Here is a 55,099-nt window from a genome sequence, read left to right on the forward strand (position 1 = left end):
CTCCCCCTGCTATGGCGGCTCCCCCCCACCCCCCCCCCCCACCCCCCCCCCCCCCCCCCCCCCCCCCCTCCTCCCCTCCCCCCCCCCCCCCCCCCCCCCCCCCCCCCCCCCCCCCCCCGGGGTCAGGAGGTCTCGGTGACGGGGGCGCCGACGGGAGCCGCCGCGGCCCCCTCCTCGCGGGCCTGCGCGGTCCGCAGCGTGGCCTGCGGCTTCTTGACGGCGAGGTAGAGCAGGCCGGCGGTGATCACCGCGCCGGTGCCCAGCAGGCCGGCCCAGATCTGGTACCAGGGGGCGCCCGGCGGGGCCATGATCGCGCGCGGCCAGCAGACGTTGGCCACCTCGAAGGCGGTCCAGAGGACGGCCAGCACGTTGAGGAAGGTGCCCTTGCGGCCGAGCCGGATGTGCCCGGAGGGGACCCACGTACCGCGCAGCCGGGCGATCAGCGCGGCCAGGGACACCAGGAAGAACGGGAGGAAGGTGGCCGCGGTGCCGAAGGCGATCAGGCTGCCGATGGCGGTGGCGTCCAGGCCGAGCAGCAGGCCGGTACAGGAGACCAGGGTGGCGGTGACCAGGCCGCCGATGGGGGCCTGGCGGCGGTTGACCCGGCGGACCTGGCGGGAGAGGGGGAACACCCCGTCCCGGGCCAGCGAGTAGACCCCGCGGGCGGCGCCGCCCTGGGAGGCCATGGCGCAGGCGAGGAAGCCGATCAGGACCACCGCGACGAAGGGCTTGTCGGACCAGGAGCCGAAGGCCGTGACCACGGCGGTGGTCACCGGGTCGAGGTCCTCGCCGGCGACGACGGCCTTCGGGTCCGGGTGGGCCAGGGCGACCGCCATCGCGTTGAGGATGACGACCAGTCCGACGCTGAGCAGGGACCACCACATGGCGCGCGGCACCTGGCGCCCGGCGTCCTTGGTCTCCTCGGCGGTCGAGACGCAGGCGTCGAACCCGATGAAGCCCCAGCCGGCGACGGCGAGGACGGCCAGGAAGGCCATCGCGGTCGACCCGCCGGACAGTTCCTCGGCGCCGAGCGTGTCCGTGAACATCGAGAAGCCGTGCTCGCGGAAGAACAGCAGCAGGGTGAAGCCGACCAGCACGGAGGCGACGGCCTCGGCGGCGATGCCCAGCGAGACGAACCAGCTCAGGATCCGGATCCCGTAGGCGTTGACCAGCAGGCAGACCACCAGGATCCCGGCGGCGACCGCGACCAGGGCGCCCGGCGAGGGGACCACCCCGATCAGGGCGAAGACCCACGGGGACGCCAGGTACGCCACGGTGGTGTTGCCGAACATCACCGCGAACTGCCAGACCCAGCCGCTCATCCAGCCGAACGACGGGCCCAGCAGCCGTCTTCCCCACTGGTAGGGGCCGCCGGCCAGCGGCCACTGCGAGGCCAGCTCGGAGTAGACGTTGACCACCAGGCACTGCCCGAGCAGCACGATCGGCAGTGCCCACACCCAGGCGGGCCCGGCGATCATCGTGCCGACCATCGAGACGGCGTAGAGGGCGACCACGGGGGAGACCACGGCGAAGCCCATGGCGACGTTCCCGAGGACGCCGAGGCTGCGGCTCAGCTCCTGCTCGTAGCCCAGGGCGCTCAGGCGGGCGGCGTCGGTGTCCCGCGGGACGTCGGGGCCGGGGCCGGGGCCGGGGGCGAGGGGGGAAAGGTCTGGCATGCGCACCTCTGGGGGAGGGGGAGCGCCGGAGCCCGCACCCGGGCGGGTCCGGAGCGCTCCGGAACGTAAATCTAACGTTGTTAGGTATCGGGAATGCGGGGACCTTAACCCGGCCCGGACCTCTTGGGAACCCCTCCCTCCCGGTAACCTGGCGGCGGAGAACGAGGGGGATCACCGTGGGCCGACCCAACCAGCCGCTGCTCAACCGCGGGAACATCGCGCGCGCGGCCCTGGACCTCCTCGACGAGGAAGGCCCCCAGGCACTGAAGATGCGCACCCTGGCCGACCGCCTCGACGTGCGCGGGGCCTCGCTCTACCACCACGTCGCCTCCAAGGACGACGTGCTCGACGCGGTCTCGGAGCTCATCAACGAAGAGATCGACCTGAGCCCGCTCGACGATCCGCACTGGCGCGAGGGGATCGCCGCGTACGCCCGCGGCTACCGGCAGGTCTACCTCCGCCACCCCAACGCGATCGCCCCGGCGGCCCGGCGCCAGGTCGCGGCCGACAAGGCGCTGCGCGGCTACGACGCGCTGCTCGCGGCCCTGGTGCGGGCCGGCTGCACCCCGGCCCGGGCGGCCGAGGCCGCCGCCGCGGTCGACTACCTGGTGCTCGGCTCGGCGCTGGAGACCTTCACGGCGGGATTCGGCCGGGCCCCCGCCGACTACCGCCCCGACTACCCGGCCCTGGCCGACGCGCTCACCGGCGCCGCCGCCACGGGTTCCGGCCTGGCCGCGCTCGACGACCGCGGCTTCGAGCTCGGCCTCGGCCTGCTCCTGGACGGCCTCGCCGCCCAGCTGTCACCCGCCTGAACCGGCGGGCCGGCGCGTTACGCGAACCGGGCCAGCAGGGCCGGGAGGGCGGTGCCGATCGGCTCGCGGACCAGTTCGTCCGCCAGCGGGTCGTACGGGGTCTCCTCCGCGTTGACGATGATCAGCCGTGCTCCCGCCTCGGCCGCCATCCCGGCGAGCGAGGCCGCCGGCTGGACCTGGAGGGTCGACCCGACGGCGATGAAGACGTCGCAGCCCTTGGCCACGGCCACCGCCCGCGCGAGCACCTCGGTGTCCAGGTGCTCGCCGAACATCACCGTCGCCGTCTTCAGGATCCCGCCGCACGCCAGGCAGGCGGGATCCGGTTCCCCGGCCGCCACCCGGGCCAGCGCCTGCTCCGTCCCCGAACGGGCGCCGCAGCCGGTGCAGAGCACCTCCCGGGCCGTCCCGTGCAGCTCGAACACCTTCCGCGCGGGCGTCCCGGCCAGCTGGTGCAGGCCGTCCACGTTCTGCGTGATCACCCGCACCGGGGTGCCGGAGCGCTCCAGTCCGGCCACCGCCAGGTGTGCCGCGTTCGGCCGGGGAGCGAGGGACCAGAGCTCGGAGCGCATCAGCCAGGACCGGCGGCGGATCTCCGGGTCGGCCATGTAGTACTCGTACGTCACGAGCTTCTCGGCATCCGGATCGGCGCGCCACAGCCCCTGCGGTCCCCGGTAGTCCGGGATCCCGGAATCGGTGGACATCCCGGCCCCACTGAACACTGCGACGAGCGGCTTCCCCATGCGCCGACCCTACGCAGAACCGCCCGGCCGCGGCGAACGGATTACCGTCCCGGCCGGGCCCCGGGGCGCACGGGGCCGGTCGGCGCAGGGGGAGGGCCGTTTCTGCGGTGAATCTCCAGGCCCACCGGAGTGAGCCCGCGCCGCGCCCCTGACAGCCGGTGGTAGCGGGCGGCTACAAACCGGACATGACGCTCATCCCCTCCCGCCCGGGCACCCTGCTGCTCGCACTGTCCGCCGCGCTGTTCCCCCTGTTCGCATCGTCGGTCCCGGCAGCAGCCCTCGCCGACCCGGTGCCGCGATGGTCCCTCCACCACCACGGCCACCACCACCACACCGCCGAGGAGATCACCACCTTCCTCACCGCCTTCTACGGCGACCACGGCCCCTCCGCGCGCGACCGCGGCCAGCGGATCTCGCAACAGCTGAAGGAGAAACAGGCACACAGCCCCGACGCGGACGTCGTGCTCTGCGCCCAGGGCGTCCCGCGGGACATCGCCGTCGGCCCGGCCACGGTGGCCCAGGCGGCCGGCGTCGGCTGGGCCACGGTCACCACCACCTGGGACTCCGGCGCCACCGACACCTTCACCGCGTACGTCCGCCTCGACTCCCGGCCGATCGCGCTGGACGACGTGATCTGCGCGGGCTGATCATTATCGTGGGGGAGTGAACACGACCACCACCGTCCTCTACTGCCACGACCCGCTGCACGAACGCCGGGCCGACGCCCACTTCGCGGCCGAGGCCCGGCAGTTGCGCGCGGCGGGCGGGACCGTCGCGCTCGTCGACCACGACGCTCTGCTCGCCGGGGACGCCGAGCGGGCGGTGGCCCGGGTACCCGCCGGGGCCGGAGCCGTCTGGTACCGCGGCTGGATGGTCCCCGCAGAGCGGTACGCCGACCTCGACGCGGCCCTGCGCGGGCGCGGCGCCGGGCTCGCCGTCACCCCCGAGGCCTACCGGCGGGCCCATGAACTCCCCGGCTGGTACGAGACGTTCGCCGCGCTCACCCCCGCCAGCGGCTGGCTGCCCGCCGCGCCGGGGGAGGCCCCCGACGGGGAGCGGCTCGCGGCCCTCGCCGCAGCCCTCCCGGCCGGGGCGGGCATCGTCAAGGACTATGTGAAGTCCCGCAAGCACGAGTGGCACGAGGCCTGCCACCTCCCCGACCTCGCCGACGGCCCCGCCGTGCACCGCGTGGTGAGCCGGTTCGTCGAACTCCAGGACGAGTTCCTCGCGGGCGGGATCGTCCTGCGCGCCTTCGAGCGCTTCACCGGTCCCGAGGTCCGCGTCTGGTGGCGCGACGGGGAACCCCGCCTGGTCACACCCCACCCCGACCACCCCGGGCCCGTCGCCGCACTCCCCGGCACCGCCCTCGAACCGGTCCGGTCCGCTGTCGGAGCGCTCGGCTGCCGCTTCGTCACCACCGACCTGGCGCTGCGCGAGGACGGGGTCTGGCGGGTCGTCGAGGTGGGCGACGGTCAGGTCAGCGACCTGCACCCGGCGGTCGACCCGGCCGCCCTCGCCGAGCTGCTGACGGCCGGTTAGCGCTCCTGCGCACGCCCCGGGCGTTCTGGTACAACACCGCCCATGACGGGATTCGAGATCACCGGCGCGAGCGCCGCCGACATGGAACTGCTGCGCACCTGGGCCGATGCGGAGGAATGGAACCCGGGGGACAGCGACCGCTTCGCCTTCGCGGTCGCCGACCCCGAGGGCTTCCTCGTGGGGCGGCTCGACGGGGAGCCGGTGGCCTGCATCTCCGCCGTGCGCTACGGCACCGGCTTCGGCTTCATCGGCTTCTACATCGCCCGGCCCGAGGTACGCGGCCAGGGCTACGGCATCCGGCTGTGGCAGGCCGGGATGGACCGCCTCAAGGGGCGGCTCGTCGGGCTCGACGGGGTGGTCGAACAGCAGGACAACTACCGCAAGTCCGGCTTCCGTTCCGCCTGGACCAACATGCGCTACGTGGGCGTGCCCCGGCCGGCCGGGACGGGCGCGGGGGGTGCGGACGGCGCGGACGGCGGCGTGGAGATCGTGGACGCGGCCTCGCTGCCCTTCGCGCGGCTCGCCGCCTACGACCGCCGGTTCTTCCCGGAGCCGCGGGACGCCTTCCTCGCCGCCTGGACCTCGCTGCCCGGCAGGACCGCGCTCGCTGCCGTCCGGGACGGCCGGATCGAGGGGCTCGGCGTGGTCCGCCCCTGCAGCGGGGCCTCACGGATCGGCCCCCTCTACGCCGCCGCCCCGGAGGTGGCCGCCGCCCTCCTGCGGCGGCTCGCCGGGCACGCCCCCGGCGGGGAGGTGGCCGTGGACGTGCCCGACGCGAACCCGGCGGCGGCAGCGGTGGCCGCCGGTCTGGGCCTGACCCCGTCCTTCGAGACGGCCCGCATGTACACCGGCCCGGCGCCGGACGTCGAGCTGGCCGGGGTGTACGGGGTCACCAGCCTCGAACTGGGCTGAGCGGCCGGAGTCGGGGCCGGGGCCGGGGCCGGGGCCGGAGCCGGACGGCGGTCGCACGGCGCCGCCCGGCCGGGCCCGGGCCCGGGGTGCCTCAGATGCCGAAGAGCACCCCTGTGGTGCTGCGCAGCCCGCAGGGGTTGCCGAAGGTGTACGTGTAACTCAGCCGGCGGCCCTGCCACACGCCCTCGGCGGTGACGGTCACCGGGTTCCACTCCCTGGTACAGGCCGTGTCGGGCCGGGGAGCGGCGAGGGCGTCCAGCGAGGCCCCGGCGGCCCGCAGTTCGGCGCAGGCCGCCGCCGGGGCCGGGTGCGTGCCGCCCGGCCGCGGCGCGCACACCAGCGTCGCCGCGCGCAGCACCGTCCCGTTGACGGTGTCCTCCCCGGCCGTCACGCTGACCACGAGCGCGGACGGCGAGTAGAGGCTCTGCGTTCCGGTCGGCGCCGCGTCGGCGGCTCCGGTCCCGGCCAGCGCGGTGAGGGCGGTGAGGGCCATTGCTCCGGAAGCCAGTCCCAGACTCCTGGTGATGGACCGCATTTCGAACACTCCTCGGGTCGGCGTTTCGGATAACGGACGGGAGTCTTGCCGATCCGGAGCGTGAACGCCCGTTCGTACGGCCGTTTCTCGTCACCGATCGTGAGCGCATGACCGCAGACCGCAGCGACCCTCCTCCGCGCGGCGCCGCCGTGACCTGTGGGGGAGGGATTCCGGGAAACGGCCGAACACCCCTCCCCGAAAGGTTTGGAGCGCCCTCAGCGGGCCGCCCCCGAACGCGGGGAGTAGAGGTCGAGGAGCCGGGTGCGGGTCTGCTGGAGCCGGACGGCGAGGATCCGCCCGACCCAGTGCCCGATCGCGGAGCCGAAGGCGGGATCGGCGTCCATCAGCATGCGAACGGTCGCCCCGTCGAACTCGTAGGCGCGCACCGGGGTCATGGCCTCGGCGCTCAGCTGCCACACGTACGGCGGGAACAGCCACGACCAGCCCACGAGCTCCCCGGGACCGAGGCTCTCCACGGGCGCGGGGGTGCGGCGGCCGGGCAGCGGGATCTCCAGGGTCACCGTGCCGGAACGCACGATCCAGAACGTCTGGGCCGGCCCGCCCTCGTCGAAGAGCCGCGCGCCCTCGGGGAAGTTGACCTCACGGGCGTGGGCCATCAGCCGGCCGCGGTGCTCGGCCGACAGGACGGCGGCGATCCGGATGGCGGAAGGTGTGCTCACGACGGCCTCCGATCACGACCCCCCACGAGCCTCTGGTCCCCCCAGTGTCGCCGACCCGGGCCCGGATCAGGGCCTCCCGCGGCACGGAACCGTCGGTCGTCCGCCGTCCACCGAGAGTGGCGGACGACGGGCCGGGTCGCCCCGGAGCGTCGCCCGTACCCCGGCGGAAGAAACCCTTCCGGTGGCTGCCGGGGGCTACTCCTCGGCATTGGCCTCCAGGCAGGCCAGCTCCATCGCGTCGAGCACCGCCTCGTGGCTGCGCCCGCTCAGCTCCGCCACGTTCTCGATCTGCGCCGTCGCCCAGGCGGCCAGCGTCATCACCAGTACCCGCAGCCCGTCCGTACCGTGGTCGTCGAGGATCGCGTCGGCGACCGTCATGGCGTCCTCCGGTACCTGCTCCGGCGGCTCCAGTCCGGCGAGACCGCGCAGCATCGCCAGGGTGCGGCGGGAGATCTCCGGCGTGATCCTCGCCAGCCGCATGTCCTCGTCGTCGTCCATCAGCCCCACCCTCCCGTTGCCGGCTGCCCCTCAGGGCACGGTAGAGGCGTACCGGCCCGGGCGGGGCGGTTTTGGCCGGGTGGCCGGGTGTGCAGGGATGGCACCCGCTTGCCGGAATTGACGCCTCCGCGGCCGGGCGGGTGCACCGGGGCGCTCCCGAGCCTTCCGCCCGGCGCGACCGGCCGGTAACTTGTCGGCCGCAGCCGCCCGGAGCGGGCGGCCGGAGCGGGCGGGAGCGAGATGAAGAGCCTCGTACGGGTGCTGCTGAGCGTGCTGTTCCTGGCGGCCGGAGCGCTGCCGGCCGCCGCTGCGGCGCCCCCGCCCGCCGTGGACGTCCTGGCCGCCCCGGCCGCCCCGGCCGGCCCGGCCGCTTATGCGGCCGACACCGCCTGGACGCCCCCGCTCTCCACCCGGGGCCGCTACGTCGTGGACGCGCGGGGCGAGCGGTTCCGGCTCCGCTCGGGCAACTGGGACGGCGCCCAGGGCTCCTGGAACGGCTCCGGCGACCGGACCGACCCCGCCTCCCACCACAGCGGCCAGGACTCCCACGGCATCCCGCTCGGCCTCGACCGGGTCCCGGTACCCGCGCTGCTCGCGGACTTCCGCGCCCTCGGCCTCAACAGCATCCGGCTGCCCTTCTCCAACGAGATGCTCCACACCACCACCCCCGTCCCGGACGCGGCCGTGGCCGCCAACCCGGCCCTGCGCGGCCGGACCCCGCTCCAGGTCTTCGACGCCGTCGTCGCCGCCCTGACCGACGCGGGCTTCGCCGTCATCCTCAACAACCACACCGGAACCACCCGCTGGTGCTGCGGCCTCGACGGCAACGAACGCTGGAACAGCGGCCGTTCCACCGCCCAGTGGGCCGACGACTGGGTGTCGATCGCCCGCCGCTACCGCGACAACCCGCGCGTGGTCGGAGCCGACCTCTACAACGAGGTCCGCCGGGACACCTGGGACGACCCCAACTGGGGCCTCGGCGACGGCCACGACTGGCAGGCCGCCTCCCAGGAGGCCGCCGACCGGATCCTCACCGAGGCCAACCCGGACCTGCTGATCGTCGTCGAGGGCATCAACTGGACCGGCATCCCCCTCGACGGATTCCCCCACGAGCGCCCCACCCTCACCCCCGTGCGCACCCTCTCGCACACCCTGGTCGTCTCCGGCAAGCTCGTGTACTCCGCCCACTTCTACGGGTACACCGGCCCCCGCCACAGCGGTGCGACCGGCCTCGGCGAGACCCACGACCCCCGCTACCAGGACATGACCCGGGCCCAGCTCGAACAGACCCTCTACGACCAGGCCTTCTTCGTCTCCGCCGAGACCGGCACCCACTTCACCGCGCCCGTCTGGATCAGCGAGTTCGGCATCGGCGCGGACGAGACGGGCACCGCCCCGCGCGCCTGGTTCCAGAACCTCACCTCCTACCTGGCCGGCTCCGACGCCGACTTCGCGTACTGGCCGCTCGTCGGCTGGAGCACCACCGCCCAGGGCGCCCCGGGCGGCGACAGCTGGGCCCTGCTCCGCTACGACTCCACCGGCCGCCGCACCGGAGTCCTCGACCCCGCCGACTGGCGCACCGCCCCCCTGACCGCCCTGACCACCGCCCCCGGCCGCACCGGACCCGTCCCCGCCACCCCGGCCTGGTACCAGCTCAGCACCGACCACCGGGACCACAACGCCTCCCTGCGCACCCGCGCCGCCGGCGACTGGGACAGCGGCGCCCGCAAGGCCGTCTGCCCGGACGGCGCCCGGCTGACCGGCCTCGGCCACACCGGCGGACGCGGCCTGTGCACCACCTCGGACCTGCGTGCCCCGGCCGGCGGCCACACGGTGGTCCGCGACGAGGCGTACGTCCCGCCCGGCGGCGACTGGGCCACCGGCTACACCAAACTCCAGTGCCCGGCGGGGCAGTTCCTCATCGGGTACAGCCTGCGCGGCGAGCGCGTCTCCGCCGCCCTGTGCGCCCCGGCCCGCACGGCCCTCCCGGCGGCCGCCGGCCGCACCCTCTGGTTCGACCGCGGCGACAACCGCCCGACGGGAGCCGGCGGCGGCGACTTCGCCCGGGGCCACTACAAGGGCCAGTGCGCGCCCACCGAGTACGCGGCGGGCATCGCCTTCACCACCCGCATCGGCTCCCACCCCTCCCCGGCGGCCCTCCTGTGCCGCCCGCTGCCCTAAGGGTTGTCCCGCAACTGCTGGTCGTCTGGCTTTGATTACGAGCACGGACAGCAGACGACATTGCGGCACGGTTGCCGGCGCCGGCCTACCGGCCGGATCCGAGAGAAATCCGTTGTCGTGCCATCGCTGCCAGCGCATGCTTCCGTGCGTGAACACTGAAGACGACTCCACTGAGACTGCCGTCACCTTGCCTGTCAGCGTGCGCGATCTACTGCCCCAGGATCTCCCTGCGTGCACCTGGTCGGGCTCGGACACCCACCTGCGCCACGTGGAACGGGAACTCGCCCGCGCTGCGGCGGGTGAGGTGGACTACCTGGCTGTATGCACTCCTGCGGATCTGCCGGTGGCGAAAGGCGGCATCGACTACCAAGTCTCCGAGGGAGCTGGAACCCTATGGCAGCTCGCCGTGATGCCGGCGCTGCAGTCCTGCGGCTTGGGAACGCTGCTCGTCCGAGCAGCCGAACAACGGATCCGGGACCGCGGGCTGCGCAGGGCAGAACTCGCTGTAGAGGAGGACAATCCCCGGGCGCGCGCCCTGTATGAGCGCCTGGGCTATGTCGCATACGGCCGTGAGCCGGACGCCTGGGACGAGGAAGGGCCCGACGGGTCGGTCCGTCGCCACGAGACGATGTGCGTTCTCATGCGCAAGAGCCTCTGAACCCGCCGCAGCGGCACTTGCTCAACGGGGGCGGCCGGGATGGTCCTCGCGCAGGTCCAGGATGTACCAGTCGAAGCGCGTGGCATCGTTGCTGTGCGGCTGCTCGCTGGGATGGAATCTTGCACGTCGCGCGACCGCGGCGGATGCCGGATTCTCCGGATCGACCTGGATCACCGCCTCTCCAGGACGGATAAAGGCCGTAGGCGACGTTCACCTGACCGGGAGCCAAGCCTTCTCCCGTGAACCGCAGGTCGACCGTCCCCGCGAGCACCTTGTCGGCGCCCGCCCGGATGCCGAAGGCGCGAAGGGGCCCGGCAGTGTCCCACTGTTCCCGGCAGTGCCGGAAGTACGCTTCCACGCCCTCGCGCGTACCGGGCCCTCCGTTTAGCCAGCGAACCAGCAGTTCGTCCTCCCCCGTGAGATGTGCCTCCACATCGTCCACGCGCAGCGGCGACACGAGCTCACTAGCCTCAAGGTCCACGTCCTCCGGGACCTCGGCACGGCGCAGCAGCCTGCGCAGGTCTCCCAGAGACCAGGCCCGCCCGACGACTTCACCCCGCACGCGGACGTCCCTCAGCCCGCGACCGTCCGGAGGCTCCACCACGATCAGAGGTTGGCAGCTCACGGCATCAGCCTGACCCGGGCGGAGGGGAGACCGCATGCCGGCGGGCCCCGGAGGCACGGTGATGCGGCGCCGAGATGTTCAGGTCGCGGCACGAGTCCCGCTCGTGCCGGGCGCTACGCCGTGTGGGCTACGCGCTGCGCGGACACCCCCTAGCCCTGGCGTCCGTGGTGAACGTGCTCCAGTACCTGCCGGAGCAGGGCGGTGACGTGCTCGTCGTGCAGCTCGTAGACCACGCTGCGCCCGTCGCGCCGCCCGGCCACCAGGTCGAGGTGGCGCAGCAGGCGCAGGTGGTTGGAGACGGTGGGCTGGCCGAGGCCGAGCGCCTCGGCCAGTTCGCCGACCGAGCAGGGTGCGTGCAGCAGCCGGGCCAGGATGCGGATCCGGGCGGGTGAGGCGAGGCCCTGCATGACCTCGGCGACCGCTGCCGCGTCGGGCTCGGTGAGCGTGGGTTCCACGGCTGGTTCGGCTGGTTCGGCTGGTTCGGCAGGTTCCATGGGGCCAGCTTAGATCGCCGGATCAAGACGTACACACGTCTGGACGTCTACATGTTCACGTATTTCAATGTACTGATATATTGATTTCATGAACGTCGTGATGCGTGACGCCATGCGTGACGTGGCGAAGAAGACCGGAGAGCGCGCGGAGCTGGTCAGCGCCCTGCTCGCCCTCACCGTCTACCTCACCGGGCTGACCCTCCAGCTGACCGGAAACGGCGGCCCCGCCGCCCAGGCACTCTTCGTGGCCGCCTACGCCTTCGGCGGGTTCTTCACCCTCCGCGAGGCGGTCGCCACCCTCCGCGGGGGCCGCTTCCAGGTCGACTTCCTGATGCTCGTCGCCGCGGCCGGAGCCGCCGCGATCGGCCGCTGGGAGGAGGGCGCCGTCCTCCTCGTCCTGTTCAGCCTCGGCCACGCCCTGGAGGAGTACGCCATGGGCCGCGCCCGGCGCTCCATCGAGGCCCTGGGCGCCCTCGCCCCCCGCACCGCGCTCGTCCGCCGCACCGGCGCCGCGGAGCCCGTCGAGGTGCCCGTGGAGGAGCTGGCCGTCGGGGACGCCGTCCTGGTCCGCCCGCACGCCCGGGTCCCGGCCGACGGGTTCGTCGCCGCGGGCAGCAGCAACGTCGACCAGTCACCGATCACCGGGGAGAGCGTCCCAGCCGACAAGACCCCGGTGGCCGACCGCGCCGCCGCCCTCGCGGACCCCGCCGCCACCGACCCCGGCAGCCGTGTCTACGCCGGCACGGTCAACGGCTCCGGCTCCCTCGACGTCGTCGTCACCCGCCTCGCCGCCGACAACACCCTCGCCCGCGTCGTCCGCATGGTCCAGGACGCCGAGGAGCGCACCTCGCCCACCCAGCGGTTCACCGACCGCTTCCAGAAGGTCTTCGTCCCCGGCGTCCTCGTCCTCGTCGCCGCCCTGCTGGGATTCGGAGCCCTCTCCGGCGAGCCCTTCACCGACACCTTCTACCGCGCCATGGCCGTCCTCGTCGCCGCCAGCCCCTGCGCCCTGGCCATCGCCACCCCGGCCGCCGTCCTCAGCGCCGTCGGCCGTGCCGCCCGCGGGGGAGTGCTGGTCAAGGGCGGGGCGCCGCTGGAGGAGTTCGGCCGCCTGAGCACCCTCGCCTTCGACAAGACCGGCACCCTCACCGAGGGCCGCCCCCGCCTCACCGAGGCCCTGGCCGCCGACGGAGCCGGCCGCGAGGAACTGCTGCGCACGGCCCTCGCCACGCAGCGGCTCAGCGACCACCCCCTCGCCCAGGCCGTCGTACGGGACGCGCCGGCCCTGCTGGCGGCCACCCCGGCCGCGGCCGGCGCCCCCGAGGCCGTCAACCTCCGCGCCGTCATCGGCCGCGGGGTCAGCGCCGAACTCGACGGCGAGGCCGTCCACATCGGCAGCCTCTCCTACGCCGACACCCTCGCCGGCCCTCCCGTACCGCCCGCCCTGCGCGAGCGCACCGAGGAGCTCGCACGGACCGGCCGCACCACGATGCTGGTCCGTCGGGGCGACCGCTGGCTCGGCACCCTCGGCCTGATGGACGCCCCCCGCCCGGAGGCCGCCGAGACCGTCGCCGCCCTGCGCGCGCTCGGGGTCACCCGGACCGTGATGCTCTCCGGCGACGACCAGCGCGTGGCCGACGCGGTGGCCCGCGAGGTCGGCATGGACGAGGCGCTCGGCGGCCTGATGCCGCAGGACAAGGTGGCCGAGGTGGCCCGGCTGCGCCGCACCGGCCGGACGGCCATGATCGGCGACGGGGTCAACGACGCCCCCGCCATGGCCGGCGCCACCGTGGGAGTGGCGATGGGCGCGGCCGGCTCGGCCGTCGCCCTGGAAACGGCCGACATCGCCCTCATGTCCGACGACCTGCGCCGGCTCCCCTTCATCACCGGCCTCAGCCGCCGGGCGAGCCGGATCATCCGGCAGAACCTCTGGCTGAGCCTGGGCATCGTCGCCGTCCTCGTCCCGGCCACCGCACTGGGCCTGGGCATCGGCCCGGCCGTCCTGGTCCACGAGGGCTCCACCCTGGTCGTCGTCGCCAACGCCCTCCGCCTCCTGCGCCACCGGGACGACGGCTGAACCCGGGCGGCACCGCGACGGCCGCCCGGACGGGCCGGGCGGCCCACCCGCAGCGGTGGGCCGCCCGGCTCACCGGCGCCGCTCGACCTCCAGGAAGCGCCGCCCGCGCGGCCCGCGGTAGAGGAGGCACTCCCAGCCGTGGCGTTCGAGTTCGGCCGCGCAGGCGTTCAGGCGTTCCCGCTCCTCCCCGGCGGCGCCGCCGCCCGGCGGGCCGGACCAGGTGACCTGGACCCCGTCCGCGCCGGCCGCCACCCGGTAGCCGGTCCGGGTGCGCCGGCCCCCGGCGTCCACCGCCGACGGCGGGAAACCGGCCGCCTCCAGTACGAGGGCCACCGCTCGCGGCATCAGCCGCAGCTCCCACGGGGCCGGGCCGGAGACGCCCCCGGCCAGCAGCCGGCGGATCGCCAGCAGCCCCTCGTACGCCGTGCGCACCTCGGCCGCCCGGCCCGCGCCCGACGTCTCGGGGCCGTCGCCGGTCGCGGGCTCGAAGCCCCCTCCCAGGGATTCCGCCACCACCGCGCCCTCCACCGTCTGAGTACCCCGCGTACGACGGACTGAGTATCCGCCCCGATTCCCGGCCGGGCCCCCGCTGCTGGAATGACGCCATGGACACCTCGGCACCCGCAGCCCCCCGCCCGCGCCTCGGCCACGTCACCGCCGCCGGCTCCGCGCTCGCGGTCGCGCTGGTCCCGCTCGTCGTCGGCGTGCTGATCGCCAAGGGCGTCGCCGCCGACCCGCACGCCCCCGTCAACGCCCTGATCACCGGCGGCGGCCAGCGCGCCGGGCTGCCCCGCGCCGAGTGGAGCCGGCGCGGGCACGGCGCGGTGCGCCGGCTGCGGACGGCCCGCCGGGGCACCGCCCGGTGCTGCGCGGCCGTCCGCGACCGGGGCAGGGCCCTCAGGAGGCCAGCGGCTCCTGGAGCTCGGTGACCCACCCCTGCGGGTCCTCCGGGCAGGCCAGGGTCAGCTCACGGGCGTAGCCGGCCGAGCGGTGGCCGCTCGCGTCGATCCACCGGGCCAGGGCCTGCGCCGTCGGCAGCACCCCGTCCATCGGGCCCCGGTGCACCACGGTCGCCGCCCGCTCGACCCCGGGCAGCAGGGCGATCCGCACCCCGGCCCCGAGGTCCTCGGCGCGGACCGCCGACGCCACGGGGAGCCCGGCGTGCACCAGGACCGATCCGGGCTCGCCGCCCGGAGCCTCCTCGTAGTAGGCCAGACCCGGACCGGACGGAACCACCCCGGCGGTCTCGATCCTGCGGCACAGCTCCTCGTACAAAGGACCGATGACCGGCCCGATGTCCTGAGGGGCGAAGCTCGCGGCCACCCCGGTCAGTTCGGCCAGCCGCACCGCCGGCAGGCTCTTCACGACGATCTCGTCCACGGACATGGTTCCCTCGCTCTCGATGGTCCGGAGCCTCGCCTCGACCTGGACCAGCCGGGCCGCCGCCTCCGCCGCGGCGGTCTCCAGCTCCGCCCGGCGCAGCCGCAGCATCCCGCGCAGCTCCTCCGCGCCGACCTTCTCGTCGAGCACCGCTCCCACCTGTTCCAGGCTGAAGCCGAGCTCCTTGAGCGCGATGACGCGGTTGAGGCGGGCCAGCTGGGCCGCCTCGTACGAGCGGTAGCCGGTCACGGGGTCGACCCGTGCCGGGCGCAGCAGTCCGAGCGCGTCGTAGTGGCGCAGCATGCGGACCGACACCCGGCCGTGCTTGGCGAAGTCTCCGATGGTGAACATGACGCCCTCCAGTGCACGGCCTGACACGGTGTGAGGGTCAAGTCTGCCCGGCGGGGAGATCCGGTCCGGTCAGCGGCCGTACTGGCGGACGCACAGGTCCACGATCGACGGCGGGACCGTGCCCTCCGCCGCCTCGCACAGCTCCTCGCCGCGCGGCGGAGCCGGCACCCGCGGCGCCGGCGGCTCGGGGGGCCGGGCGCGGCGGGGTGCGGCGGGCTTCGCCGGCCGCTGCGCGGGCGGCCGGATCCGGCGGGCGGGCGGCGGCACCCGCGGAGCCGGTTCCGGTGCGGCCTCGGGCTCCGGGAGCTCGCCCAGCGGCAGGGGCGGCTCCGGCGGCGGACCGTGGGCGTGGCGCGCGCCGTGGGCGTCCGGGGCGCCGGGGGAGTCGGCCGCGTCCACCGGCGGTACGGAGCCCCGCGCCGCGCCCGGGCCGCCGGACTCGGGGCCCACGGACACGCAGCCGGCGCTCGCGAGGAGCGCGAGGAGGGAGAGGGGCAGGGCGGCCCGGCGTAACTGCATCCGACCACCATGCCGTAGTCCGGGGCCGCTCGGATCCGGGCCCTCACGCGTCCGGGTGACGGGGCGGACCGGGCCGGGCGTTGCCGAATCGATCCTTCGGAGGCGGCCTGAAACGCCCAGGCGGTCGCAGAATGAGCGGAACGCGATCGGCACGGCACGGCAGTGCGGGCGGCGGGGGAGGCGCGACCCCCGGGGCCTGGTGCCGCCGTGCCCCGCACCGTCCGCCCGCCTGCCGTACGGAGTGCCGAGCATGACCGAACCAGCCGCGTCCAGCGTTCCCGGACCCACCCCGCCCCCCGGCCCGTCCCCCACCCCGCCCCCCGGGCCGTCCCCGTCGGCGCACGGCCCCCTCAAGGCATGGGCGGCCGTGACGGCCGTCTCCCTGGGGATCTTCTGCCTGATCACCTCCGAGCTGCTGCCCGTCGGCCTGCTCACCCCCGTCGGCGCCGACCTCGGGGTCTCCGACGGCACCGCCGGGCTGATGGTCACCGTCCCCGGTCTCGTCGCGGGCTTCTGCGCACCCCTCGTCACCGTCGGCGCCGCCCGGCTGGACCGGCGGCACGTGCTCTGCGCCCTGATCGCCCTGATGGCCGCCGCCAACCTCGCCGCCGCGTTCGCCCCGGACTTCACGGTGCTGCTGGCCGCCCGGCTGCTCGTCGGCGTCAGCGTCGGCGGATTCTGGGCCGTCGCGGGCGGGCTCGCCGTCCGGCTGGTCCCCGGCCACCACGCCGGCCGGGCCACGGCCCTGATCTTCGGCGGGGTCCCGACCGCCTCCGTCCTCGGCGTCCCCGCCGGGACCCTCCTCGGCGAACTGGGCGGCTGGCGCACCGCCTTCGGCGCCGTCGGCGTCCTCGGCGCCCTCACCACCGCCGCCCTGCTCCTGCTGCTCCCCGCACTGCCCCCGTCCGGGCCCGTCACCTTCCGCGAACTGCCCGTCCTGCTGCGCCGCAACCGCGCGGTCCGGGCCGGAGTCGTCGTCACCTTCCTGGTGGTGACCGGCCAGTTCGCCGCCTACACCTTCGTGCGGCCCATCCTGCGGGACGTCTCCGGCGTCGACTCCGGCCTGGTCAGCACCCTGCTCCTGGGCTACGGCCTCGCCGGGGTCGCGGGCAACTTCCTGGCCGGGCCGCGCGACGCACGCCGTACGCTGCTCACCGTCAGCGCCACCCTCACCGCCGTACTGGCGCTGATCGCCGTCGTGCCGGGGGCCGCCGCCGGGACCGCGCTGCTGCTGGTCTGGGGCCTGGTCTACGGCGGGGTCTCCGTCAGCCTGCAGCGCTGGATGCTCCAGGCCGCGCCGCGGGCCGCCGAGGCGGCCTCCTCCCTGATGGTGGCCATGTTCAACTTCGCCATCGCGGCGGGCGCCCTCGCCGGCGGGCTCGCGGTGGACGGCGTCTCCGTCCCGGCGGCCCCGCTCACGGGTGCGGCGCTGATGCTGGCGGCCGCCGTGACGGTGGTGGTCACCTCCCGCTCCGCCGCCGGAGCAGAACGGATGGATGGGGCGGAACGGACACCCGGCTTGACGAAGCGGTCGCGGACGGAAAGAGTCCGCTCAAGAGCCACCGAATGAGCCGCACTTCGGAGAAGTCCCACATGCCGATATCCGCCCGTGCCCCGCTGACCGTGCCGGCCCCGGGGGCGGGCACGGCCCTCGCCGCCCGGCGGCGCAGGGCCTGACCGGCTGGACGGGGGCCGGTTCCGCACCGCCGCACCGGCCCCCTGTCCGCGCCCGGAGACAACCGTGTCCCCACACCCTGATGAGAACGGGCCCGAGCCCGACGACCGCCACCTCGTACGGCCCTACGTCGCCGTGACCGAGGACCCCCACGGCCCGGCGTACCCCGACTGGCCGTCGCTGCCGGAGTCCCTGGAGGAGACGACGCAGCCGCTGCCGCGCGTCCCGTCCGCGCCCCCGGCCGACCCCGCGGCCGCGGATCCCCGGCACGCGCCCGCGCGGCGCCGGAGCCCGCTCGCGCCGGCCGCCCTCGCGCTGGTGGCGCTGGCCGGGGCGGGCGCTCTGGTGTTCCTGCTGAGCGGGCCCGAACCGGAGTCCCCGTCCGCCTCGGCCCGCCCCGACCTGAACCTGCCCGCGCTGCCGGCCCGCAGCCCGGGTGCCGGTGACGCCGAGATCCGCAACCAGGCGGCCACCGCGAAGCCGTCTGGCTCCGCCACCCGGTCCCCCTCCGCGCCCCCGTCCTCGGCGAAGCCGGCGACAGGCTCCCCGACGGCCTCGGGCAAGGGCGGGAAGCAGCCGGACTCCTCCGGGACGCTGCGCCCGGGGGACAAGGGGCCCGAGGTCAGGGCCCTCCAGGAGCGGCTGTACGGGCAGGGGTTCACGTACGTCAAGGTGACCGGGGTCTACGACGGGCAGACCAAGCGCGGCGTCGCGCAGCTCCAGCGGGACCGGGACATCAAGGGCGACCCGAGCGGCGTCTACGGCCCGGCCACCCAGGCCGCCTTCGGCTGAGCCCGCAGCGGGCCCGGGCCGGGGACGGCCCGGAGCCTGGGGCGGAGCCCGCCCCGGGTTGGAGTCCGGCCCGGAGTCCGGCCCGGGCCGGAGCCTGGGCTGGAGCCCGCCCCGGGCCGGAGCCTGGGCTGGAGCCCGCCCCCGGCCGGACCCTGGGCCGGAGCCCGCCCCGGAGCCCGGGCCGGGGCCGCTCCGGGACTTCTGGGGCCGGGACGGGTCACCGCCCGCCGGAGACCCGCAGCACGGCCCCCGTCGTGTACGAGGCGTCCTCGGACAGCAGCCAGGCGATGGCCCCGGCGACCTCCTCCGGCTGCCCGGGACGCCCCAGCGGGATCCCCGCGGCCGCCTTCGCGGGCCGGTCGGGATCGCCCATCGCCGCGTGCATGCCGGTCTCGATGATCCCCGGCGCGACCCCGTTGACGCGGATGCGGTCCGGCCCCAGCTCCTTGGACAGGCCCAGGGTGAGCGCGTCGACGGCCGCCTTCGTCGCGGCGTAGTGGACGTAGTCCCCGGGGCTGCCCAGCGTCGCCGCCGCCGAGGAGACGTTCACGATGGCCCCGCCGCCGGCCGCCGCCATGTCCCGGGCCGCCCGCCGGCAGCAGAGCAGGTACCCCAGCAGGTTCACCTCCACCACCCGCCGCAGGTCCTCGGTCCGGGCGTCGGCGAGCCGGCCCAGCGGGCCGGTCACCCCGGCGTTGTTCACCAGCCCGGTGACGGGGCCGAGTTCCGCCCGGGCGGTGTCGAAGAGCCGCTCGACCGCGTCCTCCTGCGAGGTGTCACCGCGAACGGTCACGCACCGCGCTCCCGCCGCCCGCACCCGCTCCGCCGTGGACTCGGCGGCCGCGGAGTCGCGGGCGTAGCCGAGCACCAGGTCGTGCCCTTCGGCGGCGAGGCGCACACAGGCGGCGGCGCCGATGCCGCGGCTGCCTCCGGTGACGACGGTGACGGGGCGACGGGACATGTGAACCTCCGTACGGGGAACGGCGGATGCCGCTCGCGCGGCGCAGGCTAACACCCCGAAATCCGCTGGACCAGCGGAAATGCCGACGCCGAGAGTGGCCGGGAAGTCCGAGTCCGTCCCGTGTCCCAGGAGGCGCCGATGTCCACGCTGCGTGTCACCGTCGAAGAGCTGACCGTCCACGACCACCCCGATGCCGACGCGCTGGAGCTGGCCCAGGTGGGCCTCTACCGCGCCGTCGTCGCGAAGGGCGCCTACCGCACCGGTGATCTGGCGCTCTACATACCCGAACAGGCGGTGCTCCCGGCCGCCTTGATCGAGGAGCTGGGACTGACGGGCCGGCTGGCCGGAAGCTCCAAGGACCGGGTCAAGGCGGTCCGGCTGCGCGGGGAGCTCTCGCAGGGCCTGGTCTGCCGGCCCCGCGCCCTGGCCGGCGTGGACCTGGCCCTCGCCGCGAAGGAGGGAACCGACTTCGCGGAGGCGCTGGGCATCGTGAAGTGGTCCCCGCCCGTCCCCACGACGATGGCCGGGGACGTCGAGCCGGCCCCCGACCTGCTGCCGTGGGTGGACATCGAGAACCTCCAGCGCTACCCGCGGATCTTCGAGGAGGGGGAGCCCGTCGTCCTGACGGAGAAGCTCCACGGCACGGCCTGCCTGCTGACCTACGTGGCCGGGGAGGGGCGCGTCCTGGTCTCCTCCAAGGGGGTCGGCGCCAAGGGGCTGGCCCTCAAGGAGGACGGGCGCAACGTCTACTGGCGCGCGGTGCGCGGCCACGGCGTGGCGGAGGTGGCGGCCCGGCTGGCCGAACGGCTGGGCGCGAGCCGCATCGGCGTCTTCGGCGAGGTATACGGGGCCGGGGTGCAGGACCTGGCGTACGGGGTCCCGGCCGCGACGGCCGACGCGCCGCCCGGGTACGCCGTCTTCGACGTGTCCGCGGAGATCGACGGCCAGGTGCGCTGGCTGGACCCGCAGGAGGTGCTCCGGGACGGCGAACTCCCGCTGGTGCCCCGGCTCTTCGAGGGACCGTACGCCCTGGACGCGGTCCTGGAGCTGGCGAGCGGCCGGGAGACGGTCTCCGGGCGGGACCTGCACCTGCGCGAGGGGGTCGTCATCCGGCCGGCGGCCGAGCGGTACAGCCCCGTGACCGGCGGGCGGGCCATCGCGAAGGCGGTCAGCCCGGCCTACCTGACGCGCAAGGGCGGCACCGAGTACGAGTGACCGGGCGGCGTTGCGCCCGGCATCGCGCCCGGCGTTGCGCTCGGCGGTGCGGGCGGCCTCCCGTGGTGGGATGGAGAAGGGGCGATTTCCACCGGTTCGGGCAGGCAGACGGAGAGGCCGCATCCATGTCGCAGGACACCGAAGGCACCATGCGGGCCATGGCGTACGGGACGTACGGCGGGACGGAGGTGCTCGCCGAGAGCCGCCTGCCCGTGCCCAAGGTCGCCCCCGGCGAGGTCCTCGTCCGGGTCCGCTGCGCGGCCGTCAACCCGGTCGACTGGAAGATCATGTCGGGCGGGCTCGACGGCCTCATGGACGCCGTGTTCCCCGTCGTCCCGGGCTGGGACGTGTCCGGCACCGTCGAGCGCGTCGGCATCGACGCCCCCGAGTTCGCGGTGGGCGACGAGGTCATGGGGTACGCCCGCAAGGACTGGGTGCACGGCGGGACCTTCGCCGAGTTCGTCAGCGTCCCCGTACGCTGCCTCGCGGCCAAGCCCGTCTCCCTCGACTGGCGGCAGGCGGCGGGCCTGCCGCTGGCCGGCCTCACCGCCTACCAGCTGCTGACCCGCCTCGGCACCGGCGGCGGCGACACGGTCCTCGTCCACGGTGCGGCGGGCGGCGTCGGCTCCCTCGGCGTGCAGATCGCCCGCGCCCTCGGCGCCCGCGTCATCGGCACCGCCTCCCCGCGCAACCACGAGCGCCTGCGCGGCCTGGGCTGCGAACCCGTCGCCTACGGGGACGGCCTGACGGAACGCGTCCGCGCCCTCGCCCCCGAGGGCGCCACCGTCGTCGCCGACTTCGTCGGGGGCGTCCTCGACGTCACCCGCGCCGTCCTCGCCGAGGGCGGACGCCACGCCTCGATCGCCGACCACACGGTCCTGGGAGCGGGCGGCCAGTGGATGTGGGTCCGTCCCGACTCCGCGGACCTCGCCGCCCTGGGCCGCCTCGCCGACGAGGGCCGCCTGGAGGTCACCGTCGCCGAGACCTTCCCGCTCGCCGAACTCGCGGCCGCCTTCGCCCTCAGCCAGGAGGGCCACACCGCCGGCAAGATCGTCATCGAGGTGTGAGCGCCGCCCGGCGGCCTCCCCTCAGGTGAGGTCCGGTACCCCGCCCGATCCCGCCCAGGCGACCTCCACCCCCGGTAGGCCCGCCGCCCACGGCGCGGCCAGGGCCGACAGGGCGGCCGCGTCCGGCGGGGTCGGGCCAAGGCCCACCGCGTAGCGTGCCAGGGTCGCGGTCCGCTCGAACGGGCGGGGCCAGGCATGGGCATCCGGGAGCCCCGCGAGCAGGGCCCGCAGCCGGCCCCGCGCCCGGCCCAGCCGCTCCTCGAACTCCCCGGCCGCACCGGCCCGTACGGTCACCACCGCCCACGCCGCGTGCCGCCGGTGCAGCGGCGGCGGCGCCGTCAGCCGGCCGAGGCCGTCCGGATCCGCCTCCAGCACCTCCCACGCCCGGTACAGCTCCCGGACCAGCAGGTCCCGCATCCCGGGCCCCACCTGCGCGGTGCAGCTGCGCACCGGCGCCCGCGGCGTCAGCACCGTCACCGGATCCGGCGACGACGGTGACGACAACGGCGAAGCCGACGGCGAAGACGACGGCGACGGGGAGCGGCCCGCCCCGTCCGCCGGGAGCAGGGACACCGGCTCGCTCCAGTCCCAGGCGGCCCAGGTCCCGAAGAACTCCCGCCGCAGCCCGGCGGCGGAGAGGTCCCCGGCATCCCGGACCGCTTCCCGGACGGTCCGCGCCGCGAGCACCGCCCAGGCCAGCCCCGGCAGCCCCCCGAACGGCGCCGAGTCCAGCCCGCGCGCCCGCGCCCAGGCCTTCACCTCCCGCGCCAGGGCGGCGAAGGCGGCGTGCTCCGCGCCCGCGGACTCCCGTACCGCGTCGGCGTCGTCGAGCGCGCTCAGCGCCACCGCCGCCGCCTCGCCCAGCTCCGCCCGCCGGGCCACCGCGAGCGCCGGGTCCAGCGCCCCGGCGCCGACCAGCACCAGGTCCACGTCCAGCCCGGACGCATGCAGCCGCAGCCCCGGCACCCGGGCCCCCGTCACCTCCCGCAGCCGCCGCGCCCCCGGCAGCGCGGCCGCCACCCGCGCCCGCACCCCGGCGGCGTCCGCCGGCCCGGGCAGCACGGCCACCAGGTCCAGATCGGCGCCCGGCAGCGCGCAGCCCATGCGCCGCGAGCCCGCCGTCCGCACCAGGCCCTCGGGCAGCGCCGCCGCGATCCGCGCGGCCACCTCCTCGGCGGCACCCGGCGCTTCGACGGGCGCCGCCGGGGCCTCGGGCCGGGGCAGCCGCACCGCACCGGTGCCAAGCTCCACCACCGCCCGCACCCGCATCGGCCCGTCCCCGCGCCGCGACAGCACCGCCAGCTCCCCGACCCGGGCCGTGCGCCCGCCCCGCCCGAGGCGCTCGGCGAACTCCCGCTCCGCCCGCCGCGGATCGGTACTGCGGCCCAGCGTCAGGTGCGGGGTGAAGCCCTCCGCGCGGCCCCGGCAGCCCGGGAACCGGTCGGCCAGGGCGCGCCGCAGCTCCTGCCACGGCGCGTCGCCGTCGGGGCCCGCCGCCGGGTCCAGCCAGAGCGTGGCGTCGTCCCGGTGCCCGAAGGAGTGCACCCCCTCCAGCCGGGCGGTGAACGGCCCGGTGCCCGCCGCGGCCTCCGCCAGCAGGGGCAGCGCCTCCCCGAAGGAGGACTCCGGCACGAAGCCGGACAGCAGGTTCACGTGCGCCGGCCAGCGGTCCGCCTGCGGGTCGTGGGCCCGGCGCAGCTCCCCGACGACCGGGTCGTGCGGCGCCAGCCACGCCACGGCCGTCCGGGCCGTCGCCGCCGCGCCGCACCGCGCGGCCCCCGGCTCCTCCGCCGCGCCGGGCGCCGCGTACGCCACGGTGGCCTCCACCCCGAAGTGGTCGGAGACGAACAGCCCGTCCGGCCCCGGCGCGTCACCCCGCAGCCCCGCCGAACGCACCCGGACGCCGTCCGAGGGGCCCAGCAGGATCCGGTCCAGCCGGGCGGCCCGCCCCGTCAGCGAGCCCACCGCCGCCAGCGGGTTGACCCCCGGGTCGAAGGTCGGGGTGTCGTCCCCGGGTCCGTGCGCCTCGGTCCACGCGTCCCGCAGCCCCAGCGCGGCGGCCGGGCCCTCGGCCCCGGAGCGGCCGTCGTTGAAGTCGCCGAGCAGCGCGACCCGGGCACCGATCCCGCCCAGCCCCTCGGCGAGGCGCGCGAGTTCCCACTCCCGCCGGGCGGCCCCGTCCTCGGTGTGGTCGCTGGTCAGGTGGGTCGCGGCGACGACCAGCGGGCCGCCGGCGGTGTCCACGGTGACGGCGGTGACCGCCTTGTGCGGGCGCAGCGCGTGCAGCCCCGCCTCCCGCACCGGCAGCCGGCTCAGCACCAGCAGCCCGTTGTCCGCCACGTCCGTACCGCGCGGATCGGTGCCCAGGGAGTACCCCTCCCGGACCCACGGCTCGGCCAGCAGCAGGGCCAGCAGCGCCGGTTCGACCTCCTGGAGGGCGATCACGTCGGCGTCGGCCACCGCCAGGTCCGCCAGCAGCATCGGCCTGCGCCGGGCGGTGGCGATGCGCGGGGCGTCGTACCGGTCCCACAGGGTGTTCCAGGTCAGCAGCCGCACGCTCGCCGGAGGGTGCGCGGCCGGCCGGGCCTGCACGGGCCGCCAGCCGCCCGCCGCCGGGTCCCAGGCGTGCGGGGTGCGGGCGGTGAAGAACGGGGCGCCGAGCAGGCGCTGTTCCCGCACCCGCCCGGCGAGCGTGGCGTCGATCCGGTCCACACCGGTGGCCCGGTCCCAGACCAGTTCCCCGTCCGCCTCCACGAACAGCACCCGGTGCCAGGGGATGTCGCCCCCGGGCACGAAGGAGGGCAGCGGTATCCGCTTGGGCGCGGCCCCGCGCTGGAGCAGGCCGAGGGTGAACCTGGCCGGGTCGAACCGGGGGTCCCAGCGGACCTGGTGGTAGAGCTGCTCACTGGTGCGCATCAGATGTCGTCCCCCTCGTCGGCGTCCCGGAGGGAGCCCGTCGTGTCCTCGATCGTGCCGGCCGCGCCGACGTACCGGGTGCGGTGCGCCCGGCCGGGGTACGGCGGGCTGAACCGCCGCAGCTGCGCCGTCAGTACGGCCTCGGGCACGGGGTGCGGCCGTACGGCGTTGCGCCGCACCAGTTCCGCCTCCCCGACCAGGGCCACCACCCGGGTGACCAGTGCGTCGCGGCGCCGTGCGACGGCTCCGGCCAGGCCGCGCTGCTGTTCGGTGAGGGAGGTGGCGTCCCACACCACCGTGCCCCCGGCGGCCAGGGCCCGGTCCAGCCGCTCCAGGCCCTCGCGCAGCACCTCCGGATTGGACCGCTGGTCGGCGCGGGAGCCGCGGGCCTCGCGCAGGTCGTCCAGGGCGATGTACGCGTCCACCCCGGGCAGGCTCCGCGCGTAGGTGCTCTTCCCGCTGCCCGAGGGCCCGCACAGCTGCACCAGGCGCGGGTACGCCGACCCGTCCCGCCAGCGCCAGGTGGCGGCCACCGCCTCCTCGGCCGTGGCGAGCGAGCCCCGCCCGAACGCCTCGCGGGCCTCGGCCCAGCAGCGGTCGGCGGCGTCCGCGTCCAGCCCGCCGAGGGCCTCGCGCAGGCCGGCCCGCAGCCCGCCGAGCGGGTCGGGGCCGAGCAGTCCGGCTTCCTCGGCGCACAGCGCGGACCATTCGGCGCACTCCAGCTCCCCGGCCGTCGCCGGGAGCCCCGCGGCCAGTGCGTGCAGCACCCCGAGGTCGGCGGCCTCCGCCATCCGCACCAGCCCGGCCCGCCGCTCCTCCTCCGGGAACGGCCGCCGCACCGCCGGGTACAGCCCGACCAGGTCGGCCACGCGGCGGGCCGTCCGCATCCCGAGCGGTCCTGCCGCGAGCCGCGCCCCGAGGGCGGCCCGGGGCTCCCGGTGCAGGGCGGCGGCCAGTACGCCGGCCAGCCGGGCCTCGCCGGTGCGGCCGGCGCCGTCGAGCCGGGCGGTGACCTCGGCGACGGCCCGCTCCGCGACCGCGTCGGCCGGCTGCGGCACGCCGAGGGCGGCGAGCAGCCCGGCCGGGTCCGGCTCGGAGCCGGAGCGGACCGCCCACAGCGGAGCGGCCGGGCCGAGCCCGTTGGGGACGACGGGCGCGTACATCCAGTGCGTGTCGGTCTGCACGTGCCCGCCCCGCACCCACTTGGCCACGTACCGGCCGAAGTCGGCGCGGTCGAAGCCGGCCGTCGTCCGTACGACGTAGCCCTCCTGGCGGGTGGTGTCGACGCGCAGCCTGCGCAGCGCCCGCTCGTCGTAGACCCCGCGCCACAGGACGCGCGGGGCGGGGACGCCGAGCCGGCCGAGGAAGCGCAGCGTGCGGTCCCAGTCGAGGCAGTGGTCGCCGTCCCACACGGAGAACCCGTAGAACCAGCTGTCGAGTTCCCCGTAGGCGAGGGAGTGGCGGGCGTAGAGGTTTTCGCCGCACACCCGCCAACCCGGTGGTATCTGCGCGCCGATGCGGCCCTGGAGGCCCTTGACCCAGGCGCGGGAGGGGTGGTGGGCGGAGTCGAGGGAGCGGGCGTGCAGCCCGTCCGCGTACAGGGTGGTGTTCTCCCCGTCGAGCTTCTCGGTGACGACCACCTCGCGCCCGGCCAGCGCCGACGTGCCCCCGGCGCGCACGTCGTCCGGCGTGGCGCCGGGGGACCACGGCAGGTGTGCCGTGCGGGGGTAGTGCGTACGCATGGCGGGCTCCGGATCGGGTGACGGGGGGCCAGGTCACTCTAGGTATCCGGAGCCGGCGCATCCAACCGATTTGCCTACCGGCACATGGCCACGATCGCCGGGTCCACCACCCCGTGGGCGGCCTCGCACAGCCGGCTCATGTCGTACGGCTGCTGCGGCGCGGGCCGCGGTGCGGGGCGTGCGGGCTGCCGCTTGCGGGGCTTGGGGGCGGGGGTGCGGTGCGCCGGCCGGGCGGGCCGGCCGGGGGCGGCACGGCGGGGCGGGCGGTCGTCGGACCGCGGCCCGGTCCGGCGCGGGGCGCCGGCCGGCGGCGCCGGCTGTGCTTCGGCCGGTGCTTCGGGGGCGGCCGCCCCGACGGGCGGCGCGGGCACCTCCACCGGGTCCGGGGCGGGCCCCAGCGGCAGGCCCTCCACCACCGGCTGCGGGGGTGCCCACACGGTCCGTTCAGGCGAGGGCCCGGGCGGCCGGTCCGGCGCCCGGACGGTCACGCACCCGGTGGCCGTCATCAGCACGGCGAGCAGCAGGGAAAGGGACGGCGGCAGGGTCCGGCAGGGCGGCATCCGCCCACCCTGCCGCAACCGGGCGCCGCCGGTCGCGCCCGCTCACACGGACGGGTGAGCGTACGTGGTCGGACCAGCCGCTTTCACACCACCGGTCCGCAGGACGGACCGTAGCAAGATCGACATAACGCGCCGGTAAGCAGGTATGGCGCAGGTAAAGGACCACCCCCGTGGGCCGGGGGAACCGCCGTAACCCGGCGGCCCGGCCCGCTGTTGCACAGGCGGCTGGTCCACCCACGGTGAACGGAGTACCGATGCCGCAGCTGACCGACGACCCCGGACGTGCGGGCACCTGGATGACCCCGGCGGAGTACGGGGCCTCGCGCGCCGCCCTCTGGACCGGAGCGACCGTCCTCGTCACCGACCCCGACGGGCGGGTCCTCGTCCAGACCGTCGACTACCGCCCCGACCGGCTGCTCCCCGGCGGCGCCGTGGACGCCGGGGAGGCGCCCGCGGCGGCCGCGGCCCGCGAGATGCGCGAGGAGCTCGGCGTCGACGGCCACTACCCGCGCGGGCTGGCCGTCGACTGGATCCCCGCCGACGTGCCCGGGATCCCGCCCGAGATGCGCTTCCCCGGCGAGATCCTGCACGTCTACGACGGCGGCACCTGGACCCCCGAGCGCATCCGGTCCGTCCGCCTGCCCGCCCAGGAGATCACCGGCATCGACTTCGCCGAGCCCGCCGACCTGCCCGCCCTGATGGAGCCGGGCGACGCCCGCCGCGCCCTGTCCGCCCTCCGCGCCCGGATCAACGGATCCGGCCCCGCCCTGCTGGAGGACGGCCGCCCCACCACCCCCACCGCCCTGGACCGCCTCGGAGTCCTGCGCAGCCGGCGTACCCCCCAGCACGGCACCTGGCACCCCGGCCCCGTCCCCGCCCACCTGCCCGTACGGGACCGGTGCGGCTGGCTCTTCGCCCCCGACGGGCGGGTGCTGCTGCTCGTGGCCCGCGCCACCGGCTCCGCGCACCTGCCCGGGCCCCGGGCCGAGCCCGCCGCCCCGGCGCTGCCGATCGGCTACCGGTACGCCGACCGGGGCGCCCTGGCCCGTACGGCGGCCCGGCTCACCTCGGTGTCCCCGGCCGCGGACCCCGCGTACGCCCGGCTGCTGGCCACCCCCGAACAGGTGCGGGAGCTCAGCGACTGGGGCCCGGCCGGGCGGGACGAGCTCGCCGCGGTGCACGCGGCCCGCGCCCAGCTCGGGCTGCCCGCCCCGCTGCGCACCCCGCCGGTGGAACTCCCCGAGGAGGGGCTGCGCTGGTGACGGCACGGGCCGGCCCACGCCCGGCCCGCCAATGCCGCACGCGCGGCGGCCGGTCCCGCAGCATGGGGCCATGACCGACAGCGTGATCGACTACACCGTGTACATCCAGGCCGACCCCGCGCGGGTCTGGCAGGCCCTCACCGACCCGGCGTACACCCGCCGCTACTGGGGCCTGACCTTCGAGACGGACTGGGCGGTGGGCTCCACGATGGACTGGGTCGAGCGCGGGGCCCGCACCCGTGATCCCGAGCAGGTGGTGCTCGACTGCGTCCCGGACCGCCGGCTCTCCTACACCTGGCACACCTTCAGCCCCCAGTGGGCGGCCTCCGCCGGGATCACCGAGGAGCTGCGGGCCGAGCTGGCGGGCGAGCCGCGCACGAGGGTGACGTACGAGATCGAGCCGGTCGGGGACACCCTCGCCCGGCTCACCGTCCGCCACGAGGGGTTCACCCCGGGCGGCACCCTCATCGGGATGTGCTCCGGCGCCTGGCCGATGCTCGTCTCCAGCATCAAGACCCTGCTGGAGACCGGCGCGCCGCTGCCCGAGCCGGGGCCGGGCCCCGCTTCAGGGCAGTGACCAGAACTGCGTGGTCACGAGGTAGAACACGATCACCCAGAACACCATCACCGCCACGACGGTCCCGGCGCCGATCAGGTTGGTCCGGGCCGGGGACTCGTCCGCGGCCGGCCGCAGCCACCGCCTGAGCAGCGGGTTCACGTACCGGGGCATGGTGAAGAAGCTCATGATGAAGCTCGACAGGAGATTGCCCACCAGCAGTCCGAGCCAGAGCGGCATCCCCAGCGGGTGCAGGGCCAGCGTCAGCAGCACCACGGTCGGGTACAGGCCGACCCAGACGGCGACGGCGGTCTTGGTCTCGGAGGGCGGCGGGGCCTGACCGCCGTTCTCCGCGAAGGCGAACCAGCTGCCGAAGGAGTTGTCGATGGTGCGCAGCTTGAACTCGTTGAACCTCCGGCCCTCGGCCAGCACCTCCTGCCGCTTCGCCGAGGTCAGCCAGGCGTCCAGGTGCTCGGCGTTGTCGTAGCGGTACAGGGTGGTCCATTCCTCCTGGAGGCCCTCGACCGGCCGGAAGACCTCACTGCCCCGGTAGCCCTCGAACCTGCTCTCCTCGTGGCTCATGCGGCGCTGCCAGGCGAGGAAGTCGTCGACCTGGTCCGGGGGGACGCGGTGGGTGACCACGACGGTCACCAGCGGGTCCGTCGGCTGCGAGCCGCCGCTGATGACCTGCTGGGTCGCCGGGCCGTCGAAGTACTTCTCCCCGACGTCCAGGAGCCGCTGCCGGGTGGCCCCGTTCATCCACGCCTGGAGGTGGGCGATCGAGTCGAACCGGTAGACGACCACCCAGTCGGGCTGGAGCGGCGTCGGCGGGGAGACCTCGGCACCGAGGTACCCGGGGTAGTCCGCCGCCGCGGTGTTGACCCCGTTCTGCCACTCCTCGTACTGCCGCTCCTTCCCGGGCAGCACCTTCCGGCTGATGATCACCGTGGCCGAGGCGTCCGCCGGTGCGCCGGTGCTCATCGTCTCGGGCCCGTCGACGCCGGACTGCTCTCACCCAGCCGGCTGTAGATCCGCTCCGGGGTCAGGGGCAGATCGCGGAAGCGGATTCCGGTGGCGTCGCGCAGCGCGTTCGCCAGGGCCGGGGCCACCGGGTTGATGCAGCACTCGGCCATCCCCTTCGAGTGCATGGCCCCGACCGAGTCCGCCGAGCTCACGAAGAGCACCTCGGTGCGCGGGGCGTCGGCGTAGGTGGGGATGCGGTAGTTGCGCAGGTTCGGGTTGGCCATGGCGCCGGCCGCGTCGACCATGAAGTTCTCGGTCAGTGCGAACCCGATCCCCATCGTGACGCCGCCATCGACCTGGCCCCGGACCTGCTCGGGGTTGATCAGCACCCCGGCGTCGGCCGCCTGCACGCTGTAGAGGATCCGGATCTCGCCGGTCACCGGGTGCACGGCGATGCGGAACCCCTGCGTATTGGAGGTGACGCTGCGCGGCGATCCGTACGCCTTGCGGGCCGCGGTGAACCGGATGCCGCGCGCTCGGGCCAGGGCGACGAGCTCGGCCAGCGGGACCCGGTCGTCACCGCAGACGACGTGGTCGTCCTCCATCGTGCACATCACCACGTGCACGCCGGTGTGCGCGGCGGCGAACTCCACGATCCGGTCGCGCACCGCGTTCGCCGCCCGCAGGACCGCGTTGCCCGCGACGAACAGGCCGGCACTGGCGAAGGCGCCCGTGTCGAACCCGGTGCGGTCGGTGTCGGACTGCACCAGGCGGATCCTCGAAGGAGTCGTGCCCAGCTGGTTGGCCGCGATCTGGACGTGCGCGGTGGACGTTCCCTCACCGAACTCGACCGTTCCGACGGCGAGTTCGTACACGAGGTCGTCGCCGAGGGTGATCCAGGCCTCGGAGATGTGCTCGGTCGGGGGCGCCGTCTCGTGCAGCGAGCTCGCCGCGCCCGTCCCGACGAGCCACCCGGGGCCCGGCGGCGGCTGGTCCGCCGTACGCGCCAGGGCGCCGGCCACCAGGTCGATGCACTTGCCGAGCCCGTCCTCGTTGAACATCACGTCGTCGGGGCCGTCGTGCATCGCGACGAGCGGGTCTCCGGGCCGGACGATGTTGCGCCGCCGCAGCTCCAGCGGATCCATGTGCAGGGCCAGCGCCAGCTCGTCCATGGCCGACTCCACGGCGAAGGCCGGCTGGGTCATCCCGTAGCCGCGCAGCGCCCCGCTGGGAACGGTGTTGGTGTAGACGGAGTAGGCGTCGTACTTCTTGTTGGGGCAGCGGTACATCATGACGGCGGCGCCGCCCGCGTACAGGGTCTCGCCGCCGTGGTTGCCGTACGCGCCGGTGTTGGACATGTTGCGCACCTGGAAGGCGGTCAGCGTGCCGTCGGCCTTCGCGCCGAGCCTGACCGTCAGCTTCATCGGGTGGCGCGGCGAGGCGGTGGTGAACTCCTCCTCGCGCGTGAACTCGTAACAGACGGGACGTCCGGTGTCGAGCGCGGCCAGCGCGGCCAGGTCCTCCGAGATCACCTCCTGCTTGCCGCCGAACCCGCCGCCCACGCGCTTGCAGAACACCCGCAGCTGGTCGGGGCGGAGCGCGAACAGGTAGGCCAGCTTGACCTTCGCGATCGAGGGGGACTGGGAGCTGGTGCGGACGACCAGCCGGCCGTCCTCCATCCACGCGATCGAGCCGTGGGTCTCCAGGTGCGCGTGCTGCACGCGCGGGGAGGAGTACGTGCCCTCGTGGACGACGTCGGCCGCCGCGAACCCGGCGTCGACGTCGCCGATGTGCGAGTGGATCTCCAGCAGCAGGTTGTGGGCGCTGTCGCGGACGAACGGGTCCTCCGAAACGTGCAGTTGGGGCGCCCCGTCGGCCATGGCCTCCTCGGGGTCGAACACCGCGGGCAGCACCTCGTACTCCACGGCCACCTTCCGGCAGCCCTCCTCCGCCGCGCCGGGCGTCTCGGCCAGCACCGCCACCACGCGCTGGCCGACGAAGCGGACGGTGTCGTCCAGGATGCGGGTGTCGTCCGGATCGACGAGGTGGTCGGTGTGGATCGCGGTGGTGAAGCGCCTGCGGGGGACGTCCTCCCAGGAATAGACGCGGAGCACGCCGGGCACCGCGAGCGCGGCGCTCCTGTCGACGGAGACGATCCGGGCGTGGGCGTGCGGCGAGTGCAGCACCTTGAGGTGCAGCATGCCCTCCACGCGGGTGTCCATCGTGAACTCGGCGCGCCCGGTCACCACGTCCTCGGCCGCCGGGGCGCCGACGCTCGCCCCGACCGCCCTGCCCGGCGCGGCCGTCTCCACGTGCGCGACGCCCTTCACCGCGTCCTCGATGGCCCGGTAGCCGGTGCAGCGGCACAGGTTGCCCTTCAGGGCCCGGGGCAGGTCGGCCTTCTGGGCCTCGGTGAAGGCGGCCGAGGTCATGATCATCCCGGCGGTGCAGAAGCCGCACTGGAAGCCCGGGGCGTCGCGGAACCGCCGCTGCACCGGGTGCAGGTCGCCCGGTGAACCGAGCCCCTCGACGGTGGTCACCGCACGGCCCTCCGCGCGGAAGGCCGGGGTGATGCAGCTGTGCACGGGGACGCCGTCCAGCCAGACCGTGCAGGCCCCGCAGTCACCGGCGTCGCAGCCCTTCTTCACGCCGAAGTGGCCGAGGGAGCGCAGGAAGGTGCGCAGGCACTGGCCGGGAGCCGGCTCCTGCTCGAAGTCCCTGCCGTTGACGAGGTAGGTCATGCCGGGCCCCCGGTGAGGAGTTCGCGCCGGATCTCTTCGGCGAAGTGCCGTGTCAGGTGCCGGCGGTGGTCCGGCGTCCCGTTGGGGTCGGCGAACCAGACGTCGGCGGGGATGGCGTCGACGCTCTGCCGCAGGGTCGGGGCGTCGGGCATGTGGTCGAAGGCGAACCGCACCGGCCGGGTGGTGCCGGCGGTCACGGTGAGCAGCAGGTTGTCCGTCCCGGGGGCGTGCGTACCGATCAGGAACACCGTCGAGCGGCCCAGCCGGGTCAGGCTGAAGCGGCGGTGCGCGGCGCGCTTGCCGAGGGCGTGCGCCGGGACGTCGACCCGGCGCAGCAGCTCCCCGGGGGCGAGGACGTTGCGGTTGTTCCCGGTCACGAAGTCGAGGGCGTCGACGGTGCGCACCGAGCCGTCGGCGGCCCACAGCTCGTACCGGGCCTCCAGGGCGACCGTGAGCGTGATCATCGGGCCGGCCGGGAGGGACATGCAGATGTTGCCGCCGACGGTGGCGGCGTTCCAGACCTTGAAGGAGGACAGGAAGGCCTCGCAGGCCGCCGGGATCAGTGCCGCCGCGGTCCACTCGGGCGGCGGCCGGAAGGCGTACAGGTCGCGGACGGTGCAGGTCGCTCCGATCTCCAGGCCCGCGTCATGGGGGACGAGGTGCTCCCAGGGCAGGGCCGTCAGGTCGATCAGGCGCCGCAGGTGCGGCTGCTCCGCCGAGTACAGCCAGGTGCCTCCGGCGAGCCAGGCGTCGCCTTCGCGCCACTCCCGGCCGGGCTTTCCGGAGGGGCGGCGGACGACTTCGGTGACGGTGCTGAGATCCATGGGGACCGGTCCCCCTCACGACGGAGATCGCGGACGGTCACCCGCGGGGCCGGTGGGACGCGGCATCGGCGTCCGGCGCCCGTACGCCGTGGCGGGAGGTCACGGGAAGGGGGCGGCGGCCCGCGGGCGCGGAGATCCTTTTTCAGGATAGGGCGGCGGGGACGGCCCCGCCACGCCTGGCCGGGGGCCCGCCGGCCGGTCCCCGGCCGAGCCACGGCCGAGCCACGGCCGAGCCACGGCCGGTCCCCGGCGGGGTCCGCCGACCGGAATTTCTTGATCGACGGGCGGGTTCGTGTGTATCGACCACACAACCAGGAGGCGTCACAGGCATGACACTTGAACACCACCGCGTCGTCATCACCGCGGCCGGGCGCGACTTCGGGCGGACGCTCGCCCTCAGCTTCGCCGCACGGGGCGCCGAGGTCCACCTCTCCGCCCGCACGCAGGAGGCCGCCCAGCGGGTCCGCGAGGAGATCATCGCCCAGGGCCACGACGCCGCCCGGATCCACGCCCACGCCTGCGACCTCACCGACCCGGCCTCCGTACGGGCCTTCGCCGAGGCCGTCGCCGCGCGCGCGGACCACGTCGACGTCCTGGTCAACAACGGCTCCCGCTACCAGCACGGCACGGACCTGCTCTCCGCCTCCGACGCGGACGTCGTCGACACCCTCGCCTCCGGGGCCACCGGCACCGTCCTGGTGACCAAGGCCTTCCTCCCGCTGCTGCTGAAGTCCGCGAAGCCGGACATCGTGACCATGGTCTCCGGCTGCGGCGAGGCCGGGAACCACCGCTCCGACGCGCACGACGCCTTCTACGCGGCCAAGAGCGCCCAGGCCGGCTTCACCGAGAGCCTCTCCCGCCGGCTGCGCGGCCAGGGCGTCCGCGTGATCTCCCTCTACCCCCCGGACTTCGCCAACCACGATCCGCTGTCGCCCGCCTGGGAGAACGCCCCGCGCACCGCGCAGGACCCGCTGACCGCCCAGTCCCTGGTGGACTGCGTCTTCTTCGCCATCGGGCAGCCCCGCGACTGCTTCATCAAGTCCTTCTACTTCGAGCAGACCGGCACCGAGCTGACCCACTGACCCCACCCCACCCCCGCCCCGGGCCGGCGCGGGGCGGTCGTGTGGAATAGGTGCCATGGGTAGCCCAGGACACCAGATACGCCGCGCGCCGTCGGCCGGCCCGACGGCCACGGCCCGGCCGCCGGAGCAGGCCGTCGCCACCGACCGGTGGCGGTACGCCCACCACCTCGACCGGCTCGCCGCCGCCGGGGCGGCCGGCGTGGCTGGCGAGGCCGCGGTGGTGGCCGAGGTGCTGCGCGACCGCGACCCGGTGATGGCGCAGAGCGCCGTGGTGACCCACCTGGACCGCCGCGCGGTCCGGCTGCGGCCCGGCGCCGCGTTCCAGGACTGGGCCCGCGCCCTGCACCCCGTACTCGACGGCCACGCCTTCCCGGCCCGCCGGCTGCGCGAGTGGACCCTGCTGAAGGCCGTCGAGGCGGGCGCGGAGTGGTCGCGGGCGGAACTGGCCGCCGCCTCCGACTGGTGCCAGCGCACCGCGGCGCAGTCCCCGGCCCCGGACGAGGCGCTGGCCCTGCTCGCCGCCTCCGGGCGCACCCGGAGCGTACGCAACGCCGCGGCCAGGAGGCTGGACCGGCGCGCCACATCCTAACCGGAATGATCACGGCAACGAGTTCTCGCCATAACCCTGTTCGGGGGTTTAGGGTCTGCGTACCCTGCCGGGTATTCAGAGTTGGACCGATGCCGTTCCGCTGGAGGATGACTCTCTGTGTCGCACGTTTCGCAGGCCCCCGTCAGCACCCCCGACGCCGGGTCGCCCGAACCGCCCGCGCCGCCCGCGCCCAAGTCGTTCAGCGAGGTGGAGGGCTGGTTCTCGGCGTATGACCAGGTCCTCTTCGACTGGTTCCTGACCCGCCAGAACGAGGCCGCGCCGGCGGCGGGCGACATCCTGGAACTGGGCGCCTTCATGGGCAAGAGTGCGATCTTCCTCGCCGGATACCTCCGCGAGGGGGAGGCGTTCACGGTCTGCGACCTGTTCGACTCGCCGGCCCCCGACGACTCCAACGTCGAGGAGGTGCAGGGCTCGTACCCCACCCTCACCCGCCGCGGGTTCGAGACGAACTACCTGGCCTTCCACGAGGCGCTGCCGACGGTCATCCAGGCCCCGACCTCCGTCGTGGCCGACAAGGTGCGCGCCGAGAGCTGCCGCTTCGTCCACGTCGACGCCTCCCACCTCCACGAGCACGTCGTCCAGGACATAGCCTCCTCGCGGACCGTCGCCACCCCCGACGCCGTGGTGGTCTTCGACGACTACCGCTCCGCCCACTGCCCCGGCGTCGCCGCCGCCGTCTGGGCCGCCGTGGCCACCGAAGGGCTGCACCCGATCGCCGTGTCCGCCTCGAAGCTGTACGCGACCTGGGGCGACCCGGCGCCCTGGCAGGAGGCGCTGCGCACCTGGCTGGAGGGCCGCAACGACCTGTGGCACGGCGTGGACGTCATCCACGGCAAGCCGCTGGTGCGCATCGGCGACGAGGGCGTCTCGGCGCCGCCCGCCCCGAAGCTGCTGCACCCCCCGGCTCCCGAGCCCGCCCCGGCCCGTCCCGCCCCCAAGCCCGCGCCCCGGCCGGGCGTGCGCTGGCGCAGGCTGGCCAAGGACCTGCTCCCGCCGGTGGTCACCCGCGCCATAGTGGCCCGGCGGCGGCGCGCCCGGGCCTGACCCGGGCCGTGACCCGGGCCGTGACCCGGTGTCCGGCGGGAACCCCGCCGGACACCCCGGCCCGGTGCCTCAGAGGCCCTTGCGGACCCGGGCCGCGCGCCGCGCCTCGGCGGCCTGGCGCGCCTCGATCGTCTTGCGGGACTCCTTGCCCCGGCCCGTCCGGCCCGGGCGGGTGCCGAGGCCCCGGAAACCGAGCTCCGTGCCGCTCGGGCGGCCCTTCGCGTCGGTCGGCAGGGCCCCGGACAGCGGGACCCCGGAGGGCTTCCTCGCGCCGGTGATCCGGCTCAGCGCCGCCTCGCCGGAGCGCACCTGCGTGATGGTGGGCCGGATCCGGGCATCGGCCATCAGGCGCACCATGTCGCGCCGCTGGCCCGGGGTGACCAGGGTGACCACCTTGCCGGACTCGCCGGCCCGGGCGGTGCGGCCGCCCCGGTGCAGGTAGTCCTTGCTGTCGGCCGGCGGGTCCACGTTGACCACCAGGTCGAGGTCGTCGATGTGGATGCCGCGGGCGGCGACGTTGGTCGCGACCAGGACCGTGAGCAGGCCGTCCTTGAACTGGCCGAGGGTCTTGGTGCGCTGCGGCTGGGACTTGCCGCTGTGCAGCCCCTCCGCCCGTACGCCCATGGCCCGCAGGTGCTTCACGAACTGGTCCACGCCGTGCTTGGTGTCCAGGAACATGATCACCCGGCCCTCGCGGGCCGCGATCTCCGTCGCCGCCGACACCTTGTCCGCCGCGTGGATGTGCAGCACGTGGTGGTCCATCGTGCCGACGGACGCCGACTGCGGGTCCACGGAGTGCGAGACCGGGTCCTTCAGGTACTGGCGCACCAGCTGGTCGACGTTGCGGTCCAGGGTGGCCGAGAACAGCATCCGCTGCCCGTCGTGGTGCACCTGGTCCAGGATCTCCGTCACCTGCGGCATGAAGCCCATGTCGCACATCTGGTCGGCCTCGTCCAGCACCGTGATCCGCACCCGCTCCAGATGCACGTCACGCCGTCCGACCAGGTCGCTCAGACGGCCGGGGGTGGCGACCACGACCTCGGCGCCGGTGCGCAGCGCGCTGGTCTGGCGGCCGATGGAGAGCCCGCCGACGACGGTGGCCATGCGCAGCTTCAGCGCCTGCGCGTACGGGGTCAGCGCCTCGGTCACCTGCTGCGCCAGCTCGCGCGTCGGTACGAGTACCAGGGCGAGCGGCCGCTTGGGGTCGGCCTTGTGCCCGGCCGTGCGGGCCAGCAGGGCCAGGCCGAAGGCGAGGGTCTTGCCGGAGCCGGTGCGGCCGCGGCCGAGGATGTCGCGTCCCGCGAGGGAGTTGGGCAGGGTGGCCGCCTGGATCGGGAAGGGCTCCCGCACCTCCTGCTCGGCCATGGTCCTCACCAGCTCAGCGGGCAGGCCGAGTTCGTCGAACGAGGCCACCGGGGGCAGCGCCGGGGTGCTGGTCCGGGGCATGGCGAACTCGCCCTGCGGACCGAGGGTCCGGGGGGCCTTGCCGGCCGCGGCTCCCTTGGCGCCCCTGGCTCCCGGCTTGGAGCCCGCCTTCGCCCCGGCCTTGATGCCGAAACGCCCGTGAGCTGACGGGTTCTTCATGCAGGACCTTCCGTGAGGAGAGTGAGGCGGGCGGGGGCCGCAGCGGGGGGAACGGCGACGAGCCGGGGCCCGTACCCCTCGGTACGGGCCCCGGCTCGTCGTACGCGTCCGCACCGGGCGACAGCGCCCCGCGCCTCAAGTTTCCCGGCCATTTTACCAGCCGGTCACCGGCCGGGCCTGGGGTCGAGCTCCCCGGAGCGCACCCGGGCGAGGTGGGCCCGCATCTCGACCGCCGCCCGGCCGAACCAGTCGGCGATCACGGCGATCTCGTCGGGGGTGTACTCGGCGAACACGGCGCCGAGCCGGTCGTAGAACGGCTGGTAGGTGGCGATGACCCGGGCGGCGGCCTCGGGGTCGGCCACCACCCGTACCCGCCGGCGGTCGGCGGGGTCGGGCTGCCGGCGGGCGTACCCGGCCTTCTCCAGCCGGTTGAGCACGCCCGTGACGGCGCCGGTGGTGAGGTTCACCAGCCCGGCGAGGTCGCCGGCCGAGAGGGGCTTGTCGCAGGCGGCCAGGATGTGGGCGAGGCAGGTCAGGTCGGTGACGTTGATCCCGAGGAGCTGGGCCACCTCCTGCTGGCCGACGAGGCCGAGCGCCACGTACTGGTCCATGCGCGCGATCGCCTCCCCGGCCGTGGCCGCGGGGCGGGGCTTGCCGTGCACCGACATTCTCCTTAGTATCTAAGCTACTTAGCTCGTGAGATAAATGATCCTGCTCCGAGCGTACTGCCGCCTGCCCGAAGAGGGGGAATCATGAGCGCCCACGGCGACGTCGACCTCGGCCACACCGTGGCCGGCTGGACCGGAACCACCCTGGCCCTGCTGGGCTCCGCCGGAGCGGGGGCCGCCCTGTGCGCGGCCTGGACCCCCGGCATCTGGCTGGGCCTCGGCCTGGTCGCGGCCGCGGGACTGGTCACCTGGCTGCTGCACCTCGCCGGCTGGGGCAAGCCCAGCGGCCCCCGCCCGCGCGGGCAGTGGGACTGGCGGGTCCGGGACACCGGGGCCCGCACGGGACACGCCGACTGCCTCGGCTGCCGGGTGAGCGGCCCGCGCCGCGCGGCGGCCGCCTCCGCGGCCCGGCCGGCCGTCGGCGGCCCGTCCGCCGCCCCGCTGCCCGCCGGGGACGGCGGCGCCTGACCGGGCCGCCCGGGCCTCCCGCCCCGGTTGGCCGCGTTCGGCGTGTGGCGCGCGTGACGCGTGGGCAGTATCGAGACGGCCGCGCGCGTGCGGCCCGAGCGGAACGTTGAGAAGGATCAGTACCGATGGCAACTGGCACCGTGAAGTGGTTCAACTCGGAGAAGGGGTTCGGCTTCATCTCGCAGGACGACGGCGGCCCCGACGTGTTCGTGCACTTCTCCGCCATCCAGGGGACGGGCTTCAAGTCCCTGGAGGAGAACGACCAGGTCTCGTACGACGTCACCCAGGGGCCCAAGGGCCCGCAGGCGGAGAACGTGGTCCGTCAGTAGCGCCGGCCGCCTCGCGGTGCCCGTCGCCGGGAGCCCCCGCCGGTCGTCCGGCGGGGGCTCCCGCGCGCCGCGGGCCCGCTCAGTCCGCCGGGCCCGCCCCGGCCTCCCGGGCGTCCCGCACGGTGATCGCCGACACCGGGCAGGCGCGGGCGGCCTCCCGCACCAGCGGGCTGCCGTGGCCGTCCTCGCGGCCCGCGAGCACCTCGCTGAGGCCGTCGTCGTCCTGGGTGAACACCCGCGGCGCGGTCAGCACGCACTGTCCGGCGCCGATGCACACCTCCCGGTCCACGGAGATCCGCACGCCGCTCACCACGTCACGGGCAGTTCGAGCATGCCCTGGATGGTGTCGCCGGGCTTGAACGGGATCCGGTCCGGGTCGGCCGCCAGGCGCAGCCCCGGCAGCCGCTCGAACAGGGTCCCGAGGGCGATCTCCATCTCGGCGCGCGCCAGGTTCTGGCCCAGGCACTGGTGGATGCCGAAACCGAACGCCAGGTGGTGGCGGGCCGGCCGGTGCCAGTCGAGCGCGTCGGGGTCGGCGAACACCGCCTCGTCGCGGTTGATGACCGAGGTGGAGAACACCACCCCGTCGTCCGGCCGGATGGTCGCCCCGCCGACCTCGATCTCCCGCGTGGCCACCCGCAGCATCCCGTCCGCGATGGACAGGAACCGCATCAGCTCCTCCACCGCCTCCGGCATCAGCGACGGGTCGGACCGCAGCTCCGCCAGCTGCTCCGGGTGCCGCAGCAGGGTGAAGGTGCCCAGCGAGATCATGTTCGCCGTGGTCTCGTGCCCCGCGATCAGCAGGATCGCGGCCAGCGACACCAGCTCCTCGACGTCGGTCTCGCCCGCCGCCAGCCGGGTCGAGACCAGCTCGTCCAGCAGCCCGTCACCCGGCGCGGTGCGCTTGCGCCGGATCAGGCCCTCCAGATAGGCGTCCAGCCGCTCCAGGGCGTCCTCCACGTCGGCGGTCGAGGGGCCGCGCAGCAGCCGCCGCGACTGCTCCTCGAAGAAGTCGTGGTCCTCGTACGGGACCCCGAGCAGGGCGCAGATCACCATGGACGGCACCGGCAGCGCGAAGTCGCCCACCAGCTCGGCCCCCGGTCCCCGGGCCTCCATCGCGTCGATCAGCCGGTCCACGGTCTCCTGGATCCGGGGGCGCAGGGCGGCCGTCCGCTTGACCGAGAAGCTCGGGATCAGCATCCGCCGCTGCGCGTTGTGCTCGGGGTCGTCCACCCCGAGCAGGGCCGTCCGCCGGTTCTGCAGCCCCTTGAACCGGGCGGTGGGGGCGGGGAAGGCCGCGTTGGTGCGGTCGGTCGACAGCCGGGTGTCGGAGAGCAGGGCCCGCGCCTCCGCGTGGCCGGTGACCACCCATACGGAGCGGCCGTCGAAGAGGGTGACCCGGGAGAGCGGGCGGGCCTCCCGCAGTGGCCGGTAGGCGGCCGGCGGGTGGTAGGGGCAGGTTCGGTCCTGGGGGAAGGCAACGGCTTCGGACATGGAAAGCAACACCTCGCAAGCGATGGTTCCGTCTCGCCGGACTCCATTACATGCCTGAGGCACCTATCCCACCTATGCCACTTTCGGCCAGCCTGCCCGAGTTCACCCGCCGGGCCGCGCGGAGCCGGACGCGGCCTACAGGTGCGCGTCCAGGAAGGCCCGCAGCTCCGCCCGTCCCATCGGGCCCGCGTGCGTCGCCACCGCCTCGCCGGACCGCAGCAGCACCACCGTCGGGGCGCCCGTCACCGCGTGGCGCCGCACCGTCGCGGGACAGCGGGTGATGTCGGCGCGCACGGCGGTGAACCGCGCGCCGTACTCCGGGTCCAGGGCCAGCTCCGCGACCAGGGAGTCCAGCTCCCGGCAGGCCTCGACGGCCTTGGGCCAGGTGCCGGTGAAGTACGCCAGGACCGGCCCCGGCACCATCCCGGTGATGAAGTCGAATTCCTGGTCCTCCAGGGGCCGGTGTACCCGACTGGCCATGGGCGGTGCTCCTCGGTTCGCATGCGGCGTGGCCCGCCAGCCTATGGGGTGCCGCGCGGACACCCTCCCGCGCAGGCCCCGGACGGATCACGCGGGCCCGCTGTCAGTGGCGGCTGTGAAGCTGGGCCCATGGACCACAGGATGCCGCGCCGCCGTGTCTACGGCGCCGACCACGAAGACCCCGACCCGGGCCCGCGCCCCGGCCACGCGTACGGCGAGCTCGTGGGCGGCCCCCTCGACGGGCTCCTCCTCGACGTCACCGGCTGGAGCGCCGACCGGCTGGCCGAAGAGGCACGGCTGCCGACCGAGATAGGCCGCTACGGGGCGGGCGGCCGCGCCCACTACCGCCGGCGGGACGCGGACCCGGGCCGCTGGGACTGGGCCGGGGACAGCCGCTAGGGGGTGTCCGCGCGGCCGAAGGTCGTCTGCGCGGCGGAAGGCCGTCTGCGCGCGGGGAAGGCCGCCGCCTCCGCCCGGAGACGGCGGCCGGCGAGCCCCCGGACCGCCGACGTGTGACCGGGGGCTCTGCCCCTCTCTTCGGCGGCCGGGGCCCGACCGGATGCGGCGGCGGCGCGCCCGGTGGCCGGTTCCGCGCGATCTCCGAAGAATTCTCCGGAGAGCTGTCGATCCGGGCGACCCCCGTTCGACACACAGGTGAGAGGCGGGGGAAAGGCCCCCGCCCTCACGACCGAGGAGCCACCATGCCGCGCTTCCTGACGCTGATCCGCATCGACGAGCAGAACCTGACCCCCGACACCCCCTTCCCCGCCGACTTCGAGGAGCGCATGGGCGCCCTGATGGAGGAGATCACCAAGGCCGGCGTGATGCTCGACACCGCCGGACTGCTCCCCACCTCCGAAGGCACCCGCGTCACCTGGTCGGGAGGGAGGACCAGCTTCACCGACGGCCCCTTCACCGAGACCAAGGAAGTCGTCGGCGGATACGCCTTCCTCCAGTGCAAGGACAAGGCCGAGGCCCTGGAATGGACCCGGCGGTTCCTGGAGACCCACCCGGCGGAATGGACCGTCGGCGCCGAGGTCCGCGAAGTACAGGAGATGTGACCCGGCCGCCGCGGCCCGCGCCGGGCGCCGCGTTTGCCACACCCCGCCACGGCTGCTCTGATGGGTGGCCGTGACGGCGGTGAGCGCGGCCCGGGCGGTCGAGACGGTGTTCAGGATCGAGTCCGCGCGGATCATCGCCGGCGTCACCCGCATCGTGCGGGACGTCGGGATCGCCGAGGAGATCGCACAGGACGCCCTGGTCGCCGCCCTCGAACAGTGGCCGCGCGACGGGATCCCCGACCGGCCCGCCGCCTGGCTCATGGCCACCGCCAGGCACCGGGCCGTCGACCTCGTCCGCCGCAAGGAGACCTACGCGCGCAAGCTCGCCGAGGTCGGCCGCACCCTGGAGGACGTACCGCCGCCGCCCGAACCCGCCGAACCCGACGACATCGACGACGACCTGCTGCGCCTGGTCTTCACCGCCTGCCACCCGGTGCTCGGCACCGACGCGCGCATCGCCCTCACCCTGCGCCTGGTGGCCGGACTCACCACCCAGGAGATCGCCCGCGCCTTCCTCACCTCCGAACCCACCGTCGCCCAGCGCGTCGTCCGGGCCAAGCGGACGCTCGCCAAGGCCGGGGTCCCCTTCGAGGTACCCCGCGGAGCCGACCGCGCACAGCGCCTGGCCTCCGTGCTGGAGGTCATCTACCTCGTCTTCAACGAGGGCTACTCGGCCACCGCCGGCGACGACCTGCTGCGCCCCGCCCTCTGCGAGGACGGCCTGCGCCTGGCCCGCGTCCTGGCCGCCCTGATGCCCGACGAGCCCGAGGTCCACGGACTCGCCGCGCTGTTGGAGTTCCAGGCCTCCCGCACGGCCGCCCGCACCGGCCCCGACGGCGAGCCCGTCCTCCTCGCCGACCAGAACCGGGCCCGGTGGAACCGCCTGCTCATCCGGCGCGGCGTCGCATCCCTGCACCGGGCCGGCAGCGGCCCCTACGCCCTCCAGGCCGCCATCGCCGGCTGCCACGCGGCCGCCGTGCGCTACGAGGACACCGACTGGCGGACCATCGCCGCCCTCTACGGAAGGCTCGCCCGGCAGCTGCCCTCCCCGGTGGTCGAGCTGAACCGGGCGGTCGCCGTCTCCATGGCCGAAGGCCCCGCGGCGGCCCTGCCGCTCGTCGACGCCCTCGCCCGGGAGCCAGCCCTGCGCTCCTACCACCTGCTGCCCAGCGTACGGGGGGACCTGCTGGAGCGGCTCGGGCGCGGCCCCGAGGCCCGCACCGAGTTCGAGAAGGCGGCCGCCCTCACCCGCAACGCCCGCGAACGGGACCTGCTGCTGGCCCGCGCCGCCGCCCTCGGCAAGGAAAGTCCTGCTCAAGGCGATTGACGACCCATCACAAGGCTTAGGCTGGCGCGGTGATCAACGGCAACGACGACATACTCACCCCGCTCGGCCCCCTCGACCCGCGGGAGACGGCCGGCTACCGGCTGCTGGCCCGGATCGGCGAGGGAGGCATGGGAACCGTGTACCTCTCGCACACGCGCGGCGGCCAGCCCGTGGCCTTCAAGGTGATCCGCCGCGAGTACGGAGAGGATCCGGACTTCCGGCGCCGCTTCGAGCAGGAGGTCCGCGCGGCCCGCCGGGTGCAGGGCTACCACCTGGTGCCGGTCGTCGACCACGACACGACCGGGCCGCTCCCCTGGATCGCCTCGGAGTTCGTGCCCGGGCTCTCGCTCGCCGACGCGCTCACCGAGCACGGGCCGCTCCCCCCGGCCGCCGTCCACCAGCTGGTCGGCTGCACCGCCCGGGCCCTGGGCGCCATCCACGCGGCGGAGGTCGTCCACCGCGACCTCAAGCCCGCCAACATCCTGCTCGGCTCGACCGGTCCGTACGTCATCGACTTCGGCATCGCGCGGGCGGCCGACACCACCCAGCTGACCCGCAGCGGCGGCGTGGTCGGCACCCCGCAGTACATGTCGCCCGAACAGGCCCTGGGCGAGCCCGTCACCGCGGCCGCCGACGTGTTCTCGCTCGGCCTGATCGCGGCCGTCGCGGCGACCGGGCGACACCCCTACGGCGAGGGCGGCGCCACCACCCTCGCCGTGCGGATCGCCAACACCGAGCGGGCGGCTCCCGATCTGAGCGGCTACCCGGAGCCGCTGCGGAGCCTGCTGGAACGCACCCTCACCGCCGACCCGGCGCAGCGCATCACCACCGCCGAACTGGCGGAGTTGTGCGAACGGGCGGCGGGCAGGCCGCTGCGCGCGTTCGACGGCTGGCTGCCGGCCCCGCTCATGGACCGGATCGCCCGCCGGGAGGTGGGCGCCGCACACCCCCCGGAGCCCGCCCAAGTCCCGGGCGCCACCCCCACGGAACCCGACGCCGGCGCGTACCGGTCGGCGCAGCCCACGGTGACGGCCCCGCCGAGGCCTTCCACGCCGCCTCCCGGCCCCGCCCACCCGCCGCGGCCCACCGCACCGCCCCCGGCGCCACCCGCACGGTCCGTCCGTCCCGCGCTGCTGGCCGGCGGGGGAGTCCTCGCCGTGGCCCTCACCGCGCTGGTGACCTGGGCGCTCGTACGCCCCGACGGTGGTACGGCCGCCACCGGCGGCTCCCCGTCGGGCGGCGGGCGGACGGCCGCCGCAGCCCCGGCCGCCCCTCAGTCCACGGCCACCGCCACGGCCACCGCCACGTCCAAGCAGCCCACGTACACCCTCCTCTTCGAGGACAAGCCCTTCACCCTGCGCGGACCCGCCTCCAGCACGGGCACGCACGTCGACCTGGACGCACCGAAGCTGTTCCCCGGCGGCAAGATCGGCCAGGTCGCCGGCATGGAACTCACCTACCAGGCCTGGGGAGACGCGGACCTGCGCTTCCTCACCCCCATGGGCAGGAGCGGCGGCACCACTCCCGAAGCGTGCAGGGCCGGGGTCGACACCGACACCTTGCCGGTCGCGCTCCCCGCGAAGGAGCTGAAGACGGGCGGGACGCTCGCCAAGGGCACGGTCCTGTGCACCGTCACCAGCGAACGCAACCTGGCGATGCTGCGGATCACCGATGTCCAGCCCCACTCGGGAGGCGGTCTCTCCCCGGACATGCCCGACTACGTCACCACGCTGACCCTCTGGAAGATCACCTGACGAGGGTGGTCATCAGGACCTCCTGACGCGCGCCACCGCCGGCTCGGGCCGGCGCGGCGCCGTCAGCGCCACGGGCCTGCGGAACCCGCCGGTGCGCGCCACGCTCTGCACGGTGAGCCGCAGCGCCTCCTGGAAGTCGCCCATCGTGCGGCGCGCCGCCGGGGTGTCCACGTACAGCGAGTTCATGTGCAGCCCGTCCGAGTCCCGCTGGAACCACGAGCAGGTCCCGTTGGCCCGCGCCGACCACACGTGCGTGGCGGGCCGCCACTCGTCGTGCCGGTCGGCGCCCCGGCAACGGCGCATGTCGATGTACGAGAAGAAGTTCACCGGGTACGGCCAGGACCGGCCGGCGAACTCCTCGGGCGCCAGCAGCTGCCAGGCCCGCACGAACGGCACGTCGAGGTGGCGCATCATCTCGGTGAACCCGGCCCGGACCTCGCCCATCACCTGGGCGAAGTCCTTGCCGGGCGAGGCGTCGAACTCGATCGGCAGGGTGTTGACGAACCAGCCCACGGAGTTGTTCCAGTCCTCGCGCCCGCGTTCGCTGACGGGCATGAACCCCCGGTACACCCCGGGCCCGCCCGCCTCGCGCAGGCACACGCCCACCGAGCCGAGCACCCCCATGAACGGCTTCCCGCCGGCCTGCCCGCACACCTTCTCGAAGACCTCGGTCTCGGCGGCGTCCAGCAGCGTGGACGCCTCGTTGACGATCGGGTACATCCGGTCCGGCTCCACGCCGAGGTCCAGCGGGAAGCGGGGGAAGAACTCCCCGCCGCGTTCCGTGAACGACTTCCAGTAGCCGAGGCGCTCGTCGTCCGCCCCGATCGACAGGTAGCGGCGGCGCTGCGCGTCGGCGAAGTCCAGGTAGCTGGGCGCGGGCGGCAGCACGGGCTCCTCCCCACGCCGCAGCGCCTCGTAGCCGGTCAGCACGTCGTGGACGACGACCGGCATCGACATGCCGTCGCAGACGATGTGGTCGAAGGCGAGGTACACCGTCGCGGAGTCCGGGCGCAGCACCGCGCCCATCGTGAACAGCGGCCACGACAGGGTGTCGATGCTGCGCGTGAACCGCTCCGCGAGGAACTCGCGCTGGCGCTCCACGTCGTCGAACTCGGCGACCTGGTGGGCCTCCAGGGAGAGCACCTCGGGTGCGAGGGGCTCACAGGACAGCTCCCCGGCCAGCCGCCGGAACGCGCAGCGCAGCACCTCGTGCCGGCGGACGAAGCCCAGCAGGGCGGCGGCCAGGGCCGGTTCGTCGAGGGCTCCCTCGATCTCGAAGGTGACGGCCACGTAGGACGCCATGGGGTCGTCGTCCGCGCGGCTCTCCTCGGCGACGGCGAAGTGCTTGTCCTGGTTGAAGGACGCCTTCTTGCCCTCCTCGTCACCCCGGTCCGGTCCCTGCGCTCCGGTGGCGGCCCGCAACCGCCACTCGACCAGGCGCCCCGGCTCCATGTGGTGCATCTGCAGAGGAAACTGCCGCATTACGTCATCCCTTCGCCCCCCGGTTCAGCCCCGAGCCCCTAACGACACCCGGGCCGCGGAAGTGACGCCCGAACCCCCGGCGCCGGTCGGGACGGTGAACGGGACGGCTCCTAGGAGGCGTCGTCCGGCCCCGCCCCGGCCGCCCCGTCGGCGTCGTCGCGCCGGACTTCGATGCGGTCGGCGGCCAGGTCCACGGCGACGCGGTGCTCCATGCCCAGTGCCTCCAGGAACTTGTGCGGCAGCTGCACCCGGCCGGTGCGGTCCAGCATCACGTACTCGCGCTCGCTGACCGACTCCGTGCCGTCCTCGCCGGTCACCGTACGGCGCAGCACCTCGCTGCTGGTGCGGCCGTCGCGGATGGCCACCGTGCGGCGCACCTCGCCCGCCACCATCGGGTCGTGGGTCACGATGACCACGGTGGCTCCCAGCTCCCGGTTCACGGTGCGGAAGGCCTCGAAGACGGCCGCACCGGTCTCGGAGTCCAGCTCGCCGGTCGGCTCGTCGGCCAGCAGCACCGCCGGGTCGTTGGCCATGGCCACGGCGATGGCCACCCGCTGCTGCTGCCCGCCCGACAGTTCGGCGGGGCGGCGGCCGCCGAGGTCGCCGATCTCCAGCGCCTCCAGCAGCTGTGCGACCCGCGCCGGCCGCCGGGCCCGGGCGCTGCGCCCGCCGCCCTTCAACTGCATCGGCAGAGCGATGTTCTGAGCTGCCGTCAGGAATGGCAGCAGGTTGCGCGCGGTCTGCTGCCAGACGAACCCCACCGTCTCGCGCCGGTAGCGCAGCCGGTCCCGCGCGGACATCTCCAGCAGGTCGTAGCCGCCGACGGTCGCGGTGCCGGCCGTGGGCACGTCCAGCCCCGCGAGGATGTTCAGCAGGGTGGACTTGCCGCTGCCGGAGGCCCCGACCAGCGCCACCAGGTCGCCCTGGGCCACCGTCAGCTCCAGCCCCTGCAGCGCCTGCACCTCGACCCCGTCGCTGGTGAAGATGCGGACCAGCCGGTCGCAGGCGATCGCCGTGCCGGCGGCGTGCCGGCGCGGCGCGGCGGCCGCCAGGGCCTGCCGCCGCAGCTCCTCGTACGTGGGCGCTTCGGTGTTCAACGTCGGTCTCCCGCTCTCAACTCGGTGGTGATCTGACGCCGGCCGTTCACCGCCGCCTCCGCGAGCACGGCCGCGGCCACCAGCCCCGCCAGGCCCAGCGCCTGCACGAGCACCGGCCGCAGTCCCAGCCCCAGCCCGGCCGGCACGGTGGCGCCGACCAGCGTCGACAGGTCGACCGACGGGCCCAGCAGGGCGATCGCGGCGACCGCCGTCAGCGCGCCGCCCAGCGGAGCCGCCAGCACCTGCGGCAGCGACTCCGTCAGGACGAGCACCAGGCCCTGCCGGGGCCGCAGGCCCATGGTCCGCAGCCGCGCCAGCAGCGCGGCCCGCTCCGGGGCGGCCCGCACCAGGGTCAGCAGCACGGCCAGCAGCGCGAAGCCGGCCGCCGCTGCCAGCGAGGTCCAGAACAGCTGCCCCGCCGCGTGCTGGAGGGGGTCGCCGGCGAGCTTCGCGGAGACCCCCGCGCTGGTGTGGACGAAGGTCCGCTCGGCGACGGAGGGCGACGCGTGGGCGCGGACCAGCTCGCGCAGCCGGTCCTCGTCGACCGGGCCGAGGGCGAACCAGTGGTTGGGGTGCGCCGCCTGGGGCACCCGGGCGGCGACGGCCCAGGCCGGCACCACCACGACCGCCGCCTCCGCGGACGGCTCCGCCGGGGTCCCCTCGACCAGGCCGGCCGGCCGCGCCCGCAGTTCGACGCCGCCTGCGAGATGGATCCGGAACTCGCCCCCGGCATCCTTCCCGGAGAGGTTCTTGCTGATCAGCACCGGGACGGCGGCGCCGGCCGCACCGCCCTGGGCGAGCCGGGCCGGATCGAACCGCCCCCGCCCGGCGGCCCCGGACAGCCGGGCGTAGGCCGCCGGGTCCGCGACCACCGCCCTGACATGGGTGCCGGTCGGGTCGTCCGCCGTCAGGAGGGCGTCCCGGTCGGTCCACACCCCCAGGGAACTCCGTACGCCGGGCAGCGCGTCGGCCGCCCGCAGGAACTCCGGCGTCAGCGCCTCCCCGAGGGGCGTCGCCACATGGGCGTCGCCCCCGACATCGCCCCGCGCCGCCTGCAGACGGGCCCCGTCCACGGAGGCCAGTACGGCCGACCCGAACCCGCCCGTGGTCACCGCCAGCAGCAGCGCGACCAGGGGCAGTACGGAGGGCCGCGCGCCGCCCGCGCTGCCCCGGGCGGCGCGCGCCAGCCCGAGGAAGCCGGTCAGGCCGCGCCCGCGTCCCGCCGCCCGGGCCGCCAGCCGCGCCAGCGGGGGCAGGATCCGGGCCAGCAGCAGCCCCCCGGACAGCGCGATCAGCAGCGGGGCGGCGACGAGCAGCGGGTCCAGCCCTGCCCCCGCCGGGGCCACCCCGCGCCGGCGGACCTCGGCGACGGCGGCCGCGGTGGCGGCGAGGACCAGCAGCTCCGCCACCAGCCTGCGCCGGGGTGCGGCCGCGCGGCGGGCCGACAGCAGCACGAAGGCCCGTACCGGGAACGCCAGCAGGGCCGCGAGGGCGACGGCCCCCGCCGCGAGCAGGCCGGGCGCCGGGCGGGGGGCGGGCAGCAGCAGGACGCCGAGGGCCGCGGCGAGCACGGCGGCGGGCAGCACGGTGACGGCCCCCTCGCCCAGCAGCCGGCGCAGGACGCCCGCGCGGGAGCCGCCCCGGGCCAGCAGCAGGGCCAGTTCGGCCTCCCGCCGGTCACCGGTGAGCCCGGCGGCCAGGCAGAACACCACGAGGGCGACGCCTGCGACCCCGGCCGGGCCGATCGCGGCGAGCGGCGCGGCGGCCTGCCGGCGGGCCTCGGCCGCGGCGAACAGCTTCGGCAGCTCGGAGGTGATCAGGATGTCGGCGCGGCCGGTCTCGGAGACGAGCCGGCCGGCCGTGGGACCGGCCACGTACGAGGCGATCTGTCCGCTGACCTCGGGCAGCCGGTCGGTGCGCAGGGCGCCGGTGTCCACCGGGAGCCGCCAGAAGTCCGTGGCGCGGGTTCCCCAGCCCGCCAGCCGCTCGATTCCCTCGGGTCCGACCAGCGCGGCCGCGTCCCACCAGGACTTCTCCTGCTTCTTGTCCCACTTGAGGCAGGCCTTCAGGAGGCAGGTGGAGGTGCTGTCGGTCCAGTAGACGTCGGAGGGGTCGGCCGGGGCGAACAGGCCGACGACCTCGATGCTCATGGGTGGGGCGATGCCCGAGGTGCCCTCCAGGACCGAGCCCACCTTGGCGCCGATGCTGGCGGCGGTGCTCTTGGCCAGGACGACGGGGACGGGGCCCTCGCCGGCGCCTCCGGAGGGCCAGCGCCCCTCGACCAGCCGGCCGTGCGAGGCGACCTGGGGCAGGTGCAGCAGGCCCAGGTTGGGCGCGATGTCCGACGGGCGGACCAGTCCGGGCCCCGTCAGGGGCCGTGCGTCCTTGGCGCGGACCCCGTACACGGGACCGGAGTCCGCCAGGCGGTAGCCCGGTCCCACGGCGGCGGTCAGGGCGGCCAGCACGTGGTCCAGGGAGGCCGGGAGGTCCCCGCCCGTACGGCCCCGCCCGGTCTGGGCGGTGGCGGTGAGGCTGGTCCGTTCCGGTCCCTCCTCGGCCAGGTAGGCGCGCAGGGCCCGGTCGGCTCCCCGGTCGACGGCGCGCGGCAGCGCGGTGGCCAGCAGGACGGAGACGAAGACCAGTACGGCCGACAGGAGCGTGGCCAGGGGAGCGGCGCGCAGCCGCGTCCGCACCCAGCCGGCCCCGCCGCGGCCCCTGGGCCCGGTGGTACGGGGGTCGGTGGTCGGGCCGGTCATATCTCCTCCACGTGGCGCAGACGGGCGGCGGCGCCCCGGGACGTGCGGTCGCCGCGCCCGCCGAGCACCGCCGACAGCAGCGGGACGGCGGCGATGGCGGCGGCCAGGAGCAGGGTCCGCAGGCCCGGCAGGTCCACCAGGACCTCCGGGACCGGGCGCCGGGCGGCCGGGGTGAGCACCGTCAGCGGCACCGTCAGGTGGACGATGGCCGCGCCCACGGCCAGGCCGACCGCGGTCCCGAGGGCGACGAGGACCAGACCCTCGGCGGCGGCGGCCCGGGCCAGGCCCCGGCGGGGTGCTCCGAGGGCCAGCAGGACCGCGGACTCCCGGGCCCGCTGGCGCGCGGCCGCCGCCGAGGAGGCGGCGAAGCCGATGGCGGCCAGTACGGCGCAGGACAGGGCGAGGGCGGCCAGCGCGAGGCGGGGGCCCGCGCTCAGCGGGTCGTCCAGCAGCCCGGCGGCCACCTCCTCGCGCAGCAGCAGCCGGTGGGAGCCGGCGCCGGCGCGCAGTTCGGCGGCGGCCCGCGCGGGCACGGGGTCCGCGGCGGAGGCCGCGGGCAGCCACCACTCGTCGGCGGCCGGCAGGGCCCGCCCGTCCGCGGCCGCGAGGAGCCGCCCGGCGGTGGCGAGGTCGACGGCCACCGCGCGTTCGCCGGCGGCGGGCAGCGCCGCGACGGCGGCGGTGATGCGCACCGGGACGGTGGCCGAGCCGAGCAGCACCGGGATCCGGTCGCCGACCCCGGCTCCGACGGCGGCCAGGTAGGCGCGGGTGGCGATGCCCGGCAGCTCGGCGGGGGCCGGGCCGGCGGCGAGGCTGAGGGCGTAGCTCCCCACGGGGGCGCCCGCGTACCGCAGCCGCATCAGCGCCCCGTCGGCGGGCAGCAGCCGGGCGGCCGGGGCGTTCCCGTCCAGGGCCGGGGCCACCAGGTTCCAGGCGGGTGCGGGAGCCTGGACGGGGACGGCCGGCCCGTCCGGGGTCTGCGCGACCGAGACCCGGCGCAGCGCCACCTCCGCCTCGACCGCGGCCTTCCCCTCGGGCCGGTACCAGCCGTTGTCGGACCCGTACGACAGGGCGAGCCCCGCGATGGACAGGGGTTCGGCGGCTGTCCCGAGCGGGGCCCCGGCGAGCTTCGCGACGTCCACGGAGAAGGTGTGCTCGCCGTTCTCCGGCAGCGTCTCGACCGGCACCCGGTAGGTCAGCCCGAACCGGTCGCGCAGCAGGACGCCCAGCCGGGCGGAGCCGCTCGCGCCGACGGCCCGTACCGACACGTCGACGTCGATCCGCCGGGGCCGGCCCGGCAGCACGATGCCCGCGCTGCCGGGGGCGTCCACGGCGAGCGGGGCGAACAGCCCGGCCATGGGCCGCCCGTCCCGCAGGTCGGCCCGCAGCGGCACCCGCCGGGCGACGGCGGAGGCGTCCAGCGCGAGCAGCTCCCCGTCCGCCCCGCCCGGCAGCCCGTGCGTGGAGCGCACCACCGGGATCACCCGGTCGCCGCCCGGCAGGGACGCGTACCGCCCGGCCCGGCCGGCGGCGGCGACCTCGCTGCCGGTGACCCGCAGGCCCCCGGCGGTGGCGAACTCCGCCTGGTCGCGCTGCGAGGCGGACCAGGCGGTGTGGTGGCCGAGGGCGAGGACCCCGCTGGCCACCGACAGCACCAGCAGCAGGACCGGGCCGGTGGCCCGCCCCGGACGCCGGGCGAGCTGCCAGCCCACCAGCGCCGGGCCGAGCCCGCGGCCCCGGGCGGCGATCCGGCCGCCGAGCCGTGCCGCGAACGGCAGCAGCCGCAGCACGAGGAGGGTGCCCGCGCACAGTGCCAGGGTGGGCGCGGCCACCAGTACCGGGTCGACGCCGAGTCCCTCGCCCGGGCCGTCCGGGGCGCCGCTGTAGCGGTCGAGCTGGCGGTAGGCGAGGACGGCCAGCGCCACCACCGCGAGGTCCAGTCCGGAGCGGGCCGCCCCCGACACCACGGCCGCGCGGCGCCCGGCCCGCCGCAGCACGGACGCCGCGGCCCCGCGGAGCACGGCGGGCAGGGAGGTCAGCAGGACGCACGCGAGGGCGCAGGCCGCCGCGGCCGGCCACAGCAGCCACGCCCCGCCGGTCTCGACGGGGGCCTTGGACAGCGGCCCGTAGTGGCCCGCGAGGCGCAGCAGCGGCGGGGTGAGCAGCGGGGCCAGGACCGCCGAGGGCAGGGCGAGCAGCAGCGCCTCGGCCGCCGACAGCATCCCGAGCCGGCGACGGGAGGCACCGCGCGAGGTGAGCAGGACCCGCTCGGGCTCCTGACGCTCCGTCAGTAGGTGGGCGACCAGCAGCAGGGCGGCCCCGGCCAGGACGGCCAGCTGGAGCGCGCCGACCAGCAGGGTCGAGCGGGCCACCCGCTGTCCCGTCTCCAGTGCCGCGGTGTAGTCCTTGAGCCCGGTGGTGACCGTGAGCCCGGCGGGGCCCTTGGTGTCGGTCTCCGGGGCCAGGGGGCGGAGCCGGCGGAGGTCGGCGGCGCGGGCGGCGCGGAAGTCGGGGCTCAGCAGCGTGGCGCGGCTGTTCTGGACCAAAACGCCGCCGGTGAAGGCGGAGTCGTGGACGAGCAGCGGCCCGTAGTTCGTGAAGGAGCCGACCTGCACCTCGCGGCCGCCGAGCGGATCGAGCCGCCAGTACGGCGCCTCCGGCTCGGCCGCCCGGTAGACGCCGGTGACGAGCACGTCCAGCGGGGCCCCGCCGTAGCGGTCCTCCAGCCGCACCTCGGCCGGCAGGGCCTGCGGGCTCAGGCCGAGCCGGTTCAGGGCGGCCTCGGGCGCGGCCACTTGGAGCTGCCCGGGGCGCTCCCCGGCGGCCTCCGGCAGCCGGCCCGCGAGGAGCCGTACGCGGCCGGGGTCGAGGGCGGCGAGCAGGGTCAGGTCCGGTTCCCGGCCGGGGGCGCCGGGGCCCGGCAGCCCGTACGAGCGGCTGCGCGCCACGCTCTCGACGCCGACGGGCAGGCTCCCGAACAGGCCCTGCGCGAAGCCCCGTACGGCCGCGTCGTCGCCGGCCCGGGAGGTCAGCGCGTGCTCGCCGGTGAGGACCACGGCGGTGCCGGCCCGCCCGGCGGGGCCGGTCAGCGCCTGCCGGAGGCCGGCGTCCCCGACGCCCCGGGTGAACGCCAGCAGCGCGGTCAGCGTGGTCGTGGTGATGAGCGCGGTGAGCAACACGGCGGCGGCGAGCGGCAGTCGCCCGCGCAGCCGGCGCACGACGAAGCCGATCATGTGCCTGTTCCCTCCCCCGAACCGGACCTGGGGCACCGGATAGCGGACGATGCTGTCAGATTCGGTCCGCAAGAGGAAGGTACTTGCGTGATTGATGTGACAGATGAGCAAATTCGGACGCGAAGGTAGCGAACAGCGCCGGCCGAGGGGGAGCCCACCATGACGCAGCAACCGGACCGACAGCCCGCGGCGGAGGGCGCCGGCCCCGCGGACGCCGCACCGCCCATGATGGCCGTGCGCGACCTGCGCCGGAGCTTCGGCACGGGGGCGAACGCCGTACACGCCCTGCGCGGGGTGTCGTTCGAGGCGCGGCGCGGCGAACTCACCGCGCTCAAGGGCCGGTCGGGCTCCGGCAAGACCACCCTGCTCAACCTGGTCGGCGGCCTCGACACCCCGAGCGGCGGAACCGTCGAACTCGACGGCACCGACCTCGCCACCCTCGACGAGAACGGCCTCCTCGCGCTGCGCCGCGACCGGATCGGCTTCGTGTTCCAGTCGTTCGGACTGATACCGGTGCTCACCGCCGCCGAGAACGTCGGCGTCCCCCTGCGCATGCGCAAGGTCCCGGCAGCGCAGCGCGAGGAGCGCGTCCGCACCCTGCTGGCCCTGGTCGGCCTCGCCGAACACGCCGAACAGCGCCCCGGGGAGCTCTCCGGCGGTCAGCAGCAGCGCGTCGCCCTGGCCCGTGCGCTCGCCAACGAACCCGCCCTGATCATCGCCGACGAGCCCACCGGCCAGCTGGACTCCGAGACGGGCCGCTCCATCATGCGGCTGCTGCGCGCGGTCGTCCGCAGCGAGGGCGTCACGGCCCTGGTCGCCACCCACGATCCGCAGCTGATGGAACTCGCCGACCGGGTGGTCGAGTTGCGCGACGGCCGGATCGTCGAGCCGGCCGCGGCGGACCGCTGACCGGCGGCAGCGGGGCCCGCACCCGGTCCCAGAGCGCCAGCAGCAGGCGCACCGACCGCGAGGCGGCGGCCAGCTCCCAGCGGCGGCCGCCGCGGGACCACCGCTCCAGGACGTCCAGCAGGGCCGAGTCGCAGAACTCGACCTCCGCCGCGTCGAGGACCAGGAGCCGGACGCCGAGGGCGGCGGCCCCGTCGAGGAGGTCGCGCAGCGGGGCGCAGCTGTAGTGGTCGAACTCCCCGGCCAGGCTGACGGAGAGGACCCCGTCGCGGACCGTGGAGCGGATGCGGGGGAGCGGCGGGCCGTTCACGCCCCTCCAACGGGCCGCGCCCGGCACGGGAACCGGCGGCCCGGCGCCATTCACCCGCGTGGCCGTGGGGCGCGGGCGCCCCGGGCGGGCGGCCATGGCGGACAGTGGGGCGCGTGGATGCCGATGCGGAACTGGATCTGGACGAGATCGTCGACGCGCTGTACCTGCCCCACCCGGCCTCCTTCACGGCGGCGCGGGACGAGGCCGCGGCCCGGGTGAAGGAGGCCGGCGACCCGGCGGCGGCCAAGCGGATCGCGGCCCTGCGGCGGCCGACCCTCGCGGCCTGGGCGTCCAACACGCTGGTACGGGCCAAACCGGACGAGACGCAGCAGTTCCTCCAGCTCGGGCAGACCCTGCGGGCGGCGCACCGCTCCCTGGACGGGGAACGGCTGCGGGACCTCTCGCACCAGCAGCACGTAGTGATCGGGGCGCTCGCGCGGGAGGCCGCACGGCTGGCCGAGGA

The 55,099-nt window shown here is 75.5% G+C and carries 52 protein-coding genes (1 of these 52 running past the window's edge); 25 read left to right on the top strand and 27 right to left on the bottom strand.

Annotation, left to right across the window (positions count from 1 at the left end; translation table 11 throughout):
- Window positions 1–122: 122 nt before the first annotated feature.
- Window positions 123–1,676, bottom strand: a complete 1,554-nt coding sequence (locus tag AC07A6_RS03905) for an APC family permease (RefSeq protein WP_478775960.1) — start codon at window positions 1,674–1,676, stop codon at window positions 123–125.
- Between the two features lie 176 nt (window positions 1,677–1,852).
- On the opposite strand from AC07A6_RS03905, the gene AC07A6_RS03910 reads away from it, so the two are divergent.
- Entirely contained in the window at window positions 1,853–2,488 is a 636-nt protein-coding gene (locus tag AC07A6_RS03910) for a TetR/AcrR family transcriptional regulator (protein ID WP_478775961.1), read from the top strand.
- A 17-nt stretch (window positions 2,489–2,505) separates the two neighbouring features.
- Here the strand turns inward: AC07A6_RS03910 and AC07A6_RS03915 are convergent, their stop codons facing one another.
- Entirely contained in the window at window positions 2,506–3,228 is a 723-nt protein-coding gene (locus AC07A6_RS03915) for an SIR2 family NAD-dependent protein deacylase (protein ID WP_478775962.1), read from the bottom strand.
- 185 nt (window positions 3,229–3,413) lie between these two features.
- On the opposite strand from AC07A6_RS03915, the gene AC07A6_RS03920 reads away from it, so the two are divergent.
- Genes AC07A6_RS03920 through AC07A6_RS03930 form a run of 3 tightly spaced genes read left to right on the top strand, consistent with a single transcriptional unit; the run spans window position 3,414 to window position 5,679 of the window.
- On the top strand, window positions 3,414–3,875 hold the full coding sequence (locus AC07A6_RS03920) for a hypothetical protein (protein ID WP_386273549.1): 462 nt from the start codon (window positions 3,414–3,416) through the stop codon (window positions 3,873–3,875).
- Window positions 3,876–3,891: 16 nt separating this feature from the next.
- Entirely contained in the window at window positions 3,892–4,767 is an 876-nt protein-coding gene (locus AC07A6_RS03925; protein WP_478775963.1) for an ATP-grasp domain-containing protein, read from the top strand.
- 42 nt (window positions 4,768–4,809) lie between these two features.
- Window positions 4,810–5,679: a GNAT family N-acetyltransferase gene (locus AC07A6_RS03930; RefSeq protein ID WP_478775964.1), complete on the top strand. Its 870-nt coding sequence runs from the start codon at window positions 4,810–4,812 to the stop codon at window positions 5,677–5,679.
- Between the two features lie 91 nt (window positions 5,680–5,770).
- Here the strand turns inward: AC07A6_RS03930 and AC07A6_RS03935 are convergent, their stop codons facing one another.
- From AC07A6_RS03935 to AC07A6_RS03945, 3 genes are all read right to left on the bottom strand, one after another.
- Complete coding sequence (locus tag AC07A6_RS03935; RefSeq protein ID WP_185910948.1) at window positions 5,771–6,214, bottom strand: SSI family serine proteinase inhibitor; 444 nt, start codon at window positions 6,212–6,214, stop codon at window positions 5,771–5,773.
- A 215-nt stretch (window positions 6,215–6,429) separates the two neighbouring features.
- Window positions 6,430–6,894, bottom strand: coding sequence for a Crp/Fnr family transcriptional regulator (locus tag AC07A6_RS03940; protein ID WP_362462153.1), 465 nt, complete (start codon window positions 6,892–6,894; stop codon window positions 6,430–6,432).
- Between the two features lie 195 nt (window positions 6,895–7,089).
- Window positions 7,090–7,392 carry a hypothetical protein gene (locus AC07A6_RS03945; RefSeq protein ID WP_007262440.1) on the bottom strand — a complete coding sequence of 101 codons (303 nt, stop codon included), beginning with the start codon at window positions 7,390–7,392 and terminating at the stop codon, window positions 7,090–7,092.
- Between the two features lie 240 nt (window positions 7,393–7,632).
- Here AC07A6_RS03945 and AC07A6_RS03950 point away from each other — a divergent pair, with 240 nt between their 5' ends.
- Both AC07A6_RS03950 and AC07A6_RS03955 read left to right on the top strand, forming a co-directional pair.
- Complete coding sequence (locus tag AC07A6_RS03950; RefSeq protein WP_478775965.1) at window positions 7,633–9,573, top strand: glycoside hydrolase family 5 protein; 1,941 nt, start codon at window positions 7,633–7,635, stop codon at window positions 9,571–9,573.
- A 136-nt stretch (window positions 9,574–9,709) separates the two neighbouring features.
- Window positions 9,710–10,231: a GNAT family N-acetyltransferase gene (locus AC07A6_RS03955; RefSeq protein ID WP_478775966.1), complete on the top strand. Its 522-nt coding sequence runs from the start codon at window positions 9,710–9,712 to the stop codon at window positions 10,229–10,231.
- A gap of 21 nt (window positions 10,232–10,252) precedes the next feature.
- On the opposite strand, the gene AC07A6_RS03960 is transcribed toward AC07A6_RS03955, so the two are convergent.
- Complete coding sequence (locus tag AC07A6_RS03960) at window positions 10,253–10,405, bottom strand: hypothetical protein (protein WP_478775967.1); 153 nt, start codon at window positions 10,403–10,405, stop codon at window positions 10,253–10,255.
- 600 nt (window positions 10,406–11,005) lie between these two features.
- The gene (locus AC07A6_RS03965) at window positions 11,006–11,350 is read right to left on the bottom strand and encodes an ArsR/SmtB family transcription factor (RefSeq protein ID WP_362467785.1); all 345 of its coding nucleotides are present in this window, start codon (window positions 11,348–11,350) and stop codon (window positions 11,006–11,008) included.
- 88 nt (window positions 11,351–11,438) lie between these two features.
- Between AC07A6_RS03965 and AC07A6_RS03970 the strand changes: the two genes are divergently transcribed.
- Window positions 11,439–13,427, top strand: a complete 1,989-nt coding sequence (locus AC07A6_RS03970) for a heavy metal translocating P-type ATPase (protein ID WP_478775968.1) — start codon at window positions 11,439–11,441, stop codon at window positions 13,425–13,427.
- Window positions 13,428–13,496: 69 nt separating this feature from the next.
- On the opposite strand, the gene AC07A6_RS03975 is transcribed toward AC07A6_RS03970, so the two are convergent.
- A complete protein-coding gene (locus AC07A6_RS03975) occupies window positions 13,497–13,940 on the bottom strand; it encodes a hypothetical protein (protein WP_478776014.1) in 444 nt (147 codons plus the stop codon).
- A 92-nt stretch (window positions 13,941–14,032) separates the two neighbouring features.
- Between AC07A6_RS03975 and AC07A6_RS03980 the strand changes: the two genes are divergently transcribed.
- Window positions 14,033–14,356 (top strand): immunoglobulin domain-containing family protein, encoded by a 324-nt coding sequence (locus tag AC07A6_RS03980; RefSeq protein ID WP_362467789.1) that lies wholly within the window; start codon window positions 14,033–14,035, stop codon window positions 14,354–14,356.
- On the opposite strand, the gene AC07A6_RS03985 is transcribed toward AC07A6_RS03980, so the two are convergent.
- Together AC07A6_RS03985 and AC07A6_RS03990 are read right to left on the bottom strand one after the other, a co-directional pair.
- Entirely contained in the window at window positions 14,325–15,158 is an 834-nt protein-coding gene (locus tag AC07A6_RS03985; protein WP_478776015.1) for a MerR family transcriptional regulator, read from the bottom strand. The genes AC07A6_RS03980 and AC07A6_RS03985 overlap by 32 nt on opposite strands.
- Window positions 15,159–15,227: 69 nt before the next feature.
- Complete coding sequence (locus AC07A6_RS03990) at window positions 15,228–15,677, bottom strand: hypothetical protein (protein ID WP_478775969.1); 450 nt, start codon at window positions 15,675–15,677, stop codon at window positions 15,228–15,230.
- A 250-nt stretch (window positions 15,678–15,927) separates the two neighbouring features.
- On the opposite strand from AC07A6_RS03990, the gene AC07A6_RS03995 reads away from it, so the two are divergent.
- Both AC07A6_RS03995 and AC07A6_RS04000 read left to right on the top strand, forming a co-directional pair.
- Window positions 15,928–17,247: an MFS transporter gene (locus AC07A6_RS03995; protein ID WP_478775970.1), complete on the top strand. Its 1,320-nt coding sequence runs from the start codon at window positions 15,928–15,930 to the stop codon at window positions 17,245–17,247.
- Window positions 17,248–17,418: 171 nt separating this feature from the next.
- On the top strand, window positions 17,419–18,144 hold the full coding sequence (locus AC07A6_RS04000) for a peptidoglycan-binding domain-containing protein (protein ID WP_478775971.1): 726 nt from the start codon (window positions 17,419–17,421) through the stop codon (window positions 18,142–18,144).
- A gap of 217 nt (window positions 18,145–18,361) precedes the next feature.
- Here the strand turns inward: AC07A6_RS04000 and AC07A6_RS04005 are convergent, their stop codons facing one another.
- The gene (locus tag AC07A6_RS04005; RefSeq protein WP_386273570.1) at window positions 18,362–19,105 is read right to left on the bottom strand and encodes an SDR family NAD(P)-dependent oxidoreductase; all 744 of its coding nucleotides are present in this window, start codon (window positions 19,103–19,105) and stop codon (window positions 18,362–18,364) included.
- A 138-nt stretch (window positions 19,106–19,243) separates the two neighbouring features.
- Here AC07A6_RS04005 and AC07A6_RS04010 point away from each other — a divergent pair, with 138 nt between their 5' ends.
- Window positions 19,244–20,320: an RNA ligase (ATP) gene (locus tag AC07A6_RS04010; RefSeq protein WP_386273572.1), complete on the top strand. Its 1,077-nt coding sequence runs from the start codon at window positions 19,244–19,246 to the stop codon at window positions 20,318–20,320.
- 149 nt (window positions 20,321–20,469) lie between these two features.
- Entirely contained in the window at window positions 20,470–21,387 is a 918-nt protein-coding gene (locus AC07A6_RS04015) for an NADP-dependent oxidoreductase (protein WP_478776016.1), read from the top strand.
- A 21-nt stretch (window positions 21,388–21,408) separates the two neighbouring features.
- Here AC07A6_RS04015 and AC07A6_RS04020 read toward each other — a convergent pair whose 3' ends face one another.
- From AC07A6_RS04020 to AC07A6_RS04030, 3 genes are all read right to left on the bottom strand, one after another.
- Window positions 21,409–24,303, bottom strand: a complete 2,895-nt coding sequence (locus AC07A6_RS04020) for a poly(A) polymerase (protein ID WP_478775972.1) — start codon at window positions 24,301–24,303, stop codon at window positions 21,409–21,411.
- Window positions 24,303–26,045 carry an RNA ligase family protein gene (locus tag AC07A6_RS04025; RefSeq protein ID WP_478775973.1) on the bottom strand — a complete coding sequence of 581 codons (1,743 nt, stop codon included), beginning with the start codon at window positions 26,043–26,045 and terminating at the stop codon, window positions 24,303–24,305. The genes AC07A6_RS04020 and AC07A6_RS04025 overlap by 1 nt, the downstream gene beginning before the upstream one ends.
- A 74-nt stretch (window positions 26,046–26,119) precedes the next feature.
- Window positions 26,120–26,605: a hypothetical protein gene (locus AC07A6_RS04030; RefSeq protein WP_478775974.1), complete on the bottom strand. Its 486-nt coding sequence runs from the start codon at window positions 26,603–26,605 to the stop codon at window positions 26,120–26,122.
- Window positions 26,606–26,859: 254 nt separating this feature from the next.
- On the opposite strand from AC07A6_RS04030, the gene AC07A6_RS04035 reads away from it, so the two are divergent.
- Both AC07A6_RS04035 and AC07A6_RS04040 read left to right on the top strand, forming a co-directional pair.
- Entirely contained in the window at window positions 26,860–27,867 is a 1,008-nt protein-coding gene (locus AC07A6_RS04035) for an NUDIX domain-containing protein (protein WP_362467807.1), read from the top strand.
- Window positions 27,868–27,937: 70 nt separating this feature from the next.
- Entirely contained in the window at window positions 27,938–28,444 is a 507-nt protein-coding gene (locus tag AC07A6_RS04040; protein ID WP_362467809.1) for an SRPBCC family protein, read from the top strand.
- Here AC07A6_RS04040 and AC07A6_RS04045 read toward each other — a convergent pair.
- From AC07A6_RS04045 to AC07A6_RS04055, 3 genes are read right to left on the bottom strand one after another with little or no spacing between them, the layout of a single operon-like run.
- Window positions 28,433–29,404, bottom strand: a complete 972-nt coding sequence (locus AC07A6_RS04045) for an antibiotic biosynthesis monooxygenase (protein WP_362467811.1) — start codon at window positions 29,402–29,404, stop codon at window positions 28,433–28,435. The genes AC07A6_RS04040 and AC07A6_RS04045 overlap by 12 nt on opposite strands.
- On the bottom strand, window positions 29,401–32,127 hold the full coding sequence (locus AC07A6_RS04050) for a molybdopterin-dependent oxidoreductase (protein WP_478775975.1): 2,727 nt from the start codon (window positions 32,125–32,127) through the stop codon (window positions 29,401–29,403). The genes AC07A6_RS04045 and AC07A6_RS04050 overlap by 4 nt, the downstream gene beginning before the upstream one ends.
- Window positions 32,124–32,951: an FAD binding domain-containing protein gene (locus AC07A6_RS04055; RefSeq protein ID WP_386275063.1), complete on the bottom strand. Its 828-nt coding sequence runs from the start codon at window positions 32,949–32,951 to the stop codon at window positions 32,124–32,126. Before AC07A6_RS04055 ends, AC07A6_RS04050 begins: the two co-directional genes overlap by 4 nt.
- A gap of 329 nt (window positions 32,952–33,280) precedes the next feature.
- Here AC07A6_RS04055 and AC07A6_RS04060 point away from each other — a divergent pair, with 329 nt between their 5' ends.
- The 3 genes from AC07A6_RS04060 to AC07A6_RS04070 all read left to right on the top strand — a co-directional run bounded on the left by AC07A6_RS04060 (window position 33,281) and on the right by AC07A6_RS04070 (window position 35,687).
- Complete coding sequence (locus AC07A6_RS04060; RefSeq protein ID WP_478775976.1) at window positions 33,281–34,033, top strand: SDR family oxidoreductase; 753 nt, start codon at window positions 33,281–33,283, stop codon at window positions 34,031–34,033.
- A gap of 55 nt (window positions 34,034–34,088) precedes the next feature.
- Window positions 34,089–34,622, top strand: coding sequence for a hypothetical protein (locus tag AC07A6_RS04065; protein WP_478775977.1), 534 nt, complete (start codon window positions 34,089–34,091; stop codon window positions 34,620–34,622).
- Between the two features lie 207 nt (window positions 34,623–34,829).
- The gene (locus tag AC07A6_RS04070; RefSeq protein ID WP_478776017.1) at window positions 34,830–35,687 is read left to right on the top strand and encodes a class I SAM-dependent methyltransferase; all 858 of its coding nucleotides are present in this window, start codon (window positions 34,830–34,832) and stop codon (window positions 35,685–35,687) included.
- Window positions 35,688–35,756: 69 nt separating this feature from the next.
- Here the strand turns inward: AC07A6_RS04070 and AC07A6_RS04075 are convergent, their stop codons facing one another.
- The gene (locus tag AC07A6_RS04075) at window positions 35,757–37,271 is read right to left on the bottom strand and encodes a DEAD/DEAH box helicase (protein WP_478775978.1); all 1,515 of its coding nucleotides are present in this window, start codon (window positions 37,269–37,271) and stop codon (window positions 35,757–35,759) included.
- Between the two features lie 164 nt (window positions 37,272–37,435).
- On the bottom strand, window positions 37,436–37,933 hold the full coding sequence (locus tag AC07A6_RS04080; RefSeq protein WP_362467821.1) for a MarR family transcriptional regulator: 498 nt from the start codon (window positions 37,931–37,933) through the stop codon (window positions 37,436–37,438).
- Between the two features lie 90 nt (window positions 37,934–38,023).
- Here AC07A6_RS04080 and AC07A6_RS04085 point away from each other — a divergent pair, with 90 nt between their 5' ends.
- Window positions 38,024–38,407 (top strand): HGxxPAAW family protein, encoded by a 384-nt coding sequence (locus AC07A6_RS04085; RefSeq protein WP_478775979.1) that lies wholly within the window; start codon window positions 38,024–38,026, stop codon window positions 38,405–38,407.
- A gap of 125 nt (window positions 38,408–38,532) precedes the next feature.
- Window positions 38,533–38,736 (top strand): cold-shock protein, encoded by a 204-nt coding sequence (locus tag AC07A6_RS04090; protein ID WP_125598495.1) that lies wholly within the window; start codon window positions 38,533–38,535, stop codon window positions 38,734–38,736.
- Window positions 38,737–38,815: 79 nt separating this feature from the next.
- Here AC07A6_RS04090 and AC07A6_RS04095 read toward each other — a convergent pair whose 3' ends face one another.
- The 3 genes from AC07A6_RS04095 to AC07A6_RS04105 all read right to left on the bottom strand — a co-directional run bounded on the left by AC07A6_RS04095 (window position 38,816) and on the right by AC07A6_RS04105 (window position 40,710).
- Window positions 38,816–39,037: a ferredoxin gene (locus AC07A6_RS04095; protein ID WP_478775980.1), complete on the bottom strand. Its 222-nt coding sequence runs from the start codon at window positions 39,035–39,037 to the stop codon at window positions 38,816–38,818.
- Window positions 39,038–39,042: 5 nt separating this feature from the next.
- Window positions 39,043–40,230, bottom strand: coding sequence for a cytochrome P450 (locus AC07A6_RS04100; RefSeq protein ID WP_478775981.1), 1,188 nt, complete (start codon window positions 40,228–40,230; stop codon window positions 39,043–39,045).
- A gap of 135 nt (window positions 40,231–40,365) precedes the next feature.
- Window positions 40,366–40,710: a thioredoxin family protein gene (locus AC07A6_RS04105; protein WP_478775982.1), complete on the bottom strand. Its 345-nt coding sequence runs from the start codon at window positions 40,708–40,710 to the stop codon at window positions 40,366–40,368.
- Between the two features lie 129 nt (window positions 40,711–40,839).
- On the opposite strand from AC07A6_RS04105, the gene AC07A6_RS04110 reads away from it, so the two are divergent.
- The 4 genes from AC07A6_RS04110 to AC07A6_RS04125 all read left to right on the top strand — a co-directional run bounded on the left by AC07A6_RS04110 (window position 40,840) and on the right by AC07A6_RS04125 (window position 44,852).
- The gene (locus AC07A6_RS04110) at window positions 40,840–41,109 is read left to right on the top strand and encodes a hypothetical protein (RefSeq protein ID WP_478775983.1); all 270 of its coding nucleotides are present in this window, start codon (window positions 40,840–40,842) and stop codon (window positions 41,107–41,109) included.
- 302 nt (window positions 41,110–41,411) lie between these two features.
- Window positions 41,412–41,771: a YciI family protein gene (locus AC07A6_RS04115; protein WP_362467834.1), complete on the top strand. Its 360-nt coding sequence runs from the start codon at window positions 41,412–41,414 to the stop codon at window positions 41,769–41,771.
- Between the two features lie 79 nt (window positions 41,772–41,850).
- A complete protein-coding gene (locus AC07A6_RS04120) occupies window positions 41,851–43,098 on the top strand; it encodes an RNA polymerase sigma factor (protein ID WP_478776018.1) in 1,248 nt (415 codons plus the stop codon).
- A 29-nt stretch (window positions 43,099–43,127) separates the two neighbouring features.
- On the top strand, window positions 43,128–44,852 hold the full coding sequence (locus AC07A6_RS04125) for a serine/threonine-protein kinase (protein WP_362467836.1): 1,725 nt from the start codon (window positions 43,128–43,130) through the stop codon (window positions 44,850–44,852).
- A gap of 12 nt (window positions 44,853–44,864) precedes the next feature.
- Here AC07A6_RS04125 and AC07A6_RS04130 read toward each other — a convergent pair whose 3' ends face one another.
- From AC07A6_RS04130 to AC07A6_RS04145, 4 genes are all read right to left on the bottom strand, one after another.
- On the bottom strand, window positions 44,865–46,334 hold the full coding sequence (locus AC07A6_RS04130; protein ID WP_478775984.1) for a condensation domain-containing protein: 1,470 nt from the start codon (window positions 46,332–46,334) through the stop codon (window positions 44,865–44,867).
- A gap of 110 nt (window positions 46,335–46,444) precedes the next feature.
- Window positions 46,445–47,431 carry an ABC transporter ATP-binding protein gene (locus tag AC07A6_RS04135; protein WP_478775985.1) on the bottom strand — a complete coding sequence of 329 codons (987 nt, stop codon included), beginning with the start codon at window positions 47,429–47,431 and terminating at the stop codon, window positions 46,445–46,447.
- Window positions 47,428–50,187 (bottom strand): hypothetical protein, encoded by a 2,760-nt coding sequence (locus tag AC07A6_RS04140; protein ID WP_478775986.1) that lies wholly within the window; start codon window positions 50,185–50,187, stop codon window positions 47,428–47,430. The genes AC07A6_RS04135 and AC07A6_RS04140 overlap by 4 nt, the downstream gene beginning before the upstream one ends.
- On the bottom strand, window positions 50,184–53,420 hold the full coding sequence (locus tag AC07A6_RS04145; RefSeq protein WP_478775987.1) for an FtsX-like permease family protein: 3,237 nt from the start codon (window positions 53,418–53,420) through the stop codon (window positions 50,184–50,186). The genes AC07A6_RS04140 and AC07A6_RS04145 overlap by 4 nt, the downstream gene beginning before the upstream one ends.
- A gap of 159 nt (window positions 53,421–53,579) precedes the next feature.
- Between AC07A6_RS04145 and AC07A6_RS04150 the strand changes: the two genes are divergently transcribed.
- The gene (locus AC07A6_RS04150; RefSeq protein ID WP_362467844.1) at window positions 53,580–54,329 is read left to right on the top strand and encodes an ABC transporter ATP-binding protein; all 750 of its coding nucleotides are present in this window, start codon (window positions 53,580–53,582) and stop codon (window positions 54,327–54,329) included.
- On the opposite strand, the gene AC07A6_RS04155 is transcribed toward AC07A6_RS04150, so the two are convergent.
- Window positions 54,223–54,636 (bottom strand): STAS domain-containing protein, encoded by a 414-nt coding sequence (locus AC07A6_RS04155; protein WP_478775988.1) that lies wholly within the window; start codon window positions 54,634–54,636, stop codon window positions 54,223–54,225. The two genes, AC07A6_RS04150 and AC07A6_RS04155, sit on opposite strands and share 107 nt — an antisense overlap.
- Window positions 54,637–54,749: 113 nt before the next feature.
- Between AC07A6_RS04155 and AC07A6_RS04160 the strand changes: the two genes are divergently transcribed.
- A protein-coding gene (locus tag AC07A6_RS04160) for a hypothetical protein (RefSeq protein ID WP_478775989.1) crosses the window boundary here: on the top strand, window positions 54,750–55,099 show its 5' end (the start). It continues 676 nt past the right edge of the window; 350 of the gene's 1,026 nt are visible here — the first part of the coding sequence; it begins with the start codon at window positions 54,750–54,752; its stop codon lies beyond the right edge, outside the window.

It is taken from the genome of Streptomyces sp. NPDC044002, assembly GCF_056434525.1.

Excerpts from the sequence above, each read along its gene's own strand:
- AC07A6_RS04005 (WP_386273570.1), bottom strand. The coding sequence starts at position 19,105 with ATGTCCCGTCGCCCCGTCACCGTCGTCACCGGAGGCAGCCGCGGCATC.
- AC07A6_RS03905 (WP_478775960.1), bottom strand. The coding sequence starts at position 1,676 with ATGCCAGACCTTTCCCCCCTCGCCCCCGGCCCCGGCCCCGGCCCCGAC.
- AC07A6_RS03980 (WP_362467789.1), top strand. The coding sequence starts at position 14,033 with ATGGACACCTCGGCACCCGCAGCCCCCCGCCCGCGCCTCGGCCACGTC.
- AC07A6_RS04085 (WP_478775979.1), top strand. The coding sequence starts at position 38,024 with ATGAGCGCCCACGGCGACGTCGACCTCGGCCACACCGTGGCCGGCTGG.
- AC07A6_RS04065 (WP_478775977.1), top strand. The coding sequence starts at position 34,089 with ATGGGTAGCCCAGGACACCAGATACGCCGCGCGCCGTCGGCCGGCCCG.
- AC07A6_RS04090 (WP_125598495.1), top strand. The coding sequence starts at position 38,533 with ATGGCAACTGGCACCGTGAAGTGGTTCAACTCGGAGAAGGGGTTCGGC.
- AC07A6_RS03930 (WP_478775964.1), top strand. The coding sequence starts at position 4,810 with ATGACGGGATTCGAGATCACCGGCGCGAGCGCCGCCGACATGGAACTG.
- AC07A6_RS04055 (WP_386275063.1), bottom strand. The coding sequence starts at position 32,951 with ATGGATCTCAGCACCGTCACCGAAGTCGTCCGCCGCCCCTCCGGAAAG.
- AC07A6_RS04015 (WP_478776016.1), top strand. The coding sequence starts at position 20,470 with ATGCGGGCCATGGCGTACGGGACGTACGGCGGGACGGAGGTGCTCGCC.
- AC07A6_RS03970 (WP_478775968.1), top strand. The coding sequence starts at position 11,439 with ATGAACGTCGTGATGCGTGACGCCATGCGTGACGTGGCGAAGAAGACC.
- AC07A6_RS03920 (WP_386273549.1), top strand. The coding sequence starts at position 3,414 with ATGACGCTCATCCCCTCCCGCCCGGGCACCCTGCTGCTCGCACTGTCC.
- AC07A6_RS04045 (WP_362467811.1), bottom strand. The coding sequence starts at position 29,404 with ATGAGCACCGGCGCACCGGCGGACGCCTCGGCCACGGTGATCATCAGC.
- AC07A6_RS03990 (WP_478775969.1), bottom strand. The coding sequence starts at position 15,677 with ATGCAGTTACGCCGGGCCGCCCTGCCCCTCTCCCTCCTCGCGCTCCTC.
- AC07A6_RS04050 (WP_478775975.1), bottom strand. The coding sequence starts at position 32,127 with ATGACCTACCTCGTCAACGGCAGGGACTTCGAGCAGGAGCCGGCTCCC.
- AC07A6_RS04100 (WP_478775981.1), bottom strand. The coding sequence starts at position 40,230 with ATGTCCGAAGCCGTTGCCTTCCCCCAGGACCGAACCTGCCCCTACCAC.
- AC07A6_RS03985 (WP_478776015.1), bottom strand. The coding sequence starts at position 15,158 with ATGTTCACCATCGGAGACTTCGCCAAGCACGGCCGGGTGTCGGTCCGC.
- AC07A6_RS03945 (WP_007262440.1), bottom strand. The coding sequence starts at position 7,392 with ATGGACGACGACGAGGACATGCGGCTGGCGAGGATCACGCCGGAGATC.
- AC07A6_RS04110 (WP_478775983.1), top strand. The coding sequence starts at position 40,840 with ATGGACCACAGGATGCCGCGCCGCCGTGTCTACGGCGCCGACCACGAA.
- AC07A6_RS03950 (WP_478775965.1), top strand. The coding sequence starts at position 7,633 with ATGAAGAGCCTCGTACGGGTGCTGCTGAGCGTGCTGTTCCTGGCGGCC.
- AC07A6_RS04145 (WP_478775987.1), bottom strand. The coding sequence starts at position 53,420 with ATGATCGGCTTCGTCGTGCGCCGGCTGCGCGGGCGACTGCCGCTCGCC.
- AC07A6_RS04020 (WP_478775972.1), bottom strand. The coding sequence starts at position 24,303 with ATGCGCACCAGTGAGCAGCTCTACCACCAGGTCCGCTGGGACCCCCGG.
- AC07A6_RS04035 (WP_362467807.1), top strand. The coding sequence starts at position 26,860 with ATGCCGCAGCTGACCGACGACCCCGGACGTGCGGGCACCTGGATGACC.
- AC07A6_RS04025 (WP_478775973.1), bottom strand. The coding sequence starts at position 26,045 with ATGCGTACGCACTACCCCCGCACGGCACACCTGCCGTGGTCCCCCGGC.
- AC07A6_RS04030 (WP_478775974.1), bottom strand. The coding sequence starts at position 26,605 with ATGCCGCCCTGCCGGACCCTGCCGCCGTCCCTTTCCCTGCTGCTCGCC.
- AC07A6_RS03995 (WP_478775970.1), top strand. The coding sequence starts at position 15,928 with ATGACCGAACCAGCCGCGTCCAGCGTTCCCGGACCCACCCCGCCCCCC.
- AC07A6_RS03955 (WP_478775966.1), top strand. The coding sequence starts at position 9,710 with ATGCTTCCGTGCGTGAACACTGAAGACGACTCCACTGAGACTGCCGTC.
- AC07A6_RS04040 (WP_362467809.1), top strand. The coding sequence starts at position 27,938 with ATGACCGACAGCGTGATCGACTACACCGTGTACATCCAGGCCGACCCC.
- AC07A6_RS03935 (WP_185910948.1), bottom strand. The coding sequence starts at position 6,214 with ATGCGGTCCATCACCAGGAGTCTGGGACTGGCTTCCGGAGCAATGGCC.
- AC07A6_RS04010 (WP_386273572.1), top strand. The coding sequence starts at position 19,244 with ATGTCCACGCTGCGTGTCACCGTCGAAGAGCTGACCGTCCACGACCAC.
- AC07A6_RS04150 (WP_362467844.1), top strand. The coding sequence starts at position 53,580 with ATGACGCAGCAACCGGACCGACAGCCCGCGGCGGAGGGCGCCGGCCCC.
- AC07A6_RS03965 (WP_362467785.1), bottom strand. The coding sequence starts at position 11,350 with ATGGAACCTGCCGAACCAGCCGAACCAGCCGAACCAGCCGTGGAACCC.
- AC07A6_RS03915 (WP_478775962.1), bottom strand. The coding sequence starts at position 3,228 with ATGGGGAAGCCGCTCGTCGCAGTGTTCAGTGGGGCCGGGATGTCCACC.
- AC07A6_RS04130 (WP_478775984.1), bottom strand. The coding sequence starts at position 46,334 with ATGCGGCAGTTTCCTCTGCAGATGCACCACATGGAGCCGGGGCGCCTG.
- AC07A6_RS04140 (WP_478775986.1), bottom strand. The coding sequence starts at position 50,187 with ATGACCGGCCCGACCACCGACCCCCGTACCACCGGGCCCAGGGGCCGC.
- AC07A6_RS04060 (WP_478775976.1), top strand. The coding sequence starts at position 33,281 with ATGACACTTGAACACCACCGCGTCGTCATCACCGCGGCCGGGCGCGAC.
- AC07A6_RS04115 (WP_362467834.1), top strand. The coding sequence starts at position 41,412 with ATGCCGCGCTTCCTGACGCTGATCCGCATCGACGAGCAGAACCTGACC.
- AC07A6_RS04075 (WP_478775978.1), bottom strand. The coding sequence starts at position 37,271 with ATGAAGAACCCGTCAGCTCACGGGCGTTTCGGCATCAAGGCCGGGGCG.
- AC07A6_RS04105 (WP_478775982.1), bottom strand. The coding sequence starts at position 40,710 with ATGGCCAGTCGGGTACACCGGCCCCTGGAGGACCAGGAATTCGACTTC.